The organism is uncultured Campylobacter sp. (genome assembly GCF_938045405.1).
Classification (GTDB): domain Bacteria; phylum Campylobacterota; class Campylobacteria; order Campylobacterales; family Campylobacteraceae; genus Campylobacter_B.
The window spans coordinates 1-57064 of the sequence record NZ_CALIMW010000201.1 but is presented as its reverse complement, the minus strand read 5'-3'; the positions used below and the strand labels follow the sequence as shown (position 1 = coordinate 57064).

The following is a 57064-nucleotide window of genomic DNA, read 5'->3' as shown; positions in this document are numbered from 1 at the left end:
AAGAAATTTAAACCTATCGCGCAGATCGCGGCAAAACTCGTCGTAATCGCGCTCGCAAAGATCCCATTTGTTTAAAATTATGATGAGCCCGAGTTCAAATTTGGCCGCAAGCCCCGCGATGCGCTCGTCCAGCTCGTTTAGCGGCTCGCTTGCGTCAAGCACCAAAAGCGCGATGTCGGAGTTTTGTAAAATTTTTTCGGTGCGATTTAGCGCGAAACGCTCGATGCCCTCGATCTTGCCGCGGCGGCGAATGCCTGCTGTATCGATAAACTCGAGCGTGCGCCCCCCAAATTCCGTGCTTTCGTTCACCGGATCGATCGTCGTGCCCGCGTAATCGCTCACGACCGAGCGCTGCGAGCCCACAAGCGCGTTTAGAAGGCTTGATTTGCCGACGTTTACCCGCCCGATGATGCCCACGCCGATGGTTTTACTAGCATAAAATTCCTCGTCGCGCCCCTCTTTCGGCTCGCCCTCGTCGTTAAAGCCCTCTATAAAATCATCAAAAATTTCATCCTCGTCCTGCCTCGCGGGCGCAGGGTCCAAAAAGCCATATATCCACTCTTTCAGCTCATCGATGCCGCTGTTGTGCGAGACGGAGATCGGGAAAAATTTAACGCCGAATTCGTTAAACTCCCAGCTACGCTCCTCGTCGCGCTTGCCGTCGATCTTATTGACCGCTAGGGCGATGGGCTTGCCAAGTCTCTGCAGCGAGAAAAATATCCGCCGCTCATCATCGCTCGGAAGCAGCTTGCCGTCCGTCATAAAGATTATCAAATCCGCGCTCTTTGCCTCGCTTAGCGTCTTAGCCTGCACGCGCGCAAACAGCTCGGAGGTATCGTCCAAGCCACCCGAATCGATCACGCGCACGCGGCGATCGAAAATTTCGGCTTCGGCTCTATTGGTATCGCGCGTCGTGCCCGCAACGTCGCTCGTGATGGCGATGCGAGCGCCCGCTAGGCGGTTAAAAAGGCTCGACTTGCCGACGTTGGGGCGCCCGATGATGATCAAACTTTTCACGTTCGTCCTTGTAGTTTTTGGCGCGATTATAACCAAAAATAGATTAAAGCCAAATTCTACGCGCTCGCTCGCGCAAGTCGGGCGGCAAAATTTTATGAAATTTAGGCGCTAAATTTAGCGAAATTTTATCGCGACACTAGCGGGACGCCGCACGGACGCAAGGCATCAAAACGCGCGATCCATCGCCACGGATGACGCAAAACTGGAGCTACGCGTAAATTTATAAAATTTTAAAACCGAAGCCTGGGCGAGAAAACTAGCAACAGTAGCGCAAAACCGGCGCAACTACACGAAAGCATAAAAGCCCGCAGCTGCGCAAATTTTACTGCTTTGCTCAAGCAAGCGGTGGCGCGCAAAGCAGAGGGTCGGTAAAAATCACAAAAGCAGCGCCCAATATCCAAGCACCGAACTGTCGCCTGCAAGCGAGAAACGCAAATGCAAGCGCCAAAGTGCAAAATCGAGCGGTCGCGCCAGGCGCGCGAAAGCAGGAGGCGCGGCGAAATATTAAAACGGCGAAATATTAAAATTTAATCATTATGCGTGTATAATTCCGCAAATTTAAAGGGACGCGATGAAATACAACAACTTCTTGCTGCACCATCTAAGCGTGTATTATATGCTGATGGCGTGCTTTTACTACTCTCTTACGGGCGTTTTTGCCAAGCTTTTGGGCGCGCAAATTTCATCGCTTGAGGTCGTGCTCTTTCGCAATCTGCCCGGACTTTTGATCCTGCTTTATAAAATCAAGGCTCGTCCCCGCATGGCGCGCTTCGCAAACAAGGGCGGTCATCCTTTTACGCTCGCGTTTCGCGGCATTATCGGGATTTTGGGGCTGATGGTGTTTTTTTATAACATCGCAAATATCAGCCTCGGCGAGGCATTTACCTTTCAAAAAACGGCGTCCATTTGGACGGCGATCATCGCGTACTTTACCCTCGGCGAAAAATTCGGCGCGATGGCGTTTACCTCCGTGCGCGGGCTGCGCAAATACTATAGCTCCGATACGATCATCCTCTCTGCGCTTCTTGCCGGCACGCTGATGCCCGTAGCGCTTATGATCGCAGCGGAATTTATAGACGCGCCCGCACTGAGCTTTATGCTTTGCAAATTTAAAATTCCAAACGCGCAGGGCTGGCTCTTTGCCGTGCTTCTGGGGCTGCTGGGGCTGTTTTATCAAACCTACGTCACCAAGGCCTACGCCGCGACGCGCAAAGCGGGCATAGTAGCTACGATCAGCTACGCAGACATCATCTTTTCGACGCTATTTGGGCTGCTGCTAGGCGACGCCTTGCCCGGTTTCATGGCACTTTCGGGCATGGCGCTCATCATCGCCGCGGGCGCGCTCGTGGCGAACCGAAAGTAGGACGGCGTGAAGCAGAAGCTTTACTCCGCGTTTTGGCTAAAACATCTGGGCGTTTACTATATGCTCGTAGCAAGCTTTTATTTCGCGCTAAACGGCGCGCTAGCCAAGGTGATGGCGGAGCGGATGAGCAGCGCCGAGATCGTGTTTTTCCGCAACGTCGTAGGCATCGCGATCGTGCTATTTTCGCTACGGCGGGTAAAAAATCTTGGCCCGGGCGGCAAGCCGTGGCTGCTCGCGTTTCGCGGCTTTATCGGCAGCTGCGGGATCTTAGCGACCTTCTACAATATCGCCCACATCGATCTTGGCACCGCTTTTACCTTCCAAAAGACGGCGCCCATTTTCACCGCGCTATTTTCGGCATTTTTCTTAGGCGAAAAGCTAAGCTCCAAGGGTTGGTTTGCGATACTGCTCGGCTTTGGCGGAATTTTACTCGTCGTGCGCCCGCACATCGGCATCAGCGTAACCGATGCAGTGGGAATCTTCGGCGGCATGTGCGCGGGGCTTGCATACACGAGCGTGCGCGAGCTTCGCAAACACTACGCCACCAACCTCATCGTGCTGGTTTTCGTCTCGTCCGCTACCTTTCTAAGCGCGATGATGATGGCTGCGGGCTGGGCGCTTGAAGGTAGCGAGGTTAAAATTTTAGGACTTTTCAGCGGCGCGGATTTAGCGAAGCTCGCTTATTTCAACCCGCCAAGCCTTTTTGGCTGGGTGCTAGTGGCGCTTCTGGGCGTCAGCGGTATCTACTTTCAAATTTACATGACGCGCGCCTACGCCGCTTCACGCAAAGCGGGCATAGTCGCCGCGATCAGCTACAGCGACATCCTATTTAGCATGGCACTCGGCATTATGCTAGGCGATCATCTGCCCGGTCCGATCGTGCTAGCGGGCATCGCGGTGGTGATTTTAAGCGGAATTTTAATCGCCCGCGAGCGCTAAATTTAAATCTAAAACCGATTCAAACGCGGTGCGAGACTAAATTTAAATACGCACCGAGCCCGTGCCAAATTTCAGCGATATAAAAGTCTTAACAAGCTAAGATTGCGCTAAAGTTCTACGGCGTAGAAATATTTTTCGACGGATTTAAATTTTATGCATTTTATCGGTATCGACATCGGTTCGACCTCATCAAAGGTCGCCGTTATGGACGAGCACGGCAAATTTTGCGAGCTGTTTTTACTACCTAGCGGCTTTAGCGCGGTTAGAGTCGCGCGGCAGATCAAGCAAAATTTAGAGCAAAAAGGCTACGGCGAGGGCTTCGTAACGGCTACGGGCTACGGACGCGTCAGCGTGGACTACGCGCAGCTTAGCATGAGCGAAATTTTATGCCACGGCCTTGGGGCGCACTTTTTGTTTGAGCCTGATTGTACCGTCATCGACGTGGGCGGGCAGGATACGAAAGCGATCAAGATCGAAAATGGCAAGCCCACAGACTTCATCATGAACGACAAGTGCTCGGCCGGCACGGGCAAATTTTTAGAGATCAGCGCGGGCCGCCTGGGGCTAGAGCTAAGCGAAATTTACAAAACCGCCCGCAAAAATCCCGCGATCAAACTAAGCTCGACCTGCACTGTTTTTGCCGAGAGCGAGATCGTCTCGCTAAGCGCAAACGGAGCCGAAACTAGCGAGATCGCCTACGCCATCGTGGATTCCTCCGCGCACAAGGTCGCCTCTCTCATCAAACGGCTGGAAAATCAAATTTATTTTTTAAGCGGCGGACTTAGCAACGTGCCGCTCTTTAAGCAGCTTCTAGGCGAGCATCTGGGGGCTGAAATTTTTACTTGCGAAAACGCAATCTACTGCGGCGCGATGGGCGCTTCGCTTATCGGCGCACACAAAACAAACGAAATTTCAAAGGAGACGAGATGAAGATGGATTTTGACGCGCTTAAAAAGCGCAACGCAATGGCTCTGCACGATCTAAAAGAGCAAGGCAAACACGTAGTGGGAATGTTTTGCACCTATTCGCCAAAGGAGCTCATTTACGCTGCGGGCGCCGTGCCGGTTGGGCTTTGCGCCTATGACGAGAGCCCGATAGACGCCGCTCACGCGGAGCTTCCGCGCAATCTTTGCCCGCTAATCAAAGCAAGCTACGGCTACGCGGTTACGAAAAAATGCCCCTATATGAACGCTAGCGATCTCGTCATAGGTGAAACGACCTGCGACGGCAAGAAAAAGATGTATGAGCTGCTCGCAAAGCATAAGGACGTCCACGTGCTGCAACTGCCGAATATGACCGGCGGCAAGAGTTTGGAGCTTTTTACCGACGAGCTTAGGGAATTTCGTAAAGTTTTAGAGCAAAAATTTAATACGAAAATCACGGATGAAGCACTGCTCGATGCGGTGCAAATTTACAACGAAGAGCGCGATGTGATGTTGGAGCTTTTAGAGCTTGGCAAACTAAATCCGATGCCGGTAGCGGGTAGCGAAATTCATCAAATTTCATTTGCGAGCGACTTCATATACGACAAACGCGAAAAGCTTAAAATGATACGCGCTTACATAGCCGCCGCAAAGGAGATGACGCCGCCGAAAACTCGTAAAAAGCGGATCATCATCACAGGCTGTCCGAGCGGAGGCGTGTACGAAAAGGTTATCAAGCAGATCGAGGAGTTGGGCGCAGACGTAGTGGCCTTTGAAAATTGCTCCGGCACCAAGGGCTATCAAAACCAAGTACAAACTAAGGGCGATTTGGTTGCAAATATCGCCGAGCGCTATCTCAAAATCCCCTGTTCGGTGATGTATCAAAACGACGCACGCTCGGATATTATCAAGGAATTTATCCATGAGTATCAAGCGCACGGCGTCATCGACGTCGTGCTAAGCGGCTGCCACACCTACGCGATCGAGACGAACAAGATCAAAGAAGCCAGCCGTGAAGCTGGAGCAAACTATATGTCGCTGGAGACTGATTATTCAAAACAAGACGTCGGGCAAATTCGCACGCGCTTGGAAGCGTTTATCGAGCTACTTTAGCGAGTCTTACTTGAAATTTTGAAATGAAGAATTTTCTAAATTTAAAAACAAACCAAAGAAAGGAGAGGTTGCATGAAATTTAAGGAGATAGACGAATCTCGTCGCGGCTTTTTAAAAGGAGCTTTGGCGGCTGCCGCCATCGCCGGACCCGAAGCGATGCTCGCCGGCTATACGCCGTTTAAGCCAGGTTCGCTGCAGGTTTGGTCGTGCGGAGGGCTGTCCGAAGCATTTAACGAGCTAAACGCCGTTTATGAGTCAAGAACGGGGCACAATATCCAGTACACCGGCGCCTTTGCGGGCGCGCTCGGAAAGTCGCTGCTAGCCTTGCAGGGCAAGACGGAGGTTTTCGGCGCCCGCGTTTTGGAGCTCTCTCAAAAACTACGCAAAGCTGGCCTTAGCCTTCGCTTTAGACCGCTGTGTTTTACCGACTACGTTTTAGTGGTGCCGAAGGGAAATCCCGCAGGCATTCGCGATCTGAAGGATCTAGCGGAACCCGGCGTGCGGGTGATGCTGCCGCTAAGGGCTTCGCCTCCGGGCAGCGGACCGGTAAAGGGAATTTTGAAAAATTCCGGCCTCACAGGACCGGTTATGAAAAATATGGTCGCCAACGGAGCGTGCGTAATTACTATGATGTGCGATCTGGTAGACGGCAAGGGCGATGCGTCTATCATCGAAAAGCGCCTAACGACGCACGATAGGTTTAAAGACAAAATCGAATACATGCCTATCGACGAGAAACTCATCCCGCCGGGGCCGCTTACCTTTACGCTAAATATCATGAAATACGTAAAAGACGAGAAGCTGGCCGATGACTTTGCGGACTTCGTCTGCTCGGACGGGCAGGAAATTTTCGAGCGGCACGGCTTTACCTCCATCCATTCGGCGCGTGGGCTTGAACTCATAGAAAGGTTTGGTGTAAAAGATGTTTAGTATCGTAAATATGGCAAAGATGAAAAAAGTCTCTAGACTAACTAAAATTCGTCGCTTGGTGCAGCTGATTTTTATAGGCGCGATCGGACAATGGGCGTATTACGGGATTTTTAGATGCCCATTTATCGTGCCTTTCGTAAACTGCCAATCCTGTCCGATCGTTACGTGCTGGGGGCGGATCGCGACCGTGTTTTTCGGCTTTTGGCTATTTATCCCCGTGCTGGTTATTTTCCTCGGGCGCGCGTTTTGCGGCTGGCTTTGCCCGGGCGGATTCGTAAATCAAATGCTCGGCAAATTTGCCGCTTTCAAGCTTAAGCTAAAAAATAACAGGAAGCTACGATATGCGCAAATAGGCATGGTTCTAGCCGTTTTGCTTAGCGCCGGCGTATATTTTATCTACGGCAACCCTCGCGTCATGATCCCCATCCGCACCAGCGACGAGTACCTAAACGCCGTTATCATGTCCTTTAAATTTTCCGACTGGTACTGGGCGGTTCGCACTGCCGTCGTCGTAGCTCTCATCGCTGCGTCACTGATCGTCGCAAATTTATGGTGCCGCTTCGCCTGTCCTAGCGGCGGCATAATGGAGCTGCTGCGTAAAATTTCAATATTTCGCGTTTACAAAACAGGTGCCTGCGATAACTGCAACGCCTGTTTGCGCAAATGCGAAATGGGCACTAGGCCCGACGAGATGAACTGCACGAACTGCGGCGATTGTATGGATGTTTGCCACGCGGATGCCATCAAATTCGGAAGGAAAAAAGATTGATGAATTTTTTCGCCAAACCCTCTTTCGACAACCACCCCTGCTTTAGCAAAAAAGCGTCCGCCGCCTACGGGCGCGTGCACCTTCCCGTAGCGCCGCATTGCAATATCCAATGCAATTTTTGCAACCGCATCTACGACTGCGCTAACGAAAATCGCCCCGGCGTAACGGGGAGAGTGCAAAGCCCTGACGAAGCTGCGCTATACGTGGAAAATCTATTTAAATTTAGACAGGATATCTCGGTCATCGGTATCGCAGGACCCGGGGATCCTATGTGCGATGCCGACAAGACCCTAGCTACCTTTGAAAAATGCAAAGCCCGCTTCCCTCACGCCCTACTTTGCCTATCCACAAACGGCCTGTCCCTGCCCGAGCACGTGGATGATATCGTGCGGATCGGCGTGAGCCACGTGACGGTGACCGTCAATGCCGTAACGCCGGGCGTAGGCGGCAAAATTTATGCGTGGGTGCGCCACAAAAACAAAATTTACCATGGTGAAGAGGGCGCTAGAATTCTTGGGGAGCGCCAAGAGGAAGGGATCCGCAAGCTAAAAGAAGCCCGTATGATCGTAAAGATCAATACGGTCGTAATCCCGGGCGTCAATATGGATCACGTCCCCCAGATCGCCAAAAAAGCCAAAGAGTGGCAAGCCGATATCATGAACTGCATGGCGATGATCCCCGTGCATGATACGCCTTTTGCAAATATCAAATCGCCCTCAAACGAAGAAATTCGCAGTATGCAAAAGCTAATCGGCGGCTCAATGGCGCAAATGACTCACTGCAGCAGGTGCCGCGCCGACGCGTGCGGCAAGCTTTGCGAGAAATGAAGACCTGCTTTGCGGGTCTCTTTTATCTGGCACAGGATACGCGCTCTCATAGCGCACAAAATTTTATGTAGAGATTTAAATTTAAAATTTGTCTAAATTTAGAACTAGCAAGTGGCCGATAAGCGGCTTTTTAGCGGCGGCGGTTTTTTAAAATTTAAAAACAATTTTTCAATAATATTATTTTGCTTTTATTTAACTTTTAGTATAATGCCCTTAAAATTAGGCATCTGAAAAAAACCGTATAACGGTAAAATAAAGGAGACATCATGGAAAACGTTTCAAGACGTGATCTGCTCAAAATGAGCCTAGTTGGCGCGGGTGCTTTAGCGCTCGGCTCCGTAAACGCAAATGCTGCGGTAAACGCTAAAGACGTCAAATTTGACGAAGAGTGGGACGTAGTCATCGTTGGTTCCGGTTTTGCAGGACTAGCAGCAGGTATCACCGCAGCCGAAAAGGGCAATAAAGTCCTAATCCTAGAAAAGATGGGACGCGTTGGCGGTAACTCCGTTATTAACGGCGGAATTTTTGCCGTTCCAAACAGCGACAAACAAAAAGCCGAAGGCATCAAAGATAGCAACGAGCTATTTATCAAAGACTGCCTAAAAGCCGGCCGCGGACTAAACCACGTAGATCTCATCGACACCATCGCTACTCGCGCTCAAGACGCATATAAACTAACTCTAAAATGCGGCGCTAAATACATAGATAAAGTTACTCACGCAGGCGGACACAGCGTACCTAGATCGCTCCAAACCGCTAACGGTTCAGGCTCGGGTATTGTTCAGCCGATGGTAGAATACTTTAAAAACCTACAAGGCTGCGAGCTAAGACAAAGAGCTAAATTTGACGAATTCGTCCTAGGCGAAGACGGCGGCGTAGACGGCGTGATCATCAGAGAGGATTATAAATTTGATCCAAAGAGCCAAAAAGACGACGCCGAAAACACTACGGGAACTAAAAAGACGATAAAAGCTAAAAAAGGCGTAGTGCTAGCTGCGGGCGGATTTTGCCGCGACGTATTCTTTAGACAAGTTCAAGATCCCTCTATCCTGCCTACTACGGATAGCACTAACCACCCGGGCGCAACAGCAGGCGCTATGAAAGAGGCGTTTAGGATCGGCGCTACCCCTGTTCAGCTAAGCTGGATACAATTCGGTCCATGGGCATGCCCTGACGAAAAAGGCTTTGGCGTAGGCTCTATGTTTAACGTAAACGGAAGCTTCCGCTACGGAATTTCAGTCGATCCAAGAACCGGCAAACGCTATATGAACGAGCTAGCGGACCGCCGCACCCGCTCTCAAGCTATGTTTAAAGTAATCGACGCAAAAGCGGATATCTATCCTATCAACTTCTGCGACTCTGAGGGCGTAAAAAATATGGTCATACCTGAACACTACACCAAACCGCTGGAGTCCGGCGTGCTAAAGAAATTTGAAACCTTAGACGAACTAGCGGCTTTTTATAAAATCCCTGCCGCAGAGCTTAAAAAGACGGTAGAGAGATATAATAGCTTCGTTAAATCTGGCAAAGACGAGGACTTTGGTAAACCTATGGATAAAACCACTACAAACGGCGTAGATATCTCTAAACCGCCTTTCTACGCTATGCGCGGTACGCCAAAACTCCACCACACTATGGGCGGTATCGATATCAATACCAAAGCCCAGGTCATCTCTCTACAAACAGAGATGCCTATTCCAAAACTATTTGCCGCAGGCGAGATCACGGGCGGCGTACACGGAGCTAGCCGCTTAGGTAGCGTGGCGATCGCAGACTGCTTAACGTTTGGTATGATTGCGGGAGAGAATATAGGCTAATTTTAGGCGTCTTTCGGACGCTTTTTGCGGGTTTCGTTAAAATTTGACTTGATAGGCTATATGCCTTATCTTCGTCAAATTTTAACTTCTTCTGCTTGCAGTTGCGAGCTTGCGAAGCAGAAAACCCCAAAAATCGCCTCGAAATACTTGCAAATCTTATTTCGTATCGCAGGTCAAATTTAAGACTAAATTCGAGAATTCAGCCTGCGATCTTTTTAAATTTAAAGCCGAATTTGCAGTTAAATTTGTAAATTTGACATCCGAAAGGAATTCGCATGAAACATAAAGCGTTTCTCGTCTTGTGCGCATCTATGCTACTATGCTCTTTTGCATCTAGCGCAGAAGCCTTAGGCGCAAAGATAACGTCTTTAGCTGATCTTAACGTCACCGATGAACTGCGAGCCAAACACCCTTTAAAGCCTCACCATGAAAAGCTAAGCTTCACCTGTCTTGATTGTCACGAAGGACAAGGAAACGACGCTAGTAAATTTAAATCCATAGGCGATAAAGGCTGTATATCCTGTCACGGCGACAAGAAAAAGATAGCTAAAAGACTAGAATACATGGATCTGCTAAAAGCAAATCCCCACAACTCGGTTCACGACGGCCCTACGCTATACTGCGACGAGTGCCACAACGAGCATAAAAAATCAACCAATATGTGCACGGAGTGCCACGAACACGAAGTTCCGCAATGGATGGGGGTAACGCCATGAAAATTTCAAAGAAAGTACTAGCGCTTATTATATTAGTAAGCGGCATTATAGGGTTTTTAGTCGTACTTCCCGTGCATTACGCCCTAGAAGAAACTAGCGGAGAGAAGTTTTGCGTAGTATGCCACGAGATGGATCCTATGGTTATAGCTTATAGTAACGACGTACATAGCGGCAAAGGCAAAAGCGGAGTAAGGGCTAAATGCGTAGACTGCCACATACCTCACGACAACCTAGCCAAATACGTTTTAACTAAAGCTAAAAACGGATTGATGGAGGGATACGTTCATTTCTTTAAAGATCCGGAGGCTATAGACTGGCATAAAAATAGAGAAAAAAGAGAGCACTTCGTATTTGATAACGGTTGCGTTAGCTGCCATACGAATTTGGTGGATAATAAGCTAACGAGCCCGCAAGCTCAAAAGATGCACGCTCACTATCAAAGCTTGCTAAATACGGATAAGCAACTAACCTGCGCTAGCTGTCACGCCGAGGTAGGCCACAGCGGGCTAAACAATATGCTAAACTACTGGAAGCCTGAATACAAAATCTACGAAAAGAAAGCCGCAATCAAAAAAGAAGAGATAAAAAAGGCTTATTTCGGGGAGGATTATGTGGGGCCGAAAGAGGTGAAGACTGAAGATAAAGAAGGCAATGCCACCAAAAAGTAGGCTAAAATGAAGAAAATTTTGCTCGTTAGCGACGACGTGGAGATGCAACTAAGTCTCAACGCCGCGCTTTAGCAAGGATCCGGTAAATTTTAAATCAGTAAAATTTCGCGCGATAACGGGAGTTTATCTCCCGTTACGATCTTCGTAAACAGACTATCTCTACGCTTTATAAGAAAATTTACTACGCCAAATACGACTACTTTATAATCAAACTTTTACCCAAAAAATTTTATCTCTCGTATTTAGAAGCTGCCGAATTTTATTCGGGAATAAATTTTAGCCAAAGCTCGCATCCACTCAGCTCAAAACATAAAATTTAAAATAAGCCGTTTTCGATATAATTTTCAAAAATTTCGGAGCGGAAAATGGGTAGAAAAGAGCTTCTGGGCGGCGCAAAACGTATCGTCGTAAAAATCGGTACCTCAACGCTTACCAATGCGGACGGTTCGCTAAATGAGCGGCTCATCAAAAGTCTAGTCGCGCAAATTTGCAAGCTAAAAGATGCGGGCTTTTGCGTGGCTTTGGTAAGCTCGGGCGCCGTGGGCGCGGGTATGGGGCTGCTCGGTATCGCGCAAAGACCTAAAATTTTAAGCCGCAAGCAGGCTCTAGCGGCGGTCGGACAGGTCGCACTGATGCATCTTTACGAGCGGCTATTTTGGGCGCATGACCGCATTATCGCGCAGCTGCTGTTAAGCCGAGGCGATTTTAGCGACAGGGTGCGCTATCTTAGCGTGCGAAACGTCTGCGCGGAGCTACTCTCGCGCGGCATCGTGCCGATCATAAACGAAAACGATCCCGTCGTAGCAGATGAACTGAAAGTGGGCGACAACGACACGCTAAGTGCGCTAGTAGCGGGGCTAATCGATGCTGATCTGCTCGTGATTTTAAGCGATATCGACGGGCTGTACGACAAAAATCCGAGCGAGCACGCGGACGCAAAACTTTTAAGCTTTATTGAAAAAATCGACGAGCACGTCGTCAAAATGGCAGGCGGCGAGGGCAGTAAATTCGGCACGGGCGGCATGGCGACCAAGATCGCGGCGGCGCAAATGGCAAATCAGATCGGCACTAGCCTGATCATCGCAAACGGGCGTACGGACGGAATTTTGCTTAAAATAGCGGCGGGCGAGGAGGTCGGCACCCTCTTTAGCGCGGGCGCGGCGCGGCTTAGCTCGCGTAAATACTGGCTCGCATACGGCGCGATCAGCAAAGGCGCGGTGATTATCGACGCGGGTGCGGCAGAGGCGATAAAATCGGGCAAAAGCTTGCTTGCAGTAGGCATCGCCGAGGTGCGCGGCGAGTTTGAGCGCGGCGAGATCGTAAACGTCTGCGCGACCGACGGCAAGCTGCTGGCGCACGGCATTAGCAACTATTCAAGCTGCGAGCTTGCGCGCATAGCGGGCGTAAAAAGCGATGAGATAGAGCAGACTTTAAGCTACAAAAGCGACGATGACGCGATCCACGCGGATAATATCGCGCTGCAATGAAATTTTAGCCGTGTTCTGTGCGTTTAAAATTTCAAACGGAAGGCGTAGATGAAAAAGATTATATTTTTTTGCACTACTCTTGGCGGGCGCGGCGTGGACGGCAAAATTTGATGAGCTGGACGCCGATAAAAACGGCGAGCTAGATGTTCTTGAGCTGCGCGGATATGAGCTGGCGGATTACGTAAAAGAGCCGTGTGCGAATTGGAACGAGAAGGTTGGGAATAATGCCGGGCGAGTGCGGGAGATTTTGGCACAAGATCCGAAATAAAATGCCCCAAAGCGCGCTAAATTTAAGCCACCGCGCACGGATCAGATAATAACGCGTAGAATTTTAGGTGCGATATAGGTGCTGTTCGCAGCATTTTGATACAAAGCGTGTGATTTGATTTATAGATTAAGGAGCGAAAATGAACGAAATTTTAGATATCTGTAAGCGCGCAAAGGCCGCTTGCAGCGAGCTTTTGAGGCTTGATAGCAGGGCTAAATTTGAAATTTTAAACGCCGTGGCGGACGAGCTGCTCGCGCAAAAGGACGCGATAAAAGCGGCAAACGCCAAAGACCTTGCAAACGGCGAGAAATCGGGGCTTAGTGCGGCGCTGCTAGATCGCCTAAGGTTAACCGACGCCCGCATCGAGGCTATGGCGCAGGGCGTGCGCGAAGTGGCGGGATTTGCAGAGGTCGTGGGCGAAAATCTAGGCGGCTGGAGCCATCCAAACGGCATGCAAATCAGCCGCGTGCGCGTGCCGCTGGGGGTGCTTGGTATCATCTATGAGAGCCGTCCAAACGTCAGCATCGACGCGGCGGCTCTGGCGCTAAAAAGCGGCAATGCAGCGATCCTGCGAGGCAGTGCTAGTGCGCTAAATTCAAACATCTTTTTAGTAAATTTATTTAACGAGGCGGGGGCGAAATTCGGCTTACCGACGGGTGCAGTGCAGCTCGTGGAGAGCGCCGAACGCGAAGTCGTAGCACACATGGCGAAAATGAGCGAGTATATCGACGTTTTGATACCGCGCGGCGGCAAGAGCTTAAAAGATTTTATCGCGCAAAACGCGACCGTACCGATCATCATGACGGGTGAGGGAGTTTGCCACATCTTTGTCGATGAGAGCGCAAATTTGAGCGAGGCGGCAAAGATAATCAAAAACGCCAAAATCCAGCGCCCAAGCGTCTGCAACGCCGTAGAGTGCGTGCTTTTGCATGAGCGCGTGGTAGGCGAAATTTTACCGGGGCTTGTGCGCGAGATGCCGGAGGTCGAGTTTCGCGTGAGCTCGGAGCTTCTGGGCGCGTGCGAGTCGGAGCTGCGAGGCACTAAAAACGTCAAACTTGCAGGCGAGAGCGACTTTGGTGCCGAGTTTTTGGATCTCGTGCTAGCCGTACGCGCCGTGCGGGATACGAACGAGGCGATCAGCTTTATAAACGCGTATTCCAGCGGGCATTCGGACGCGATTTTAAGTGAGGACTACGCAAACGTCGAGCAGTTTTTAAACGAAGTCGGCAGCGCGGTCGTCTACGCCAACGCCTCGACGCGCTTTAGCGACGGCAGCGAGTTTGGATTTGGCGGCGAGATCGGCATCAGCACGCAAAAACTGCACGCCAGAGGGCCGATGGGAGTGAGGGAGCTCACGACCTATAAATACGTCGTCCGCGGAGGCGGGCAAATTCGTTAGCGACTCGTCTTTTTCAAAAGGCTCATCTTGCGAGCGCTTTTGAGAGAAATTTTGCTTCTCTTGCGCTCGCAACTGCAAGCAGAAGTCTAGCTTGCGCAAAATTTAGCTTCTAACTCAAAAAATCGCCTCGAAATACTTGCAAATTTTATCTTATATCGCAGGCTGAATTTGGTCTGCGATACTTTTACCTAATAAACTTAAAATTTTATAAATCACCTCTGTCAAAATTTTAAAAATATATGAGCTAAAGTTTTGTCATGCAGGCGAAATTTTGTATCACGTCTTACTAAAATTTAGAATTTTTAATAAAAATTATATATTCCGCACGATATAATCGCGCATCTGCTCGCAGCGCGAGCGATAGCTAAATTTCAAGGAGATGTAATGAAAATATTTAAAGCCCTGCTCGCAACAGCGCTGATCACCGCTACCTTAGGCGCTAAGACGCTCAAAGAGGGCACGCTCGTAATAGCCACAGAGGGGACTTACTCGCCGTATTCTTTCTATGATGAGAAAAATAATCTTACCGGCTTTGATGTCGATATCGCTCGCGCACTAGCAAAAGAGCTAGGGCTAAAGGCGGAATTTTTAACCGCGCCGTGGGATGCGATGCTCGCGGCATTTGACGCAGGCAAAGCGGACATAGCGATGAATCAAGTAAGCATCACGCAGGAGCGTAAGAAAAAATATAATTTCAGCGAGCCTTATACCGTGGCTTATGCTGCGCTAGTAGTGCGAGCTGATAACGAGGAGATTAAGAGTTTTGCGGATCTTAAAGGCAAAAAAAGCGTCCACTCCGCTACCAGTAACTGGGCTGACATGGCGCGCAGCTACGGCGCCGAGATCGTTACGGCAGACGGATTTAGCAAGGGCGTGGAGCTCATCATAGCTCGTCGCGCAGACGCTACGATCAACGATAACATCACATTTTTCGACTATATGAAGCAGCGCCCGAACGCCCCGCTAAAGATCGCAGCTCAAGGCAATGAGCCGATCTATTCCGCCGTGCTGCTTAAAAAGGACGACGAGCTGACGGCACAGATAAATTCCGCACTAAAATCGCTAAAACAAAAAGGCGTGCTGAAAGAAATTTCACTTAAATATTTTGGCAAAGACATTACGGAATAAATTCTACGACCGCTTAGTTGAAGCGTGGAATTTTAAACTTAGCTGAGCGGAATTTTGCATTTTAAATTTCGCTCATAAAATTTTGGAGGAATTATGAAAAATTTAATAAAAACTTTGCTTGCGTGCGCGCTTTTAATATGCGGCGCAAACTCTAAAACACTACGCGAAGGCGTGCTTAAAGTGGCTACGGAAGGCACCTTTTCGCCATTTTCGTATTATAACGACAAAAATGAGCTCGTAGGATACGACGTAGATGTTGCGCGCGCAGTCGCCGAAAAGCTTGGTCTAAAAATAGAATTTCTAACCGCGCCTTGGGATGCGATGCTTGCAGCATTTGATGCAGGCAAGGCAGACGCTGTGTTTAATCAAGTAAGCATTACCGACGAGCGCAAGAAAAAATATGAGTATTCTGTGCCCTACACCGTCGTTTACGGAGCTATCATCGTGCATAAAGATAACAACGACATTAAAAGCTTCGAGGATTTAAAAGGCAAGAAAAATGCAGACTCCGCTACCAGCAACTGGGCGCAAGTCGCTAAAAAATACGGCGCGCAAAACGTAACTGTAGATAGTTTCGCTAAAAGTATGGAGCTGCTGATCGCTCGCCGCGTAGATACCGTCGTGCGCGACAATACCGTATTTTACGACTTTTTAAAACAACGCCCGGACGCTCCGATTAAAATCGCTGCAAAGCTAAAAGATGTCGATTATAGCGCTGCAATCGTGCAGAAGGGCAATAAAGAGCTCGCAGATCAAATCAGCAAAGCCTTAAACGAACTCAAAGCCGAAGGCAAGCTAAAAGAAATTTCGCTTAAATATTTCGGCAAAGATGTGAGTGAATGAACGAAACAAGCAGAATTCTAGAGCTTGTTAGTAGCTCGCTAGAGCCGATGGCGCTAGCCCTGCTGCAAGTTACGATCCCGCTTACGATAATCTCATTTCTGCTCGGGCTCGTGCTTGCGGTGCTGACGGCGGTCGCACGCATCGCAAATTTTAAAATTTTAAAGCAGCTAAGCGAAATTTATATTTGGATTTTTCGCGGCACTCCGCTTTTGGTGCAGCTTTTTATCGTCTATTTCGGGCTTCCAATCATCGGGATTACGCTTGATGTTTGGGCTGCTGCGATCATTACCTTTAGCCTAAATATCGGCGCTTACGCTTCAGAGGCGGTGCGAGCTGCGATCCTATCGGTGCCAAAGGGACAATGGGAGGCGGCTACCTCGCTAGGCATGAGCTACGCTCAAATTCTGCGCCGCATTATCGCTCCGCAAGCAGCGCGCATATCGCTGCCGCCGCTATCAAATATATTTATCTCTACGCTTAAAGACACTTCGCTCGTAGCCTCGATTACGATGGTCGATATGTTTATGGTCGCTCAACGTATCGCTGCGCGGGCATTCGATCCGCTTACGTTATACGTACTGGCGGCGCTATTTTATCTAGCAGTTTGCACCCTTCTTACGTTCTTACAATCCAAGCTAGAGCGACGATTTTCAAGGTTTGTGTGATGATAAAATTTACGAACTTAACTAAGTGCTTTGGCGATCACGTCGTGCTAAATGGGCTAAGCTTAGAATTTCGCGACGGGCAAACAACAGTGATTTTAGGAAGCTCTGGCTCTGGCAAATCTACGATGCTGCGCTGCATAAATCTGCTCGAAATTCCAAGCGGCGGCGAGCTACAGCTAGGCGAGTTTAAGATAAATTTCGACGCTCCGCATAAAACAAGCGAATATCATCCATTCCGCGCGCATACGGGCATGGTTTTTCAAAGCTTCAATCTCTTTCCGCACCTCAATGTCTTGCAAAATGTCATAGAAGCACCCGTACACGTGCTAAAGCAGCCACGCGAGCTTGCCGAGGCAAATGCAATGGCGCTGCTAAAAAAGGTCGGTATGGCGGATAAAGCTGGCGCGTATCCGGCTCGCCTCTCCGGCGGTCAGAGCCAGCGCGTGGCGATCGCGCGGGCGCTTGCGATGCAGCCTGAGTTTTTGCTGCTGGATGAGCCTACGAGCGCGCTTGATCCCGAGCTTGAGGCGCAGGTGCTAAAGACTATCGCAGAGCTTGCCGCAGAGGATCGCTCGCTCATAATCGTCACGCACAATATGGGCTTTGCACGCAAGATCGCAGATAGAATTTTATTCTTAGACGGCGGAGTTATCGCATTCGACGGCGACGCAGAGGAATTCTTTGGCAGCAACGACGAGCGCATAGCTAAATTTATCGGAGCGATGAGCTTTTAAATCCATTAAATTTCAAGGAGAAAAGATGAAAATAGATACCCTAATCGTAAAGGGCATAGAGGCTAAGTCTAACCCCCACAACGCGGTCATTCCGCCGATATATCTAGCCAGCACCTTCGTGCAAGAAAGCCTGGATGATTTCGGCAAATACGCTTATTCGCGCGGCGCAAATCCTACGCGCAACGCCTTTGAGGAACTTTTCGCAAAATTTGAAGGCAGCAAATACGCCTTCGCGCTAGCTTCGGGCATGGCGGCTACGAGCGCTGCATTTGCGCTGCTTAAAAGCGGCGATCGCGTGCTGTTAAATAACAACGTCTATGGAGGTACCTATCGCTACGTAAGCGGGATTTTTAAAAATCAAGGGATAAATTACGACTTGGTGGACGATCTAAATTTGATCACCGAAATTCCAAGCGACGTTAAAATGGTCTTCATCGAAACACCATCAAATCCGCTTTTGCGCGTAACCGACATTGAGCGCATCAGCGAGCTCGCGCACAAAAACGGCGCGCTTGTGGTTATGGATAATACCTTTTTGACCCCATATTATCAGCGCCCGCTAGAGCACGGCGCAGACGTCGTGGTTTATAGCGCGACCAAATACATAGGCGGGCATGCCGATCTGATCGCCGGCATCGTTACGACGAACGACGATGAGCTTGCCGCAAGAATTCAGTTTATGAAAAACACTCTGGGCGCGACGCTATCGCCTACCGACGCGTATTCGCTAATACGCGGACTTAAAACGCTAAGCGTGCGCTTCGACCGCCAGAGCGAAAATACGCTAAAGATAATAGAATTTTTACGCAGCAATCCTGCGGTAGAGGCGGTAAATTTCGCGGGCTCGCATTCGGCTAACGAAAAAGAGATACAAAATCGCCAAGCTAGCGGTATCGGAGCGGTCATCTCACTGGTGCTTAAGCCGCAATACGACTATAAAACCTTTGCGCGCAGCCTTGAGCTATTCGATCTAGCCGTGAGCCTGGGCGGCGTAGAGAGCCTGATATGCCATCCTGCATCGATGACGCACGAGAGCTATCCGCGCGAGCTGCAAGAGCGCATCGGCATCAGTCAAAATTTGCTGCGCCTAGCCATAGGCATCGAAAACGCGGACGATCTCATAGCAGACCTTGCCGCCGCGCTAGAAAAATCTAAAAAATAGGCGGCGCGAAATTTGCGCAAGCTCGCGGAATTTTTATGCAGGCTTGTAAAAATTTGCGCGGGCGCGCAGAATTCATGCCAAAATTTAGTCCGAAATCCTTATAGCTTCGCTCATGGGTCTATAAGGGCGCTCATCTTTACGAGCCGCCGGTTTAAAAAGACTCGCCGATCATTTCATCTTACAAAAATTGCTTTTTGCAAAACCCATGTCCATTTTCTTGCGGGCTAAATTTTGTATGGATTTTCACTCGTTAAATTTTACGAAGCGCGCGGCTTTTCGTAAAATTTAAATTTAAAAATTCCGCCACTACGGCATTGAAATGAAATTTTAATTTATACGCACGGCAAGATTTACCCAGACCTCTTGCTAAAACGCATAGTTTAAATTTAATTCGGATAAATCTATCTAACCGCCGTTTGATATTGCCGAGTGGAGAGCTTAAATTTAATCAAAATTTTAAAGACGGCGGCGGATCTGTGCCGCGCCGCGCCAACCGCTCGTAGCTACTCGATCTAAATTCGACGCGATTAATTTATCAAACGGGCAAATTTAGGCTCTGCACTCGCTCAAAATTTAAAATTCTGCACGCCGTTTAAATTCCGCTTAAAATTTTAGCCGCGTTTTAAATTTAGCGGAGCTACTTCAGCTCGCCCCAGCGCTTGGCGATGTTTAGGCTCGTCTTTAAGGGCACGTTCAGGCTCGCCGCACTTTGCATTATCTCCTGCGCGCGCGTGCCGAAGCTCTGCGCCAAATCGTCCCGCACCTCGAAGATCAGCTCGTCGTGGATCTGCAATATCAGCCGCGCCTCATCGTTTAGCAGCGGCGAAATCTCAACCATCGCTTTTTTGATGATGTCGGCGGCGGAGCCTTGAAATTTCGTATTCACCGCCTCGCGCTCGTAGCTCGCATAGACCATGTTGTTGCGCGCGTTTGCGAAATCGAAGTAGCGCCTGCGCCCAAAAAGCGTGCTTACGTAGCCGCTTTCTTTCGCGTCCGATTTTATGCTTTGCAAAAACTCCTTGATCGTGGAAAACGCCGCGAAATAGCGCTCGATATAGCCCTTCGCCTCGGCGCGCGCGATGCCTAGGCTGTCGCTTAGCTTGCCCGCGCCCATGCCGTAGATGAGGCCGAAATTTATGCTCTTTGCGATCGTGCGGTGCGCGGGCTGCGCGTCGCCGAAGATGCTGATCGCCGTGCGCGCGTGAATGTCCTCATCCGCCCTAAACGCCGCCAAAAGCGCAGGATCGCGCGAAAAGTGCGCGAGCAGGCGCAGCTCGATCTGCGAATAATCAAGCGAGATCAGCGAGTAGCCCTCGCTCGCGAGGAAGCAGTCCCGCACGTCCTTCGCAAAGGTGCCGCGCGCGGGGATATTTTGCAGGTTCGGATTTTTGCTCGCCAGCCGCCCGGTAGCCGTGCCGGTCTGCAAGAAATTCGATCTGACGCGGTTTTGCGCATCGGCCAGGGCAAGCTGCAGCAGCGGCTCGCAGTAGGTGCTTTGCAGCTTAAACAGCTCGCGGTAGTCTAAAATTTTACCCACCGCGGGATGCAGCGCCGTAAGATCCTTCAGCACGCTTTCATCGGTGCTATAGCCCGTCTTGGTGCGCTTCGCCGCAGGAAGTCCTAACCGCTCGAAAAGTACGGCGCCGAGCTGAGCGGGAGAGTTTATATTAAACTGCTCGCCGCAAAGCTCATAAATTTCATCCGTGAGCGCTCGCAGGGACTTTTCGTTGCGCCCGATTAGGCGCTTTATCATCTCCGCGTCGATCTTGATGCCGCATCTTTGCATCTGCCAAAGCACCCGCACGAACGGAAACTCAAGCTCCTGTGCGAGCTTAAAAAGCGCGGGTTCGAGCAGCTGTTTGAGCTTAAAATACAGCCTCAGCGTCACCCACGCATCCTCGCTCGCATAGATCGTAGCGGCGTCCAGCTCCACGGAGGCGAAGGTCTCGCCCTTTTTGACGACGTCGCCGAAATGCACAGTCTCATACCCCAGATACCGCGGCGAGATAGAGTCCATCCCCACGGCGTTTGCGGGATCGAGCAGCCACGCTAGCACCATCGTATCGGCAAAGCGCGCAGGCGGCTCAATGTTAAAATTATTTTTCACGATCTCAAAATCGTATTTTAAATTTTGCCCCACGACATAACCGCGAAACAGCGAGCTGATCGCGGCCTTTGCCGCGTCCGAAGAAATTTGAGCCGGAGCGCCCAAATAGCTGTGCGCGAGCGGAACGTAATAGGCGCGCTCCTCGTTAAACGCAAACGAAAAGCCTACGATCTTGGCGCTTTTGCTGTCGATGCTCGTCGTCTCGGTATCAAAGCTCACCAAGGTCTCGGCGCTGACGCCTTCACACAGCCTCACAAGCTCCGCGGCATCGGTGATACAAATGGGCTCAAATGGCATTTTAAAAGCGCTCTCGGAATTTTGTCCGCCGCAAGAGGAGCCACCCGGGATAGAATTTTGCCCGTCTAGCCCCCCTACGGCAGCGTCCAAGATAGATCCGCCGCAAGACGCCTCTGCGGCGGAACCCTTCCCGCCCGCGCCCAAAACGGAGCTTTTTGTGCCCGCGCTTTTGCCCTCGCTCCAAAGATCAAGCCCGTTTTGCTCCTGCAGGTTTAGCGCCGAAAGAAGCCTATTTAGCGCGTAGTCTTTTAAAATTTCGCGGATTTTAAAAAGCGGATTTTGCTGCGGAAATTTCGCATCCTCTAAAGGCGGGATTTCCAGCTCGTCGTAAAGCGTAGCCAGGCGCTTGCTTATGTAGGCGCTCTGTCTCCCTTCTATCAGATACTCGCGCTGTTTGTTCTGCGGCAGGCGGTCTAAATTTGAATAGATCTCATCGAGCGAGCCCCATTCGTCTAAAAGCTTCTTCGCTCCCTTATCGCCGATACCGTGCACGCCCGGGATATTATCGGCGCTGTCGCCGCAGATCGCCAAAAAATCCACGATCTGCTCGGGATAGACGCCGTAGCGCTGCAAGCACTCCTCCCTTCCGTAAAGCATCTTTTTGCCGTGGCTGTAAATTTTAACGTTTTCGCCGATTAGCTGGTACAGATCCTTATCGGAGGTAACGATGTTGATTTTATGCGTGGCGCCGTACTTTTTAACGACGCTTGCGATGAGATCGTCCGCCTCGTAGCCTTCGCATCCGAGCGAGTAAAGCCCCATCTTTTCGATCATCTCGATGCAGACGGGCAGCTGCTGCAAAAGCGCGGGCGGCGGGGCTTGGCGGTTGGTTTTGTAGTTTGGGTCGATATCTGAGCGGAAGGTCTTGCCCTTGCTATCCAGAGCGAAAATTATATAATCGCTCTTAAATTCCTTCGAAAGATTTGCGATGAAGCTCGCAAATCCGCTCACCATGCCGCTGGGTTTGCCGTCTTTGGTCTTAAGCCCGCTCATAGCGTAGTAGAGCCTGAAAAAAAAGCCGAACGTATCGATGATCGTGATGGTCTGCATAATGGTCCTCGGATTTAGAATTTTAACGCGTAGTGTATTAAAATTCGGCTAAATTTACAAATTCCAAATAGGACTTGACCTGCCTCATTTCAAAATTTTAAAATTTGCTATATAATCGCGAAAAATTTTAAAAAAGGATTAAGTATGGATTTTTTCACAGACTGGCAGGAGTTCGACGCGGCGGGCGCTACGGTGAAATTTTATAAAAAATCGCAGGGCGGCGTGGAGTACATCGGCTTTGATTCGCGCAAATGCGTCCCGCCTGAGCCGATGGTAAATGCGCTGGTGGCGTTAAATTTCGTAAAAGACGAAACCAAAAAGGTCGTCATGGTCAATCATAAATTTCCGATGGGGCTGATTCCGAAGATCGAGTCTAAATTTGACATTGCCCGCGAGGATCTAGACGGCGACGCGGTCAAGCTCACCATCAGTCTAAAGCCCGGCGCGGTCAATGAGGGCTTCGACACCGATGCGAAGTGCCACGGCTAAAGGGCTTTAAAATTTAGATGAATATCACGACCTTTTCGCCGCCGTTTCGCATCGTAGGCGGCTATTTCATCTGCGGCTTTATCTTTTTGCTTCTAAGCGCGGCGAGCTTTTTAAAGGCCGATTTCAGCGCGATTCAGGCGCCGCAGACGGCGAGCTTTTTTCACGTATTTTTGCTGGGTTTCGTAATCAGCATAATCATCGGAGCGCTCTATCAGCTCACCTCCGTCATCATCCAAAAGGAATTTTTTACCGTCAAATTTGCATTTTTAAACCTCCTCGTCTACGCTGCGGGCGTGGCGCTGCTAAGCGCGGGATTGCTGCTTTCAAGCATCCCTTTGATGCACGCAGGCGGCGCCGTTTTGCTGCTTAGTCTATTTTATTTTACGATCTGCTACGCGCTAAGCTTCATCGGCACGCCCAAATGGAGCTTCCCCGCCGTTGCGCTTGCGATTTCGGCTGTGTTTTTAGCGGTAGGGATCAGCCTTGGCTTCGCGCTCGTGCTAGCGCTTAGCGGCGCGGAGATTTTCGGAGTATATTTTTCAGAAATTTTATCCTATCACATATACTTCGTGCTGGGCTTCGTGTTTTTCGTCATCGTAGGCGCTGCATGCGTGCTGCTGCCGATGTTTAGCCTGGCGCACGATCTAAGCTTCGCACTGGCAAAAGCTTCGCTGGCGTTGTATCTGCTCGCGGGGCCGTTTTTACTAAAAGATTTTGGAATTTTCATCGCCTTTGCCGCGCTTGCGAGCTTTGCGGCTCAGGCGATCTATATCCTAGCCAGGCGCGTGCGAAAAGCGATAGATTATTGGAATTTAAACGTCTATATCTCGCTGGCGGCTTTGGGATTTAGTGCGGCATTTTGGCTCGCAGGTCGCGCGGATGCGGCGGCGTTTTGGCTGCTATACGGCTTTTTGTTCGCCTTCATCGTCGCGCACCTTTATAAAATCGCGCCCTTTCTCATCTGGTACCACTACGTCTCGCCCTTCGTCGGCAAGCGCAAAATCCCTATGCTAGAGGATATGATAATCAAAAAAATCGCCTACGCAGCCTGCGTGCCGAACGTCTTAGCGCTTGCGTGCGCGGGTCTTGGAGCGCTAACGCCCGCGGTGATCTTGCAAGCAGCAAGCATAATTTTAGTGCTAGTCAACATCGTAAATATCTTTAACTACATAAAATTTGGAGAGGAAAAATGAAAGTAACGAAGGAGCAAATTTACGACGCGCTTCGCGCCGTTGTCGATCCCGAGGTGGGCTTTGACGTCGTGTCGCTAGGGCTCATCTACGATGTCGCCGTAGATGAGGCAAACAACGCAAAAGTCACGATGACGCTATCGACTCAGTCGTGCCCGCTGCACGAAATGATGGTGGAATGGGTGCGCGCGGGTGCCGAGAGCGTGGAAGGTATCGGCGAAGTGGAGATTGATCTCGTCTTTGAGCCGATGTGGAATATCGATATGGCGGAGGATCACGTCAAAGAAGCGCTCGGTAAATTTTAAATAGCTTTGCCGCGCCCCGTAGTTTAAGCTTTGAAATTCTAAAATTAGACTTCAAATTTATACCTAGGGGCTGCTATGAAAAAATTTACCGACGGCAAGAAAGAAATTCTACTTCAAACGCAAGGGCTTAGTTTGATTTCAAAGACGTTACAAAACGGCAAAGAAAGGCTGAGCTCTAAAGAATTCGCAAACCACGATGCTCTGCAAAAAGCTTTCGTAAAAAAGCAAGTTGATGTCCTAAAAAAGGGCTTCATCTATGAAAACAAAAAAGTGAAATTCGGCGAGGCACTAGCGCATACCTATATCGGCGGCGGATACAGCGGAGCGCTTGGATTTGCCGAGTTTGAGGATAAATTTTACGTCTATAAATGTAATTTTGACGAGCACGGCTGCGATTATTTAATCGTGCTGGACGACGAGTTAAGAACTCTTGCGCAAATTGAACTACCAAAAATTTTAGCATGGAAAATGACTGCTACCAAAAAGGCCTTGGTGCTTGATTTGGACCACGAATTCTTTCTTTTTGATGGAGAGAAATTCAGTAGGCTTTTTGAAGCCTGGGGTATCACAGGAGGAGGCTTTAGCTCCAGTCTAAGCGGCAACGGCGAAATTCTAGCCTGCGGCACGGATGGAATTTTAGCTTTCGGAAGCGACAAGAAGCTAAATTTTAAAACGGATTTTTCGGCGAAAGCTATAGGCTTCGGCAATAAAATTTGTGTAGCCTGTGGGGATGAAAACGGCAAAAATGTCGCTAGGCTCTACCGCCTAAAAGACTTCGCCGAGCTTTGCCGTATCGAATGCGACGTGGGCTATATCCACTCCCTAAACGTGGGGCTTATCAAAAATGACGCAATTTTGGTCGTAAATAACGGCTTTGATGAGCTGTATTTTTGGGACGTCGCAAGCAAAAAGCGTCTAAGCGTACCAAAAACCTTGCCAAGAAGCGTAATGAGGTTTGCCGCAAACGATCAAATTTTTCTTACGTATTTTTATGGCAGGTTTAAAGCATTTAGCTTGAAGGATTTTCGCCTCTTAGGCGAGTTTGAGTGCGAGCACTGCGTCAAAACTGCTGCTATTGAAATCTCGGGCGAACGCCTTTACGTCCGCACCGACTACGGATTTTTTAGCATTTATTCTTTAGCTGAGAATGGAATTAAAATTTAAAAAGCGCTATTGATAGGGATTGATCGCCCGCTTCAAGCTCATAAAATTAAACGAACTCCGCCCGCCTTAAGCTTGCGCAACAAGCAGGGCGCTATTTAAAGGAATTTTATCGCAAAAATTGCGGGTTTTGCGAGCTTTTTAAGGCTTCCTTTAAGCATTATCAAATTATCCGCGCCGGAGATTTTAAGAGTGGAATTTTCAAAGCAAAATTCTAAATTTTTTAGCGCGTTTTCGCTTAGGAGGCGTGCAAGCTCCAAAATATAGCTGAGCCACGCAAGCTTGGCGGCATCCGGTAAAATCGCGCTCAAAGGCGCGAACGTAGCTCCCAGCTCACGCTTGCCGTGCATCGAGATGATCGCGGCTATGAGCGCCTTTTCTTTATGCGTCGTGCGGTAGTTCAGCCCGCCGAGCACCATATCCGCGCTGGTTTCATGCTTGGCATAAAAGCCGATCGCCCGCCCGATCTCGCAAAGCGATGCTGCGGTTTGTAGAATTTTAATATATTTTTCGCCCAAGCCGTGTAGAGGCGATAGCGCGCAAAACAGCGCCTTTGCGAACTTCGGAGCCTCGCTAGGCTCGGAAGCGAAGCGATCTTTAAGGCTTCTTAGGCTCGGATTAAAGCCTCTAGGCAGGTTTGCGCCGCGCAGAATCGAGCTTAAAAACGCCCCCTCTCGCACTCCCACACCGCTGGTGATGATCTTTTTCGCTCCCAGGCGCCTTACGATCTTATCAAAGATGATGGCGCCCTCTCTGATCGTGTCGTAGCGGTCTTTTTTGATCGGGAATTTCGCCAAATCAAGCGTCTTTGCGCTCATCAGCTTGGCAAAAAACGGCGCGTATTTTTCATAATCATAGCTAAAATTATGCACGATTTTTAGCGGGTGGTTTTGCAGGCTCATCACGGCGCCCGATAGCGCTCGCGCGGAGCCGCCCATTACGATTAAATTTTGCGTGCGAAACTCGGCGCCGAGCTGCGAGATCGTGCTGTTTATGTATTTTTCTAGCCCCTTTGTGTCGCCGCGGTCAAAAAACAGCTCCTTTAGCCGCACCGTGCCTAAATTTAGAGAAATTTTATTTTCTATCCTGCCGTTTTTTATGTAAGCAAGCTCGGTCGAGCCGCCGCCGATGTCCAGCGTAACGCCCTCGGAAAAGTCGCTAAGCAAATTCTGCGCCGCATAAGCACCCAGATACGCCTCCGTCTGCCCGTCTATCTTGCGGATCGTGATGCCCGTTTGCTTGCGGACGAGATTTATAAACTCGCTCCCGTTTGGCGCATCGCGAAGTGCGGATGTACCAATGCAAAGCACGCGCTTGGCCTTGTAATTGCATACCAGGGTTTTAAATTTTTTAAATGCGAGTAGGCATTTTTGCATCGCTTCGGTGGTTAAAATTCCACCGTTTTCGTAAGCGCCTTCGCCTAGTCGGATCTTGATCTTGTGCTCGGCCAAGATGAAAAATCCGAGCCTGCTCGTGCGCTCGAAAATCACGGCTCTGGCGGAATTTGAGCCCAGATCTATGACTGCGACGCGCTTGGGCATTTAAATTTCCATATGGACGTGTTTGTATTTCAGCTCGTCCGCCGTCTCGATATTATCGGGATCGGTGATGATACACTCGACCGGGCAGACCACGATGCAAGCGGGCTCGGAGTAATCATCTACGCACTCACAGCATCGATCGGCGTCTATGATGTATATCGGCTCATCCTCAAAAATCGCTTCATTAGGGCATTCCTCGCGGCACGCGTCGCAACTGATGCATTCTTTTGTAATCAACAATGACATATAATTTTACCTTACGAAAAAATTTATGGCGTTTATACCATAAAAAGCTTCATTTTGTTTTAAAATAGCGGAATTTCGGGCTATTTCTTAAATTTTTTAGTGGAAGTTTGAAAATCGCGACGATTAGCGAGCGCGCTTCATCGTTTTTAAGATCCACTTGCGCGCCCATCGCTTGAGCAGCATTTTTGGCTAAAAATAGCCCGAGTCCGGCTCCCGGTTTGCCGCCGTAGCGCTTAAAAGGGGCGAAATAATCTATCTCTTCGTTAAGCGGCTCGCCTTTGTTTGCGACCCGCACTATGAAATTTCCGTCCGAAATTTCGCTCTCGATCAGTACCTTTTCGCCGTCCGGAGAAAATTTTATGGCGTTTTGGATAAAATTTTGAATCACGTGCATAAAGAGGCTTTTCTGCACCGAAATTTCAAGCTGTTCGGGCTTAAGATCCATCGTCAAGTCCTTGCCTGCCGTACGCGCTAAAATTTTAAAGCCTACGCATAGCTCCCGTAGATACGCGATCATATCGGTCTGCTCGGGCGCCTCAAACTGCGCCCCCTCCTGCCGTCCAATCTCCAGTATGGAGCTGATCATTTTATTCATATTATCGATCGAGTCGTTATTGTTTTTAAGCGCCTCGATATATTTCTCGCTCTCGCGCGGCTTAAGAAGCGTAACTTCGTTTTTGGTTTTCATCACCGCAAGAGGCGTCTTGAGCTCGTGCGCGATGCCGATAAAAAGCTCTTTTTGATACATAATAAAGGTCTCGATGCGCTCAAGTAGGCGGTTTATGCTATTTGAAAGCATATTAAATTCGCTCGGGATTTCGGCCCCGTCGATCGGCTTTAGAAATTTTTCATCCACCGAAGCGAGCCTTTGGCTGATCAGCTTAATCGGCATCAGCAGCATACGCGAGAGAAACATTGCATAAAACACTACCAAAAATATCATAGTCAAATTTACTAAAATTATGTCGATGAGTATTTGATTTACGATGTTTGCATAGACGCTAACGTCGGCTCGGATACTTAAAATTTTATCCTTACCATAAGGGTAGTGCAGCTGTAAATAGCTCCTGCCGCCCTCGGAGCTTTCGACAAATTTAGGTTTATTGATACTTTCGTTTTCGATGATTTTGCTTTCGTATTCACCGGATGCGTCTTGTAAAAAAGATGAAATTTTCTCAGGCATCACGGAGGCATCTACGATTTTTTGTGCTCTTTGGATTAAATTTTGAACGGGAGTTTCGAAGATGGTAATTCTCATATAATTATAGAGCATTACCGAAAAAATGACAATTAGCATCAACGAAGCGGATGCTAATTGTATTACAAAGCGGACTCTTAGGCTTTTTGTGGAAAGCAAAATCTATATCCGCGTCTGCGAACGGTCTCGATCGTAGAGATATTTAGAGGCTTATCCATTTTCTGGCGAATTTGATTGATCGCGACTTCGATGACGTTTGGCGTAACAAGCTCGGGCTCCTCCCAGATGGCGTCTAGCAGCTGCTCTTTGCTTACGATCTGATCGCTGTGGCGCGCTAGGTGCGTTAGAACCTCAAACGGCTTGCCCTTAAGCTCGATCTCTTGACCTAGATATGTGATCTTTTCCTCATCCGGATCGATGATGAGATCGTCGATTTTGATGATATTTGAGCCGCCGAAGCGAAGTCTAGCCTCGAGGCGCGCTACTAAAACATCAAAGTCGAAAGGTTTTTTGATAAAATCGTCCGCGCCAGCGCGAAGCGCTTTGATCTCGCTTTCTTTATCGTCTTTTGCAGATAGCACGACGACAGAGGTGCGCGCGGATTTTTGCTTAACCAATGCGATGAGATCGATGCCGTTGCCGTCAGCTAGCATCCAATCGGTTAGCACCAAATCATAATTTCTAATGCCGATATAATACTCTGCGTCCTTAAAACTCTCGGAAGTATCCGTCTGATAGCCGAACTCCATCAAGCCCTCCGCTATCGTCTTGTTTAAAGTCACCTCGTCCTCGACTATTAAAATTCTCATTTAATTTCCTTGCCTTAAAATTTTGCGGCGATTTTAACATATTTTAAGCAAAATTTCAAGATTTTTTAAAGAAATTTTAAAATTTTATCTCTATTTCCGCGCCGACGCTCGCGTCTTGTAAAATTTCGGGCTTTAAAATTTTCATATAAAAATAATCCATCGACCGAAATTTTGAGTGAAACTCCTGCGCGAAGTATTTTAGCGCGTCCTCTACGAGGCGAAATTTTTTCTCGCGGAACTCCGCTTTGATATATTCGCAAACCCGCGCGTAGTCGATAAACTCCTCCGCTCCAAGCTTTGCCCACACCCACACGCGCTGCTCGCGCTTGCGCTCAAAATCTAGCGTCCCAATTATCGCGCCGAATTCCAGCTTTTCGATTAAAATTTTAATCATACTACGCGCTTTTCCTCGCCCTTAAGCAATCTTGCGATATTCGGCGCGTGTTTGTAAAATACGATGAAAACTATCAGAAAGATCGGCGCATGAGTGTTGATTGCTGGCATCTGCGGATGGATCACATAGCTTGCTACGACTAGCGCAAGCGCCGCTGCAAGCGAGGCTACGGATGAAATTTTAACCGTCTTGCCGACCACGAACCAAACGGCAAGCGCAATAACAATCTCGATAGGAATAAAGCAAGCAAGCACGCCGGCTCCCGTCGCAATGCCCTTGCCGCCGTTAAATTTCAGATACGGGCTAAAGCAATGCCCAAGCACCGCAAAGACAGCCATGCTCCATAGCACGTTTTCATCAAAGCCTAAAGCCCGCGCGATCAGTATCGGCAGGGCGCCCTTTAGCGCGTCGCAGGCAACCGTGAGGATCGCGAGCTTTTTTGCTTTTTGCGGATCGCGAGTTTTTAAGACGCGAAGGACGTTGGTAGCGCCTATGGAGCCGCTGCCCTCGCTTTTGATATCCACGCCGCCTAGGTATCTGCCGATCAAAAGCCCAAAGGGGATCGCAGCGATCAGATACGCAACAAAGTAGCACCAAAAATTCGGCGCCGTAAATGTCCTATATGAAATTCCAAGAATTCCGCTTCCTAGAATTCCATGCTCATCTCCTAGAAAATATTTTGAGCTCGGATCGCAGAGTGCGGCGTATATGATATTTAAAATTTCACTAAGTTTATCCATAAAATTCTCCCTTTAACTCTTCCAAAGCAGTGAAATTTTCTCGTCGTAGATGTCGGTTTTCTTCGGCGAAATTTCTTTCGTTTCGAGTTTAATATTTTTTAGATCCAGGCTCTGTTTTAGCGCGTCCACTTCAGCCTCAAATTTCTGCGTAAGCACCTCCAGCTCCTCTTGTAGCGCGCTTAGGCTATTTTCGGCATTTTTGGCTTCGCTGCGCTCGTTTAAAATTTTATGCGCGCTCTTGGCGCCACTGATCGCTTTAGAGATGTTGCTTACGCTGCGCGAGCGGCCTAAAAACGCGCCTAAGATCGCTCCGCCTATGTTTAGCGCCGCATCCACGCCGCGACTTAGCACATCGCCCTTTTCCTTTTCATACTTTTCGCTAGCGCGCAAAATTTTATCCTCAAGGCGCGCCTTTTCCTTTTCAAATTTAGCCGTGATCTCGTCGGTTTTGGCCTCTAGGGCTTCATTTGCCTTATCGCCTAGGCGCACGAAAAACTCCTCCCTGCTCTCGCCCGGTTTTGAGAGCAGATCAAGCGCGCTAAAAAGCTCGAGTTTTTCATTGCGATATAGCCACTCCTTAAAGCTTTTAAGCTGAGCGTTTAAATTTTTTGCGCCCGCGATGAAGCTAGGAAGCGCGCCGTAGAGCGAGCCCGCTTGCTCATGTCCGCTTAAATTTGCAACTTCTCGCGTGCTTGCTTCATTCCAATCTATTTCGCCCCCGTCCGAAAGCGAAAGCAAAAAGGAACGCTGCTGCGTAAAATCGACTCCCTTGTCGCAAAATCGCATCTTTGCGCTTGCATACAGATACGGGCTTAGCTCAAGGCTCGCGCCGTAGCTGTAAAGCTGCGAAATTTCAGCAGAAACTACAGGCTTGGCGGCGCTGGCGGATTTGACGCCTTGAGTGGCGCCGGATGAAATTTCAGCCTTTTTGTCTTTCATTAAATTTAAAATTTGCTCGTTGCTTAAAGGACCCTTTAGATAGCTTAGCGCAAAGCGCGTCTCGATTATCCGCAGCACGTCCTCGTTGATGTTTTTTACCAAAAAATTTCGCTTTTTAAGATTTGAGATTTTCTCCATCAGAACGCTTTTGTCGATCGGATTTGAGCCGATACCGCTTAAGCCGCTGATGACGCGCTCTTTATCCTGCGCGGTCTGCAAGCGCCCGATAAACCACGTACCGATATTGCTAAGCCCCTTATAATCGAGATCGACCGGGTTTTGCGTCGATAGAACGCAGCCAAGACCGAACGCGCGAGCCTGCTTTAGCAGCGTAAGCATCGGTGTTTTGCTCGGCGGATTGCCGTTTGGAGGGAAGAAGCCGTAAATTTCATCCATATAAAGCACGGCGCGCAGCGAGCTCGTACCGCTGGTGGTGCGCATCCATTTGATCATCTCGCCCAAAAGCAGCGTGACGAAAAACATCCTCTCATCGTCGTTTAGATGCGCGATGGAAAATATATTCGCCCTCGCCCTGCCGTTTTCGTCAAATAGCATCTTGGCGATATTTAGCCGCTCGCCCTCGCACCAAAGCTTAAAACTCGGGCTTGCGATGAGCGCGTTAATCTTCATCGCAAGCGCCATTCGCTTATCGCTCGGGAAAAAGGTATTAACGTCGAAAACGCCGATTTTATCGAAAGGTGGGTTGCCGATTTGCGCGATGAGATCCACCACGCTCACCCCCTCGCCTCTGCCGAAATGATAGGTTAAAATTTGGCTGATTAGTAAAAATTCCGGCGAGCTGAGATTATCGCTGCTAATCCCCGCGAGGCTTAGCACGCTAGTAGCGATACCGCCGACGTAGTTATTCAAATCCTCTTCGTTTAAGCCCTTCGGCGCTTCAAAGTCGCTTAGCAGGCTGATACCAAGCCCTGCGCTTGATTTAGGCGTATAAATTCTAAAATCGGCGCTATTTTTCAAAAGCTCCACCCGCGCCAGGTCTTGATATGAGCCCTCGATACCTTCGCGCCAAGCAGTTGCCGTCTGTTCTGCGTACTCTCGCACGCTAAGACCTTTGTTTTGCGCCTCGGCCTCGTCGATATAGGGCTCAAAATCCTCGGCCCTCATCTGCGGGAAAGTAAGAGCTAAATTCGTTAGATCGCCTTTCGGATCGATGATGATGGATGGGATATTATCGATCGCGGCTTCCTCTAGCAGCGTGATACCAAGTCCAGTTTTACCGCTGCCGGTCATTCCGATGATAAGCGCGTGGGTCGTCAGATCCTTGTTTTTATAAAAAAACGGCTCGCCGTTTTCAAGCCCCAGATAAAAAAGCTTTAAATTTTCTTGAAGCGTTTTCATTGCGTTCCTTAAATTTGCAATTTGCGCGGCATTATATCATTTAAATTTTTAAATTTAAATTTGCTAAAATGCGCGAAAAATCAAGGAATGGCAAGTGTTAAAAGAAAAAATTAGAAACGGAAAAAGCGGAATTTTGCTCTACGGCATCGTTCCGCCTAAAATCACGTCCCCTCAAGACGAGCTCGAGCGCCTAGGTACGGCGTGGTCGCAGCGCCTAGGCGAATGCGAATGCGACGGCATCGTCATCTACGATCTACAAGATGAAAGCGCGCGCACGAAAGATGAGCGGACCTTTCCTTTTGTGCATACGATCGATCCTGCGCGCTATTACACGCAGTATCTACACACTGATAAAGAAGCGATCATCTACCGCGCGGTAGGCAAATACGATGAAGCGGAATTTTGCGAAATTCTAAGGCATGCCGCAAGCGGACTGGGCGTTTTCGTGGGGGCGAGCTCTAAAAACGAAGAATGCAAACTGCATCTAAGCCGCGCCTATGAGCTCAAGCGACTCGTGGCGCCGCATCTTTGCCTAGGCGGCATCTGCATTCCTGAACGCCATGAAAAGAGCCGCGACGAGCACCTAAAAATCGCGGAGAAGACTGCAGACGGATGCGAATTTTTTATCACTCAGGCGGTTTATAATGTGCAAAATGCCAAAGATTTCATCGACGATTACGCCGCTTTGGAGTGCAAAAAGGTGCCGATAATCTTTACTTTCACGCCGTGCGGTAGCCTAAAGACGCTTGAGTTTATGAAATGGCTTGGCATCTCGGTGCCGGATTTTTTGCAGCAACGGCTGCAAAGCAGCGTCGATATTTTGCAAAGTTCAACAGCGCTGTGTGCAGAGATGTTTGATTTCATCTATAAATACGCCCTCGCAAAAGGCGTAAGCGTAGGCGCGAACATCGAGAGCGTAAGCACCCGCCGCGTCGAAATCGAAGCCTCGCTCAGCTTACTAAAAGAGATCAGAAAAATTATCCTTAAACACGAGAATTTGGGATTTTACGTTATTTAAAATTTTAAATCGGGTACACGAACAAAACGCTAGATAGTCCAAGCTAACGGAGGAATTTTAAATAATTTCGGATCGCTTTCTAAAAAATAAATCTAAATTTTATCCGAATGGAATTTGAACTTAAAATTTATAAAAAATTGCCCCAATAATATACTTTAATAACTGTCGTCCATAATTGTGAGATGATATTTTGTGCGAAATTTTTCAATGCTTACAATGGCATTGAGCTAGACCTACCATCAAAACCTATAAATAGCTGTAGCTTTCGCACTAAAACTAAACGCATTGATCGCTTCAGTCTGTAGCTATAGCGTGGCTGCGCCCTCCGGCTCGCCGCTATCTATATAGAGATAATATATATTTGTATAACGGGAGATAGCTGGAAATTTTTAACGCCCTATAGATATTAGAGATACGACGCTTCTTCACTCATGGCATAGCGATCCTTTATCGCCTCGTTCGCGGTATTTAATTAAATTTACTAGCATTTATGCTAAATTTCAAATCTAAGGCAATTTGATGCTTGCTGTTGTGAGCGTTTTGGTATTTGAATTTTATTCTACAGCCTATGTGTAGGTCGCTCAAAAGATCCACCATACGCCGCCCGTAAAAATACTTATTGAGCTTTGCAGCTAATCACAAGCCATTAATGTGTAGAATCAGCTGAAAGTAACGCCCATTTAGGCTATCATATTTGATTTCTTTTATATTCTAAAAGCCCGTCGCCAAAAAGCAGCAACCTCAGACTAACGTCGTTTTACTATCTCACGCAAAAGCCGATATTTTAACTGCACAAGATTATAATATGCTTTCAATCGCAAACGCTTCATTTTAAAATTTTGAAACCTAACTCGGAATAATATAAATTTGAAATTAGTTTTGTAAATAAGCTTGGAATTTTAACTCTTAAATATGGCGAAATTCAAAGATAATAAAATTTAAAAAGCGCTAGTTTGTGCTCTTACCGCCGAATTTCAAAAGCGCACTGCCCCAGGTAAAGCCGCCGCCGAACGCATCAAGCAATATGAGCGAGCCATTTTTGAGCCTGCCGCTTTCGTAAGCGTCATTTATCGCCATCGGGATCGACGCTGAGCTTGTGTTGCCGTATTTGCCGATCGTAAGCACGCACTGCTCGTCGCTAAACTCCAGTCTCGCCTTGACCGCCTCGATAATGCGTAAATTTGCCTGGTGCGGGATAAAAAGATCGACCTGCTCGGGCGAAATTTTATTTTTCTCCAAAATCTCTACGACGTCGTTGCTGAGCGTCGGCACCGCGATTTTAAAGACCTCGCGCCCCGCCATCTGCATAAAGCCCAGCTTTTCGTCGATGATCTTCCTGCTAAGCGGATTGACGCTGCCAGGAGCCGGGGTAATGAGAAGATCGCCCTTGCTGCCGTCGCTAGCGGTATGAACGTCGATGATTTCGTTATCGTCGCGCGCCGCGATAACCGCAGCGCCTGCGCCGTCGCCGAAAAGTATGCACGTAGCGCGGTCGCTCCAATCGACTATTGAGCTTAGCTTTTCCGTACCGATTATCAGCACATGTTTTTTAGCACCGCTTTCGATGAGGGATTTTGCGAGCTCCAAAAGATAGATGAAACCCGTACAGGCGGCATTTATATCAAACGCCGTGATGCCGAAGTTCAAACCCAGCTTATCCGCGATGACGCACGCAGTCGAGGGCATGCAGAAGTAATCGGGCGAGATCGTGGCGCAGATTATGGCATCGATCTCGTTTTTTTGCAAACCGCTACGCTCAATCGCCTTTAAAGCCGCTTTCGCGCCTAGATCGCTAGTGGTTTCGCCCTTCGCGATACGGCGTTCATGAATGCCAGTTCGCTTGACGATCCATTCATCGCTCGTTTCAACCATCTTTTCAAGATCGAAATTGGTTAAAATTTGGCTCGGCGCGTATGCTGCGATTGAGATCATCGAGGCTTTTTGCATTCGTTTTCCTATTCGTTTGAAGAAATTTCGCTTTCTATCGCGGAGTTGATTTTAGAATCTGCAAATTTAAGCGCTTGAAAGATCGCGTTTTTAACGGCTTTCGGGGTACTTTTGCCGTGGCTTATGATGACGCACTCTTTGACGCCCAAAAGCGGCGCGCCGCCGTATTCGTCGTAGTCCGTGCTTTTTTTGATTATCTTAAAGACGCGCTTCATCAAAATGGAGCCAGCGATAGCAATCGGAGATTTTTTTGTTTCGTTTTTGATAAGTTTGCCGATAGCGCCTGCGACACCTTCGCTGGATTTTAGCATAATGTTGCCGATAAATCCATCGCACACGACCACGTCTACCGAGCCGTCAAAAATTTGATTGCCTTCGACATTACCAATAAAATTTTGCATCTTCTTAAGCATATGAAAGGTTTCTTTTGTTACCTCGTTGCCTTTACTATCCTCCTCGCCGTTGGATAATAAGCCGATGCGTGGTGCGTTTAAACCCATAATCTCCTTGGCGTATGCTTCGCCCATAATAGCGAATTGAAACAAATTCTCAGGCTTACAATCCACATAAGCGCCCACATCTAGCACAAGCGTGCGACCGCCTATGGAATTTGGCATCAGCGTAGCAATCGCCGGGCGCAAGATACCTTTGAGCCTTCCTATGCGAAGCGTAGCAAGGCTCATCGTAGCGCCGCTATGTCCTGCTGATACCACGGCTTTGCAAGTGCCGTCTTTTACTAGATCGACCGCTTTAAAGATGCTACTCTCTTTGCGTTTAAGAGCGTCGGTTGCGCCCTCTTTCATCTCGAAAACTTCGCTTGCGGCCACGTAAGTAATATGTTTCTCAAAGCCTTGATCTTGTGGAATAAAAGGCTTGATTTGCGCTTCGTCACCTACCAAAAACGCATTAAATTTACGCTCTCGCAGCGCATCTACGACTCCGTTTATTATCGGCTCGCAGCCGAAATCACCGCCCATCGCGTCTATAGCAACGGAAATCATCGGATTAATATTCGCCCGTAGTTTTGTTTATTCTATGCGGAATTTTCCAGCTTCCGTCTTTATCTTTGACGGGGATCGGAAGGGTCACTTTGTAGTGAGTGCGTCTTTTCGCCGCACGAGTTTTACTAACTCTTCGCTTTGGAACTGCCATTTTTTCTCCTTTATAAATTTAATTCTTGCATTCTTCGCAATAAAAATAGTCGCTTTTAAAAGCTTCCATTTCGCTTCTTAAAATTTCATCCACATCAACTTCGGCGCCGAAAAACTCCATCACATCCAAGCTCTCGTGCCTTTCGTCGTTAAAAACGCCTTCGCTTAAAAGCAAATTTACGCTCTCGTTTACGTCAAGATCAAATTCTTTGCCGCAGCGGTCGCAAATGTATGGAATTTTGCCCTTAATTTCGCCCTTGCACTCGATAAACTTAGAGTCTTTTCGTTTCAAATTTCCGCTGAGCTTAAGCCCATCTCGCAAAATTTCAAACGGCACAGGCGCGGCGGAAATTTTAGCAAAAGCGATCTTCACGCGGCACTCTTAGCAAATTTCTCTTTTTGCAAAGAAAAATGCGATCTCGGTTTTTGCGTTTTCTAGGCTGTCGCTGCCGTGAACGGCGTTAGCGTCGATACTGTCCGCAAAGTCCGCTCTGATCGTGCCTTTATCGGCTTTTTTCGGATCGGTAGCGCCCATTAGCGCACGATTTTTAGCTACGGCATCGTCGCCTTCAAGCACCATTACGACCACCGGGCCGCTAGTCATGAACTCAATCAGATCCTTATAAAAAGGACGATCCTTGTGAATTTCATAAAATTTACCTGCATCTTCGGCGCTTAGGCATAATTTTTTAGCCGCTGCGATTCTTAGTCCGTGGCTTTCGAAACGATCGATAATTTTGCCGATAACGCCTTTTTTAACGGCATCAGGCTTAATAATAGAAAGCGTTTGCTGCATATAATCTCCTTAAAGTGAAAGGCAGATTGTATCGAAAAATAGGTTAAAATTTATTTAAGGATTGAATGAATTAAAATTCCGCGCATTTGATCGCGGAATTTTATCTGCTAAGCAAATACCGGGGTATCTCCGCTGCGTAGATCCGCACCTATACTATCCCTGCTAGGTTGACCCGCTACGATGTCGCTCCAGACGATACAGCCATCAGTCGGACAGGCACTAGCGCACGCAGGCTCGTCGTTGTAGCCTACACACTCGACGCATTTATCGGCATATACGTAGTAGCTATCCTCGCCGCTTGGATTATCGCTATCGTCTACGATAGCATTTACCGGGCACTCGTCGATGCATGAGCCGCAGCTAATGCAAATATCGGTGATTTTTACAGCCATTTTTTCTCCTTTATCAAAAAATGAAGCGCGATGATAACATACTAAATTTAAAAAATGATAAAAGTAATATTATTGGATAAATAAATTTTATTACATAAAAATTTTCATAAAATTTCAGCAAATCTAAAGTTTTAAAATGTATAATCGCCATCATAAATTTTATTAACAAGGAGAAACAAATGATAGTAACCAACAAAGCCGTTGATTTCACGGCAACTGCGGTTTTAGGCAACAACGAAATAGTTGAGGATTTCAACCTCTATAAAAATATCGGCGAAAAAGGCGCGGTCGTATTCTTTTATCCAAAAGATTTTACCTTCGTCTGCCCGAGCGAGATCATCGCATTCGATCACAGATATCAAGATTTCAAATCCAAGGGCATCGAAGTTATCGGCGTTAGCTGCGATAGCGAGTTTACCCACCTTGCATGGAAAAACACTCCGGTAAACGCAGGCGGTATCGGCAAAGTGCAGTTCCCGCTAGTTTCGGATATTACGAAGGATATCGCACGCAGCTTCGACGTGCTGTTCGGCAACGCCGTAGCGCTTCGCGGCAGCTTCCTACTTGACAAAGATGGCACCGTCCGCCACGCCGTCATCAACGACCTACCGCTAGGTCGCAATATCGATGAGATGCTTCGCATGGTTGATACGATGCTATTTACGAACGAGCACGGCGAGGTTTGCCCTGCGGGTTGGCACAAAGGCGACGCAGGGATGAAAGCAGATCCTAAGGGCGTCGCGGATTATCTAGGCAAAAATGCGAGCAAACTATAAGTTCTAAAATTCTTCGCGCGAGCGTATGAAGTTCTAACCGCGTAAGGTTTAAATTTAGCCTTGCATGGGCTGTTAAAGCTAGCAAAGCTTTCTAAATTCCGCTGCCAAAATTTTAAGTCGCGGCGGCGGAATTCCAAAAATTCCAAAAATTCCAAAAATTCCAAAAATTCCAAAAATTCCAAAAATTCCATTCCTCTCAATTCTGCAAGTAAAATTTTAAAACCGCAAGTAAAATCCCAAATCCTTGGCAAAATTTCATCCATAACAAAGCTCGCAAAATCATACTTTAAACTAGCTTTTGTTACAATCGCAAGTTTTTAAATCCAAGGACAATTATGAAAAAGCTTATATTTTTTATCTCCGCCCTGCTTTGCTCTTTGAGCCTTTACTCCGCAGATACCAACCCGGATATGCCGCTTAAGCTCGATCCTAGCGTCGTGCACGGCGAGCTAGCAAACGGCGTGAAATTTTATATCCTCAAAAACGACGTGCCAAAAAATAGCGCGCTTTTTTACCTCAACGTAGCCGCGGGCAGTGTCGATGAAAATGACGACGAACAGGGTCTTGCGCATTTCGTCGAGCATATGGCGTTCAACGGCAGCGAGCACTTCGATAAAAACGAACTAGTCCATACCCTGCAGCGCCTTGGAGTGAAATTCGGCGCCGATCTCAATGCGCAAACAGGCTTTGAAAATACCACATACAACATCCAGTCCCAAGTAAGCGACGAGACACTGAAGGACGTATTTTTGGTATTGCGCGACTATGCAGGCGGCGTAAAATTTGACGAGAACGAAACGCAAAAGGAAAAAGGCGTCATCTTAGAGGAAGCAAAAAAAGGCTTTGAGAGGCGCTTTTATGAAAAGCGCGCCACATATTTATACCCTAATTCCATATTTTCCAGACGCTTTCCGATCGGACAAAATGAAATCATCAAAGGCGCCACCGGCGAGCAACTAAAAAAATTCTACGCGCGCAACTACCTTCCTAGCGCCATTAGCATCATAGTCGTGGGCGACGTAAACATTGAGCAGATTAAAAACCTAATCAAGCAAAATTTTAGCTCTCTTTCTGTGCACGGCGAAAAAATCCCGCGCGATCTTAGCCTACGCCCATTTGAAGGCGGGTTAGCAAGCACCGTAGAGCCCGAGCTCGGCACTAATGTCGCTAGCGTGCTTTACGCAGGCAAATATGAGCCGCTAAGAAGCTACGGTGCGCTTAAAAATGAGTGGCTGCAAGCCTACGTATCGAGGCTGATGGAGCTTGGATACGACGCGATGAATGTGAATGCCAAAATTCCGCTTAAAGCCTATTTCGGCTCGGACGATCTGTTTAAAAACCGCAGACTATACAGCATAAGCGCAAATATTTTTAATTTCGACGCCAACGCCACATTAAATAGTCTTTTTAGCGCGATCAAAGGGGTGCGCGAACACGGATTTAACAATGACGATTTTGATAGCGTTAAGGCGGAATTTAAACATCAAGTGCAAGCCGATCTGCTTAAAAACGATACGCAAAGTGCGCAAATAGGAGCATTACTTGATTTCGTACAAAACGGCAATGTAAAGCTTAGTAAGCAAGACGAGCACGATCTAAGCCTCAAGGCGTTAGAAGAAATAACGCTAGCAGATGTTAATAAATTTTTCTCAAAGATAACGGATGGAGCGAGATTTACAGAGATTATCTCGGCAAAGGATTTGGGCATTAGCCAAAAAGATGCGGAGCTGCTCTACGAAAAAGCGGTGCCGTTTAATTTCGCTGCTTCGAAGCTTGCTTCCAAGCAGCTTGCGGGAGCAGATTTAAAAGAGGCGGAATTTAAAGCGCAAAAAGGCGCTAGCGGCACTGAAATTTTGGTGTTTAAAAACGGCGCTCGCGTAATTTTAAAACCCCTTAAAAGCGAGAAAAATAAAATCACCCTCGCAGCCGTTAAAAAAGGTGGCTACGCGCATTTTGGCAAGGCTCGTGGCGAAATTCTAACCGCGCTGCTAAACTCGGGCACCATAGGCGAGCTAAACGAATACGAGGCGGGACGCTTGACCTCAAAATTTGATTATAAGCTAAGATTTAGGATGGACGACGCAGACTGCGGTTTTAGAGGCGCAGGAGCGGATCTGGAGGCGATGACACACGAGCTTTACGCAAGATTTAGCGAGCCGCTAATTCATGCAAGCTCGCTTACAAAATATAAAACCGACGCGCTTTCGGCGATTGCGCTACGAGACGAGACGGCGGAATTTAAATTCGGCGAGCAAATTTTAAAATCTCTATATTCAGGAGATACGGCTCGCAAGCAGCCGCTTAGCGTAGATGACGTAAAGAGCGCAAATCTTGCCGATTTACAGCGCGATGCGGATGAAATTTTCTCGGGTGCTGGAGATTTTATCTTTGTGCTTAGCGGCGATTTTGAGCCTGTGCGCGCGAAACAAATCCTAGCCAAATATATCGGCAATCTAAAGTCTGGCGCAAGCAGCGCTACACCTAAAACTTTGATGCTAAATACTTCTAGCGGCGAGATTATGCAAGACTACGGCGATAGTGATAAAAGCGAAGTTCGGATGATTTTTTCAAACTATGAGCTGCAAAATTTCGACTTTGCAGACACTTATAAATTTCAAGCGTTAAAAAGCGTGCTAAGCAATCGTATCGTCGAGCAGATCCGCGAGGCGCGTGGACAAATTTACTCGGCGATGGTGCATAGCGCCTATGTGCGTGAGCCACAAATCGCAGCGAGCTTGAACGTATCGTTTTCTACCGAGCCGAAAGATGCCCGTGCCGTTGCAGCAAGCGTGAGTGAAATTTTAAAACAGATCGAAAGCTCGGGCGCGAAAGATAGCGAGCTGGCAAATTTCAAAAAAGCTCAAATTCTATCGACCAAAAGAGCTGCGCAGACGAATGATTTTTGGCTTGCTAATATCACTGCGCACGAGCTTTACGGCTATCCGCTCTACGACGAAAAGGGCTACGCCGCGCGCGTAAACGCAGTAAAAAGTGCGGATGTGCAAAAAGCGGCGCGAGTGCTAAGCGATAGGCTATTTACGGCGATTTTGAATCCAAAAAGTTCCGAGAAACGCTAATGTTCGTTTCATTTTTTAAAAGCAAAAAATGGGCGCTTTTAGCATATACAGGGCTAGTATTTTTGATCGCTATCAATTGGTATCAAACTACGCTGAGCGTGCGTTTCAACGAATGGTATCGCGTATTTTATGATTTGTGTCAAAACGTAGATCGTCATACGTTAAACGATTTTTACGCGCAGATGAGGGTCTTTTTATGGATAGCGATGCCTGCCGTAGCGGCGGCGATTTCGGAGCGATACGTGGCGCGAATTTGGGCATTTAAATGGCGAGAGGCGATGACCTTTTCCTATTTTTCATACTGGAAAAAGGTAAGTAAAGATATCGAAGGAAGCTCGCAGCGTATCCAAGAAGACATCTACCGCTTCTCAAAAATCATCGAAGATATCGGCACGCGCGTACTTTCGGCGGCGATGATTCTTTTTGCGTTTATCCCTGTTTTGTGGAGCCTTAGCGAGAAAGTACCTTTTGAGGCGCTCAAAAAAATTCCCGGCTCTCTCGTGTGGATCGCACTTGCAGTAAGCATCGGCGGACTGATAATTTCTTGGCTAGTAGGTTGGTTTCTGCCTAGGCTTGAATACAACAATCAAAAGGCGGAAGCTGCGTTTCGCAAAGAGCTGGTTTATGCCGAGGAGAATAAGGCGGAATATGCGAGCGAAGAGACCACAAAGACGCTATTTGGCAAACTAAAGCACAACTATTACAGGCTATTTTTGCACTACTGCTACTTTGATTTATGGCTAAATTCTTTCTCGCAAATCCTAGTCATCGTGCCTTATCTCATAATGGGACCGGGGCTTTTTACTAAGGCGATTACGCTTGGAGTGATGATTCAAGTAGGCAATGCTTTTAGCCAAGTACGTGGCAGCTTTAGCGTTTTTATCAATAACTGGACGACGATCACGGAGCTTCGCTCAATCCATATGCGACTTAAAGAATTCGAAAAAAATATCGACTACAAGGGCTAGATAAAATTTCGCCCGTATCTTGCGGCCCAAAATTTCACTTTCTAAATTTAAAGTGAAATCCCAGGCCGCAAGCTTTTAAAATTTCTACCCTTTTACTGCTCTCTTTTTTCGTGATGAGTAATGTTTAGCTTTATAAATTTATAGCTTCCTACGAGCAAGATCATCCAAATCGCGATGAAAACTAAAGATTTGACCATTTTTAATCCTTAAAATTTTTTATAGATGCGGCGCATAAAAAGCGCCGCCGATATGAAATTTAACTAAGCACAAAAGCACGCAATGCCTCGCACTAGAGCAACTCCTCGTCGCCGCACGACGTGCAAAAGCCGCGCTAGGGCGGGCGCGCCTAATAATGCTCGTTTACAAGCTCCTCTTTATCAAGCTTCTTCGCATCCATTGCGCGCCAAACATAGCTTATATAACCCAGCACGAAAGGCACCAGAAACGACACGTAAAACATCGTCTTAAGCGTATAGAGGCTCGAGCTTGCGTTGCTTATCGAAAGCGAGCTTTGCAGGTCGAAATTTGACGGATAAAACGCCGTGTTGTTTAACCCTAGGATCAAAAATATGCTCGTTACCGCGCATACGACGCCCACGCCGTAGAAAAATACTCCGCGCACGCTGCTTGTAAATGCGCCTTTGAATATCCCCACCAACACTAGCACTACGCCCAGCAGCAGCAAGATTAGCGCCGCAGGCAGGCTTAGGTAATTGTGCAGATACTTAAAGCTCTCGAGACTTACGACGCCGCCGGCGCCTACTGCATAGCCCTGCTTTAGCAAGACCCACGCCAAAAACGCGATGAAAAAAACCAAAAACGCGCTAGCGTTAAATTTAAGCGAAGCTTTGAGTTTAGCGATCATTTCGGGCTCGGCGATATTGTTCATCAAATATAAGCTCGCTCCCGTCCTAGCGCAGAAAAATAGCGCAACTCCCAAGATGTAATTAAACGGATTTGCTAGCGCCTCAAGCCCGCGAGCGGGGTTTTTCCACTGCACGAAATTATTATCACCCAGCGCAAACTCGCTGCCGCTAAAAAGCGTCGAGACGATGATTCCAAGCAGGATCGTACCCAGAGAGCCGTTTATGAAAAGAAAGGCTTCATAGGTCTTAGCGCCCAAGAAATTATCGGGCTTTTTTCTGTATTCGTAAGCGACGGCTTGGATTATGAAGCAAAAAAGCAGAGCCATCCACGCCCAATATGCCCCGCCGAAGCTGGTCGCATAAAATAGCGGAAACGCCGCAAAGCACGCCCCGCCGAACATAACTAGCGTGGTAAACGTAAGCTCCCATTTCTTGCCGATGGAATTTATTATAAAATCCTTCTCGCTCTCATTTTTCGCCAGCGTAAAAAGCAGCGTCTGACCGCCCTGCACGAAGAGCATAAAAACCAAAATTCCGCCCAGAAGCGAAACCACGCACCACCAATAAATTTGAAAAATTTCGTGCATCTTAAAATCCTATCTTTATCTGTTTTAGCATGATCTTTATCTCGGCTATGAATAAAACCGTAAATAAAACCGCAAAGAGCGCAAACGAGATCATTATGTTCGTTCCCGCCAGGCTCGTAGCTGCGACGCCCACCGGCATAAGATCCTGTATCGCCCACGGCTGGCGCCCTACTTCGGCCACGATCCAGCCCGCCTCGCACGCGACGTATCCCAAAGGAATGCTAAATACGCAAAGCCATAGAATTTTCTTGTATTCGGCGAGGTTCTTTCGCATCGCCAAAAATAGCGTCACGAAAAATAGCAAGATAAAATAGCTTCCCAAGGCCACCATCACGTGAAAGCTGTAAAAGGTAAGCGCCACCGGAGGGACGATCTGCTTCGCGTCGTCAAGGTAGCCGTAGCCTAAATTTTGCATATTTTGATCGCCGAATAAAATTTCGCGCGCTTGCTGCATCGCCGCAGTGTCATTCGCGTCCTTGACGATTTTGTAATCCTTCAGCGCTTGCAGGGCGATTTTTCCTTTTTCGATCTTTTTATCCGCGCCTTCGATGCCGAATTTTTCGTTTCCAAATACCAAATCATCGATGCCCGGAGTGAAATTATCAAGTCCTCTCGTAGCCATCAGTCCCAGCGCGTAAGGCGCCTTGATCTCAAATAAAAACGGCTCCTTATCGTCTCCCGCGGTTTTACTCGGGTTTAAAACTCCCGCCGCGACGATGCCTGCATTTACTTCGCCCTTATACAGACCCTCCATCGCCGCAAGCTTCATCGGCTGCTTTTGCGCGACCTGATAGGCGCTCTCGTCGCCGCTAAATAGCACGAAAAGCGAGCTTAGCATACCGAAGCTTGCCGCTACGATGAAGCTTTTTTTAGCAAGCGCGAAGTCTTTGTTTTTTAGCATATAAAACGCCGAAATTCCAAGCACGAAAAGCGCCGCGGTAATATAGCCGCCGCCAACGGTATGTAAAAATTTAGCCACTCCGAAGTGAGATAGCGCGATATCTAAAAAATTGCTCATCTCGTTACGCATCGTATCGGGATTAAAGCTCGTACCTACCGGGTTTTGCATCCAAGCGTTCGCGATTAAAATCCAGTATGCGCTTAAATTTGATCCGATCGCCACGAGCCAGGTCGAGAGAAGGTGAAATTTCTTGCTCACGCGGTCCCAGCCGAAGAACATTACGGCAAAAAAGGTAGCCTCCAAGAAAAACGCCAGCAAGCCCTCGATCGCAAGCGGCGCGCCGAAGATGTCGCCCACGAACCAGCTGTAATTCGCCCAGTTGGTGCCGAACTCAAACTCCATTATGATGCCTGTCGCGACGCCGATGGCGAAATTTATACCGAAAAGGCGCAGCCAAAATTTAGTGATCTTGAGCCACTCCTGCTTACCGGTCGCGACATATAGGCTCTCCATAAACGCCACGATAAAGCTAAGCCCCAGCGTTAGGGGCACGAAAAGAAAGTGATAAAGCGCCGTGAGCGCAAACTGCGCCCTCGACCAATCCACGCTAGCAAGCTCTTGCATTCCTACTCCTTAGTCAAATTTTTATAGATGAAATCGATTTTTTCTTGATCGGTTTTAAATTTAGAATCCAAGTTTTCGTCGAAAATGAAAAATTTAAGTAGCACAAAAATTATAAATAGCTTGATCAAAATCACCGCCCACAGCGTTTTGCCAAGCTTCATCGAAGCAAATCCGTGCGCGTAAAATTTTAAAATTTTGCCGAAAAACATCAAATTTTAACCTTTAGCAATTATTAGTTTATATTTTTTATTGTATAACAATTAATTAAAATTTAGCTTTAAATTTTGAAATTTTGGTAGCAATTTTATCTTTTTAATAAACACCTCGGTCTTGCGTCATCTCGCTCAAGTAAAGTTTTATTATATAATTCACAAACAATCACATTTTACTTAAACTGCACAAAATTTTAGTTTAGATTCGTCGCAAAATTTTAGAATAGAACATCCAAGAAACGAGCAGAAAAATGCGCGAGACTTTACCAAGCATCTTTATGCCTAATTCGTAGCGATTTTAAATAGAATTTTTACAGGCAAATTAACACGGCTTAGCCGAAAGCAGACGTAAGAATTTTAAAATTAAACGCCCAAAGCTACACGATATAAAATTCAAGAACGTATAATTAACTCGACACAAAATTTAAAGCACTCTATTTGACTGGCACGAATAATTGAAAAGCCTAAGAGGCGATTTAGCGTAAATTCGCAGCATGGCTCATCAGCGATACAATCTCTGCTAAGTCGAATTTACCGCCGAAAAAAAGATTGAAAGCAAGCGCGCCCTGATTTATCAGCATCTCCTTGCCATCTTTTACGGGCAGATTTTTTGCGCGCGCGGCTTGCAAAAACGGAGTCTGCTTGCCGTAGATAGCGTCAAAAGCAAATTTCGCGCGGGATAAAATTTCATCTATTACCCCCTCGGGCGCAGGCAGCGCGTCATCTTTGAGCCCCGCGCCGGTGGCATTGACGATCAGATCGTAATCTTTAAATTTGAAATTTTCATAGGTAAAAAATTCCTCGCAGCCGAAGTCAAAATCTTTTGCGCTGCGGTTTAGGATGTCAAATTTCACGCCGTTTTTGCTTAGCGCGTAGCCGATTGCCCGCGTAGTGCCGCCTGCGCCTAAAATAAGCGCATTGCGAATCTCGCCAAAGCCCAAGATTGCGCAGAAAAAGCCTTGCGCGTCGGTGTTAAAGCCTTGCAGCGCGCCGCCTTTTAGCACTAGCGTGTTTACCGAGCCGATCTGCTTAGCCGCCTCACTTAGGATGTCGCATGCTTTAAATGCGTCGAGCTTAAAAGGCACGGTCACGTTCGCGCCCGCAAGCCTTAAAGCTTCAAATTTAGCTCGCAGCTCCTCGCCGCGCTGCAGCAAAACTCGCCCATAGTAGGCGTCCAGCTCCAAAAATTTTATCGCGTAATTATGAAGTAGCGGCGAGAGAGAGTGGGCGATCGGGTTGCCGAAAACCGCAAATCTGTCCACTATTTCACTCGGTAGATATACGCGCCGCTGTTGATTGAGCGCATATCGCTAAGTGCCTTTTGTAGCGCCTCGCCCTCAAAAGGTCCAACTAAAATTTTAGTCACGCTCTTGCTGCCGACGTGAGTTTGCAGCGCAATTGGGCTATAGCCTTTTTTGGTGATTTTTTTGGTATCAGACCCGTTTGGATCGTAGGCATTGGATGCGAAAACCTGCACATAACTGCCGTTTGCCACGCTGGTGCTGGTGCTCTTTGCTGCAACGCCAGCCTTTACGCTCTCACTTTTAGACTCCGGCTTGCCGGCTTCTTTTTTAGGCTCGGACTTAGCAGGCTCTTTCTTGGTCTCAGCTTTAACATGTTCCTTTTTAACTTCCGTTTTTGAAGACTCTTTTTTAACTTCTGTTTTTGCTTGTTTTTCAGGTTCTTTTTTAGGCTCTACTTTTTGCTCGACTTTTCTAATTTCGGTTTTAGAAGGTTCTTTTTTGATCTCGTCTTTTGCAGACTCTTTTTTAGGCTCGGACTTTTTTACGTCCGTTTTTTCAGACTTTTTGGCTTCGTCTTTAGGCTCAATCTTTTTACTTTCTATTTTAACTTCGGATTTTTTTGGCTCTTCTTTGATTTCGGGCTTTTGGATTTCTACTTTCTGTGCTTCAGGCTGAGCGCTTGCGACGACCTTGCTTTCGGAATTAGGCTCTTGGGTTTTTATCTCTACTTTGGTTGGAGCTGCAGATGCTGTATTGGGTTCTGATTTCACCTCTACAGGCTCAGGCTGCGAAGGCTCAGGTTTTTGAACTTGTACGGCAGGCTTTTGCTCCGCTTTGGCAAGCTCTTCTTCACTAGGCATAGTAAGACCTGCGTTAGTATCAATATCGTCTTTATTAATAGCCTTCATTATGATTAAAATGATTAAGAATAAAACTACGACGCTGGCTGCGACGGTAAGACCCTTTTTCAAATTCGTGTTCTTATCGACATTGCCGCTATTGATCACTATGTCGTCTATGCTGCTCATATCGAAATTTTTGTCGTTCATACTCTCTCCTAAGATTATTATTTACTTTGTAAATTCTACCACGCAAAATTTACGAAATAAATAATTCGGGTAAGCTTACCCGAATTTATTAAATTTAATACATCGCGCGGTCGTAGATGATAAAGCGGTGCGCCAAATCTCGCACCTCCTCTTTGACCTGCGCCTGAAGCTTGGAATTTAAGATGTCGCTTAGCACGTCGGCGATTTTATTCCCGATAAACTCAAATTCTTTCTCCTTCATTCCGCGCGCCGTAAGTGCTGGGCTTCCGACGCGGATGCCGCTGGTGACGAACGGGCTGCGCGTCTCGCCCGGCACGGTATTTTTATTCGTCGTAATGCCTGCATTTTCAAGCGCGGCGCTAGCGTCCTTGCCGCTAAAATCTCTATTTAAAAAGCTCATCAAAATCAGATGGTTATCGGTGCCGCCGCTAACGAGATCAAAGCCGCGCTTAACCAGCGTCTCGCCCAAAACTCTAGCGTTTGCCTTGACCTGCTTGGCATAGACCTTCCACTCGGGGCTTAGATTGTGTTTAAAGCCCACCGCCTTAGCGGCGATGACGTGCATTAGCGGGCCGCCCTGGATGCCAGGGAAGATCGCCGAGTTGATCTTTTTAGCAAATTCCTCGTCGTTGGTCATTATAATGCCACCGCGCGGACCGCGAAGCGTTTTATGCGTTGTCGAGCTTACGACGTGGCAGTGCGGAAACGGATTGGTATGTTCGCCCGCGACGACGAGCCCCGCGACGTGCGCTACGTCGGCGAAAAGAAATGCACCCACGCTATCAGCGATCTGTCTAAATTTAGCAAAATCTATCTCGCGCGTATAGGCGCTCGCACCGCAAACGATCATCTTTGGTTTTACGATCTGAGCGATCTCAAGCACCTTATCGTAGTTTATGCGGCCGTCGAGCTCCACGCCGTATTCGAAGCTCTCATACATCTTTCCGCTGCTTGAGACCTTCGCGCCGTGCGTCAAATGCCCGCCGTGGCTAAGCGCCATGCCTAAAATTTTATCGCCAGGTTTCAAAAATGCGGCATATACGCCTTGATTGGCTTGGCTGCCGCTGTTTGGCTGGACGTTTGCAAACTCACAGCCGAAGAGCTTTTTGCAGCGATCGATCGCGATCTGCTCGATCTCGTCTACGAACTCGCAGCCGCCGTAGTAGCGCTTGCCGGGATAGCCCTCGGCGTATTTGTTCGTTAGCACCGAGCCCATCGCCTCCATCACCTCGGGATAGGTGAAATTTTCGCTCGCGATCATCTCCAAATAATCGCACTGGCGGGCAAGCTCTTTGTTGGTTAAACTAAAAATTTCATTATCGAATTTTTCTAAATTTGACACGTTCACTCCTTCTCTAAATTTAGCGGCCTCATCGCAGGGAACAAAATCACGTCACGGATCGATTTTTTATTCAGCAAAATCATCGCCAAGCGATCGATTCCAAGCCCCCAGCCGGTAGTCGGCGGCATCGCGTAGCTAAGCGCGCGGACGTAATCCTCATCCATCTCGTGAGCTTCGTCGTCGCCTGCATTTTTAGCGTCGATTTGCGCCTTAAATCTGGCGTATTGATCGAGCGGATCGTTCAGCTCGTTAAAGGCGTTGGCTAGCTCCTTGCCTGCGATGTAGAGCTCAAATCTCTCGGCTATCTGCGGATTTTCGTCGCTTCTGCGCGAAAGCGGGCTGATCGAGATCGGAAAATCCACGATGAAGGTCGGATTTATGAGCTTAGCTTCTACGTAATTATCAAAAAGTTCGCTCTGCAGGTGGCCTAGATCGAGCTTTTCATTGACTTCAAATTTATCGGCTTTGAGTTTGGCGATGATCTTTTCGCGATCATTTACGATCTGAGGCTCGATGCCGCCTATCTGAGTAAGCGCGTCGAGATACTTTATGCGCGCAAAAGGCTTTGAAAAATCGATCTCGCGCTCATCGTAGGTTAAAATTTCGCCCAGCCCGAGCCTCTTAAATAGCGCTTTAAATAGCTCCTCGGTTAGGTTCATCGCGTCGTTATAATCATGCCACGCCCAGTAGAATTCTATGCTTGTAAATTCCGGATTGTGCGTCAGATCCATACCCTCGTTGCGGAAGTTTCGGTTGATCTCAAAGACCGCCTCCATGCCGCCTACGACGAGACGCTTAAGATACAGCTCCGGTGCGATACGCAGATAACGATCGACGTCGAGGGCATTGTGGTGCGTGATGAAAGGCTTAGCATTCGCGCCGCCCGCGATTGGGTGCATCATCGGCGTTTCAACCTCTAAAAATCCGTGCTTTTCAAAAAAGCTGCGGATCTCGCTAACGATAATCGAGCGCTTAATAAAATCCTCGCGGATCTCTGGGTTCATTATCATATCGAGGTATCTTTGGCGGTAGCGCATCTCGATGTCGGTTAGGCCGTGAAATTTCTCCGGAAGCGGGCAGATCGCTTTGGATGCGAGCGTTATTTTGCTAGCATGAATCGAAAACTCGCCCGTTTGGGTGACGAAAGCATATCCGCGCACCAAAATTATATCGCCCACTTCAAGATTTTTCTTAAATTTAGCGTAATCCTCCTCGCCGATGCTGTCGCGTGAGTAATAAATTTGAATATTGCCGCTTTGATCTTCTATGTTTGCAAAGGTGGATTTGCCCGCGACGCGCTTTAGCTTTAACCTTCCGGCAAGGCTTACCTCCTCGCTCGCTTTTTTATCCTCGGTATCTTTTATGAAACCAAATTTTTCTTTAAACTCGGCTATGTTCATATCTTTTTTTAGAAAGTGCGGATAGGGATTAGCCCCCAAATTCCGAAGTTCCGACGCCTTGTCTATCCTTTGGATTTCTAACTGGCTATCAAACAATCTACTTCCTTTTTGCCGCGCATTCAGGGCAAATTCCATACAGCTGCATCATGTGCCCCGTAAGCGTAAAACCGTGCTCTTTGGCGACGGCAAGCTGTTTTCGCTCAATAGTGGCGTCTTGAAATTCTATGATCTTATTGCAGCTTTTGCAGATTAAATGGTCGTGGTGAGGCTTGTTGGCAAGCTCAAATTTCTTACCCTGTGCTCCGAATGAGATCGACGTAGCCATCCCCGAATCCTCAAGCAAATTTAAGGTGCGATACACCGTCGCTATGCCTACGTTTAGTTCGGGGAATTTCGCTTTGATCTCGTTGTGAAGCGCCTCAGGTGTAAAGTGTTTGTTATTGTTATAAAGCGTGCGGAGCAAAACCTCGCGCTGCTTAGTATATTTTAAACCGCTAGCGGCAAGTGCCTTTTTAAACTCAACAATTAGAGCGTCAAACTCTAAATTTTCAATTTTTGCATTCATAATTTTGTCCTTTCTGTAGAATTTACTTCTGAACTGGCGTTAAAATCGCTAGGTTCAGTGCTTTGATTTTGATCCGAGTTCATACGGGTGGTAGAATTTTGATCTTTTAAGAGTTTATTATCCATCTTAGAACCGATAGAATCTAAGCTTTGTTTGATCTTCGGATCGTCTTTGAGATTTAAAATCCAATTTCCTATTTTTAAAAAAATCGGCGCAGTTTTGCTGCTTTCAAAATACCTTTTGGTCTGTTCGTTCATCGACATAGGACCGCTTGCAAGCGTAACGATAACGGCAAAAATCAAGAAAATTTTACTTACGCTAAACACGAAACCGCCGATCTTATCGACAAATCCGAGTCCGCTCCATTTAAAGAATTTTGAAATGATTTCACCTATAATCAGACACGAGATCCATACGCCAAAAAGCACAGCGATAAAGCCGATGAGAACCTGCGTCGTGTCGCCCGAAAGCACGCCGTTTGCATTCTGCAAAGCTGGAATTTTTGCTGCAATCCACTCGCCTGCCATAGTTTTATAGCGCATCGCGGCAAAAAGACCGCCGATGAGACCCAAAATTCCAAAAATTTCTTTTACGATGCCATTAGTGATACCGCGCAGTCCGAAGAGCACTACGAGTACTAAACAGCCGACGTCGAACCAATTAATACCTTCCATCAAGCACCCACCACGCCTATTAACTCTTGCAGGTTAGTCGAGTACCTAAACGCCGTATCTTTTGAAATTTGATTTGCACGGATCGCTTTAACCATCGCTTGAGTTTGAGTTATCATACCGGTAGATTGCTGATTTAGCTGCATTTGAGAGTAAATTTGATGCACCTTGTTTTCTCGGATTAGATTCGCTACGGCATTGTTATTTAGCAAAATTTCATGGATCGCGATACGTCCACCGCCAAGCTTTGGCAAAAGTGATTGCGAAATGACCGCGGTAAGCGATACGGAGAGCATATTTCGCACTTGGAGCTGCTCGCCGCCATCAAAGCTATCGATAATACGGTTGATCGTTTGCATCGCGGAGTTGGTGTGTAGGGTACCAAATACCAAGTGACCGGTTTCAGCCGCGGTAATAGCAATCGAGATAGTCTCTCTATCACGCATCTCGCCCACGAGGATAATGTCCGGGTCCTCACGCAAGGCAAATTTTAACGCATTAGCGTAGGAATGGGTATCGGTGCCGATATTTCTGTGAGAGAAAAGCGCTTTTTTATTGGTATGGACGAACTCGACCGGATCTTCAACGGTGATAATGTGCTTGCGCTCTTTTTCGTTGATCTCGTTTAGCATCGCGGCAAGAGTAGTTGATTTACCGCTACCCGTAGGTCCGGTAACCAAAATCATGCCTTTTTCGTGCTTAACTACCTCTTTAAAAATCGTAGGGGCTTTTAAATCGTCCAGGCTAGGAATATCGATAGGAATAATACGAAATGCGGCAGCTAAATCGCCGTTCATAGTGTAGTAGTAGTTGCCACGAAAGCGTCCGATATTAGGAAGCTCGATCGCAAAGTCAAGCTCTTTATTTTCCTCGAGCGCACTTTTTTGAGCATCGGTAATGAGCGCGTAGCAGATATACTCGATATCCGTGCCCTTAAGCGGATCCATGGCAAGTGGGCGCAATGTTCCGTCGATACGTATTTGAGGCGCCGAGCGCGAAACTAAGTGAAGGTCGCTCGCTTTGTTAAAAACGACGGTTTTTAGTAGGGTTTCGATATCTACTAAATTTCTTTGAACTTCTTCCATAAAATTCCTTTCAATCGATGATTTTCGGTACTACGAAGTAGCCGCCTTCGGACTGCGGAGCATGCTTTAAGACGCTTTCTGCGACATCGCTTTTGCGTGGAATATCTTTGCGAAACGGAGTACCGCCTTTTAATGTAGTGATAGCCGCCTCGCCGCTTTGTAAATCCAGTTCATTTAGAATTTCTACAAAATCTACAATATTATTTAATTGACCTTTAAATTCTTCTCGCTTAGCATCTGGAATTTTAAGAGCAGATAGCCTTTCCAGCTTGCTTAGCAAGGCATCGTCTATTATCATAACTTTCCTTTTTCTGATAAATGCGACATTATATCATAAAAATTCTTTATCTTAGGCGGTATTTAAAATTTTTTATGCTACAATTACGCCGATTTTCTCAAATAAAGGACTGAATTTTGGCTTTAAAAGACGACATCGAAGGCGTGAAAAAAGAGATTGGCACAGAAGAGCAGTTTCTAGAAAGCGTCATAAAAAGTGAAATTTTCGTAAAAAAATACAAAAAGCCGCTGATATTTTTGGCTGCGGTTTTGATCGTAGCGTTTATCGGATATTACGCAAATGAATTTCTAAGCGATCGCCGCATAGCAAGTGCTAATGCGATCTATGACGAACTGCTTAACAAGCGCGACGACACTAAGCTAGCCGAGCTTAAGCAAAAAGATATAAATCTATACGCTCTTTATATTTTGCAAAACGGCTCTGCAGACGAGCGAGCGGCGCTAGAAAATACCCAAGGCATCGATGTCATGCTAAAAGAGATAATAAATCTACAAAACGGCAAACAAGGCGGAGTGCTACTCGCCGATTACGATTCTTTGCTCAAAGGCTACGACCTACTAAAAGAGGGCAAAATCGAGCAAGCTCACGCAGAGCTAGATAAAATTCCGCTCAACTCGCCAGTTCGTCAAATCGCACTTGCTTTGAAACACTACGGAGGCAATAAATAATGAAAAAAACGCTGATATTTACGCTTTTACTATCGTTTTTATTTTTGGGCTGCTCGACGAAGCGCCAGTATTTTGAACCCAGCGACGAAAACATCACAGGTGATATGAAATTTAACGGCTCACTGCCATCAGAAATCGTAGCGATTAGTAAAGATGGTGCTACGCTAAAAGACGGCGAAGTCATCTCTAAAAATGGATTGGTGAAAAATTTCAAAGTCTTAAAAAGTGAGAAATTTTTAGGCGAATATGACGGAAATTTCGTCGTAACCGACATCAATGGCACGCTTAAAGTAGTTGGTAGCACAGGCGCCGTAAAATTTGAAAAAACCCTCGGCAGACAAGCGCTCAGTGCAAATATACGCGGCGATGATTTGGCTTTAGTGATGAGCGATGATTCGATTATGCTTATCAAGCTAAGCTCTGGCGCAGTGGTACTCGATCATAAAGTAGGCGATGCATTCGCAATCGATTCGCGCGTGGCGTCACCGCTATTTATCAACCAACTTATCGCTTATCCTGCGTTAGACGGACTAGTCAGCATCGCAGAAAACGTAGGTGGGCGCTCGGCACGCGATTTCGTCGTGAGCAACCAGCCGTTTTTTAACAACATTATCGCCTTAGAAAACAAGGGCGATAACCTTTATGCCGTAACTGCCACTAGGCTAATGCTGGTAAGTCCTACGGGCAATAAAAACCATAACGTAGACATCAAAGACGTGATTTTTAGCGACGATAGAATTTATCTTTTCTTAAAAGACGGCAGAGTCGAGCTACTAGATCGCGGGCTAAATTTGATCAAATCTCGCAAATTCACCTTCGCACAATTTAGCGGCGCACTGCTTAGCGGCGGCTATCTGTATATCATCGAGCGCAACGGCTACGTCATCCGCACCGATGAAAATTTAGAAGGCCAGGCGATCTACGAGCTAAATGGCGAGTTCGATGATAAGTCCTTTATAGCAGGCAGCTCGTTTTACTACGACGATAAAATTTTAAATTTTGATGCTAGATAAAATTTCAAAACTCTGCGTTCGCGAAGGGCTCCTGCTTCAAAAATTTCAAACGCTAGATATCGCGAGTTTCACGCGCTCGCGCTCATACGGCGCGTATTTCGGCGTGGATCTGAAAAGTTACAACGTTCTTTTATTTATGCGCGACGCAAAATCTCGCTTTGTGATGCGCGACGCGGAATTTCTACTCTCGCTCGCAAACGACATTAGCGCAAGCCTAGGCAAGGTCATCAAAAAGCGCGTGCTGTTTTACAACTCGCAAATGTGCTCTAAAAGCGTAAAATTTTTAAAAGAAAACGGATTTAGCCTCTATGCTTTTGTGTGACGTAGGAAATTCTAGAGTTAAATTTTATAAAGGCGGCGTAACGCAAAGCATGCCCGTAGCGGAGTTTATGCGGTACGAGCCGAAAGAGCGAATTTTTTTCATTAGCGTAAACGATAGCGTGAAAAAAAAGCTGAAAAACCCTCTATTTGTCGATCTGGCGCCGCACTTTGAGCTAAAAACCGCCTACCGCGGGCTTGGGATCGACCGCATAGCGGCGTGCTCGGCGGTGACGACGGGCGTCGTCGTCGATGCGGGCAGCGCAATCACCGTGGATTTGATGTTTAAAAGCTCGCACCTAGGCGGATTTATAATGCCTGGTATCGGCACGCTTTTAAAGTCGTTCGCGAGCATCGCACCCGTGCTAGACGTCACGCTTTCAACCAATATCGATCTGGACCCGCTACCGCAAAAGACCGTAAACGCCGTAAACTACGGGATTTTAAAGCCGATCGTGCTTACGATCGAAAACATCGCGGGCAATAATAAAATTTACTTCACTGGCGGCGACGGAGCCTATCTGATGCGGTATTTTCGCAACTCGATCTATGAAAAGGATCTGATCTTTAAATCGATGGTGAGCTTAATCGCAAAAAAGGGGCTAGCATGATAACCATAGCGCTTCCCAAAGGTCGCATAGCCGACGATACGCTTAAAATTTTCAAAACCATCTTCGGGCTTGATTTTGCTTTCGAGGATCGCAAACTCATAATGCAAGAGGGCGATTTTAAATTCCTCTACGTCCGCAACCAAGATATCCCTACTTACGTTATGGGAGGCGCGGCGGATATCGGCGTAGTGGGGCTTGACGTGCTTGAGGAGCATCGCCCTGACGTGCTTACGCTGCTCGATCTTAAAATCGGAAAATGTCGCGTCTGCGTGGGCGTGCATGCGGGCACCCGACTAAACTACGGCGCTCCGAGCCTAAAAATCGCTACGAAAATGCCCAACATCACTCGCGAATACTTCGCCTCAAAAGCGGTCGCCGTAAATATCATCAAACTCTACGGCTCGATCGAACTAGCCCCGCTCATAGGGCTTGCCGACGCTATCGTCGATGTCGTGGAGACCGGCGCTACGATGAAGCAAAACGGGCTGCAACCCGCAGAAACCATAATGCAAAGCTCGGCGCACCTCATCGCCAACAAAAACAGCTTCGTGTTAAAACGCGATGAAATTTTAAACCTGCGAGATAAACTAGCTCGCATTCTTTGAGTTTAACTGATGAGTTGGTAAATTAATTGTCTGATTTGCTAAAAAGTAGTGAGATAACTAAGAATTTACAAAAAATCATAGACGATGACCTCGACAGTCCAAACGATACTTTCCCTGGATATGACTCCGGCTTCAACCAAAACTTCACCCATTGTGATTGATTTAAACGGTGACGGTGTAAAAACAATATCAAGAAAAAACGGTAAAACATACTTCGACCTAGATAATAACGAATTCGCAGAAAATACCTCTTGGATAGATAAAAATGACGGGATTTTAATCAACAA

Annotated in this window: 59 protein-coding genes (1 of these 59 cut by a window edge); 32 read left to right on the top strand and 27 right to left on the bottom strand. The window is 47.5% G+C overall.

The features are described from left to right. Positions 1–1017, bottom strand: the 5' portion of a protein-coding gene (gene der, locus Q0140_RS08050) for a ribosome biogenesis GTPase Der (protein WP_297963568.1). 369 nt of this gene lie to the left of the window's left edge; 1017 of the gene's 1386 nt are visible here — the first part of the coding sequence; it begins with the start codon at positions 1015–1017; its stop codon lies beyond the left edge, outside the window. A 571-nt stretch (positions 1018–1588) separates the two neighbouring features. Here der and Q0140_RS08045 point away from each other — a divergent pair. The 18 genes from Q0140_RS08045 (at position 1589) to Q0140_RS07960 (ending at position 18768) form a co-directional block, all read left to right on the top strand. After that, the gene (locus Q0140_RS08045) at positions 1589–2380 is read left to right on the top strand and encodes a DMT family transporter (RefSeq protein WP_297963566.1); all 792 of its coding nucleotides are present in this window, start codon (positions 1589–1591) and stop codon (positions 2378–2380) included. Positions 2381–2386: 6 nt separating this feature from the next. After that, the gene (locus Q0140_RS08040) at positions 2387–3319 is read left to right on the top strand and encodes a DMT family transporter (RefSeq protein WP_297963564.1); all 933 of its coding nucleotides are present in this window, start codon (positions 2387–2389) and stop codon (positions 3317–3319) included. A 153-nt stretch (positions 3320–3472) separates the two neighbouring features. Continuing rightward, positions 3473–4249, top strand: coding sequence for an acyl-CoA dehydratase activase (locus Q0140_RS08035; RefSeq protein WP_297963562.1), 777 nt, complete (start codon positions 3473–3475; stop codon positions 4247–4249). Then, positions 4246–5355, top strand: coding sequence for a double-cubane-cluster-containing anaerobic reductase (locus Q0140_RS08030; RefSeq protein ID WP_297963560.1), 1110 nt, complete (start codon positions 4246–4248; stop codon positions 5353–5355). Before Q0140_RS08035 ends, Q0140_RS08030 begins: the two co-directional genes overlap by 4 nt. A 72-nt stretch (positions 5356–5427) precedes the next feature. Then, entirely contained in the window at positions 5428–6285 is an 858-nt protein-coding gene (locus Q0140_RS08025; RefSeq protein ID WP_297963558.1) for a substrate-binding domain-containing protein, read from the top strand. Continuing rightward, on the top strand, positions 6278–7054 hold the full coding sequence (locus Q0140_RS08020) for a 4Fe-4S binding protein (protein WP_297963556.1): 777 nt from the start codon (positions 6278–6280) through the stop codon (positions 7052–7054). The genes Q0140_RS08025 and Q0140_RS08020 overlap by 8 nt, the downstream gene beginning before the upstream one ends. Continuing rightward, a complete protein-coding gene (locus tag Q0140_RS08015) occupies positions 7054–7881 on the top strand; it encodes a radical SAM protein (RefSeq protein WP_297963580.1) in 828 nt (275 codons plus the stop codon). The genes Q0140_RS08020 and Q0140_RS08015 overlap by 1 nt, the downstream gene beginning before the upstream one ends. Before the next feature lie 266 nt (positions 7882–8147). Then, entirely contained in the window at positions 8148–9698 is a 1551-nt protein-coding gene (locus Q0140_RS08010; protein ID WP_297963554.1) for a flavocytochrome c, read from the top strand. A gap of 275 nt (positions 9699–9973) precedes the next feature. After that, complete coding sequence (locus Q0140_RS08005) at positions 9974–10414, top strand: cytochrome c3 family protein (RefSeq protein WP_297963552.1); 441 nt, start codon at positions 9974–9976, stop codon at positions 10412–10414. After that, positions 10411–11082 (top strand): NapC/NirT family cytochrome c, encoded by a 672-nt coding sequence (locus Q0140_RS08000; protein WP_297963550.1) that lies wholly within the window; start codon positions 10411–10413, stop codon positions 11080–11082. The genes Q0140_RS08005 and Q0140_RS08000 overlap by 4 nt, the downstream gene beginning before the upstream one ends. 365 nt (positions 11083–11447) lie before the next feature. Continuing rightward, complete coding sequence (gene proB / locus Q0140_RS07995; protein WP_297963548.1) at positions 11448–12569, top strand: glutamate 5-kinase; 1122 nt, start codon at positions 11448–11450, stop codon at positions 12567–12569. A gap of 79 nt (positions 12570–12648) precedes the next feature. Further along, the gene (locus tag Q0140_RS07990) at positions 12649–12837 is read left to right on the top strand and encodes a hypothetical protein (RefSeq protein WP_297963546.1); all 189 of its coding nucleotides are present in this window, start codon (positions 12649–12651) and stop codon (positions 12835–12837) included. Positions 12838–12976: 139 nt separating this feature from the next. Next, a complete protein-coding gene (locus tag Q0140_RS07985; protein ID WP_297963544.1) occupies positions 12977–14236 on the top strand; it encodes a glutamate-5-semialdehyde dehydrogenase in 1260 nt (419 codons plus the stop codon). Positions 14237–14620: 384 nt separating this feature from the next. Further along, on the top strand, positions 14621–15364 hold the full coding sequence (locus tag Q0140_RS07980) for an amino acid ABC transporter substrate-binding protein (RefSeq protein WP_297963542.1): 744 nt from the start codon (positions 14621–14623) through the stop codon (positions 15362–15364). 93 nt (positions 15365–15457) lie between these two features. Beyond that, complete coding sequence (locus Q0140_RS07975; RefSeq protein WP_297946129.1) at positions 15458–16207, top strand: amino acid ABC transporter substrate-binding protein; 750 nt, start codon at positions 15458–15460, stop codon at positions 16205–16207. Next, on the top strand, positions 16204–16872 hold the full coding sequence (locus Q0140_RS07970; protein WP_291939919.1) for an amino acid ABC transporter permease: 669 nt from the start codon (positions 16204–16206) through the stop codon (positions 16870–16872). The genes Q0140_RS07975 and Q0140_RS07970 overlap by 4 nt, the downstream gene beginning before the upstream one ends. Beyond that, positions 16872–17606, top strand: a complete 735-nt coding sequence (locus tag Q0140_RS07965) for an amino acid ABC transporter ATP-binding protein (RefSeq protein WP_297963540.1) — start codon at positions 16872–16874, stop codon at positions 17604–17606. The genes Q0140_RS07970 and Q0140_RS07965 overlap by 1 nt, the downstream gene beginning before the upstream one ends. A gap of 25 nt (positions 17607–17631) precedes the next feature. Next, on the top strand, positions 17632–18768 hold the full coding sequence (locus Q0140_RS07960) for a PLP-dependent aspartate aminotransferase family protein (RefSeq protein WP_297963538.1): 1137 nt from the start codon (positions 17632–17634) through the stop codon (positions 18766–18768). A 637-nt stretch (positions 18769–19405) separates the two neighbouring features. Here Q0140_RS07960 and polA read toward each other — a convergent pair. Then, positions 19406–22222, bottom strand: a complete 2817-nt coding sequence (polA, locus tag Q0140_RS07955) for a DNA polymerase I (protein ID WP_297963536.1) — start codon at positions 22220–22222, stop codon at positions 19406–19408. Positions 22223–22366: 144 nt separating this feature from the next. Here polA and Q0140_RS07950 point away from each other — a divergent pair, with 144 nt between their 5' ends. The 4 genes from Q0140_RS07950 to Q0140_RS07935 all read left to right on the top strand — a co-directional run bounded on the left by Q0140_RS07950 (position 22367) and on the right by Q0140_RS07935 (position 25370). Continuing rightward, positions 22367–22711, top strand: a complete 345-nt coding sequence (locus tag Q0140_RS07950; RefSeq protein WP_005871273.1) for a hypothetical protein — start codon at positions 22367–22369, stop codon at positions 22709–22711. Positions 22712–22728: 17 nt separating this feature from the next. Next, positions 22729–23904 carry a peptidase M50 gene (locus Q0140_RS07945; protein ID WP_297963534.1) on the top strand — a complete coding sequence of 392 codons (1176 nt, stop codon included), beginning with the start codon at positions 22729–22731 and terminating at the stop codon, positions 23902–23904. Further along, complete coding sequence (locus Q0140_RS07940) at positions 23901–24206, top strand: metal-sulfur cluster assembly factor (RefSeq protein WP_297963532.1); 306 nt, start codon at positions 23901–23903, stop codon at positions 24204–24206. Before Q0140_RS07945 ends, Q0140_RS07940 begins: the two co-directional genes overlap by 4 nt. Positions 24207–24281: 75 nt before the next feature. Further along, positions 24282–25370 (top strand): hypothetical protein, encoded by a 1089-nt coding sequence (locus tag Q0140_RS07935; RefSeq protein ID WP_297963530.1) that lies wholly within the window; start codon positions 24282–24284, stop codon positions 25368–25370. A gap of 95 nt (positions 25371–25465) precedes the next feature. On the opposite strand, the gene Q0140_RS07930 is transcribed toward Q0140_RS07935, so the two are convergent. The 7 genes from Q0140_RS07930 to Q0140_RS07900 form a co-directional block, all read right to left on the bottom strand. Beyond that, positions 25466–26908: a Ppx/GppA phosphatase family protein gene (locus Q0140_RS07930; RefSeq protein WP_297963528.1), complete on the bottom strand. Its 1443-nt coding sequence runs from the start codon at positions 26906–26908 to the stop codon at positions 25466–25468. Further along, complete coding sequence (locus Q0140_RS07925) at positions 26909–27154, bottom strand: YfhL family 4Fe-4S dicluster ferredoxin (protein WP_005871264.1); 246 nt, start codon at positions 27152–27154, stop codon at positions 26909–26911. Between the two features lie 49 nt (positions 27155–27203). Beyond that, positions 27204–28451, bottom strand: a complete 1248-nt coding sequence (locus Q0140_RS07920) for a HAMP domain-containing sensor histidine kinase (protein WP_297963526.1) — start codon at positions 28449–28451, stop codon at positions 27204–27206. A 38-nt stretch (positions 28452–28489) separates the two neighbouring features. Next, the gene (gene hsrA, locus Q0140_RS07915) at positions 28490–29161 is read right to left on the bottom strand and encodes a homeostatic response regulator transcription factor HsrA (protein ID WP_005871260.1); all 672 of its coding nucleotides are present in this window, start codon (positions 29159–29161) and stop codon (positions 28490–28492) included. A 76-nt stretch (positions 29162–29237) separates the two neighbouring features. After that, positions 29238–29555: a dihydroneopterin aldolase gene (locus Q0140_RS07910; protein WP_297963524.1), complete on the bottom strand. Its 318-nt coding sequence runs from the start codon at positions 29553–29555 to the stop codon at positions 29238–29240. Then, positions 29552–30295 (bottom strand): glycerol-3-phosphate 1-O-acyltransferase PlsY, encoded by a 744-nt coding sequence (gene plsY, locus Q0140_RS07905; protein ID WP_297963523.1) that lies wholly within the window; start codon positions 30293–30295, stop codon positions 29552–29554. Before plsY ends, Q0140_RS07910 begins: the two co-directional genes overlap by 4 nt. A 12-nt stretch (positions 30296–30307) precedes the next feature. Further along, on the bottom strand, positions 30308–32593 hold the full coding sequence (locus Q0140_RS07900; RefSeq protein ID WP_297963521.1) for a DUF87 domain-containing protein: 2286 nt from the start codon (positions 32591–32593) through the stop codon (positions 30308–30310). A 94-nt stretch (positions 32594–32687) separates the two neighbouring features. Here Q0140_RS07900 and Q0140_RS07895 point away from each other — a divergent pair, with 94 nt between their 5' ends. Further along, the gene (locus tag Q0140_RS07895) at positions 32688–33611 is read left to right on the top strand and encodes a methylenetetrahydrofolate reductase (protein ID WP_297963519.1); all 924 of its coding nucleotides are present in this window, start codon (positions 32688–32690) and stop codon (positions 33609–33611) included. Between the two features lie 948 nt (positions 33612–34559). Here Q0140_RS07895 and Q0140_RS07890 read toward each other — a convergent pair. The 6 genes from Q0140_RS07890 to Q0140_RS07865 form a co-directional block, all read right to left on the bottom strand. Then, the gene (locus Q0140_RS07890; protein ID WP_297963517.1) at positions 34560–35558 is read right to left on the bottom strand and encodes a beta-ketoacyl-ACP synthase III; all 999 of its coding nucleotides are present in this window, start codon (positions 35556–35558) and stop codon (positions 34560–34562) included. A gap of 8 nt (positions 35559–35566) precedes the next feature. Continuing rightward, the gene (gene plsX / locus Q0140_RS07885; protein ID WP_297963515.1) at positions 35567–36559 is read right to left on the bottom strand and encodes a phosphate acyltransferase PlsX; all 993 of its coding nucleotides are present in this window, start codon (positions 36557–36559) and stop codon (positions 35567–35569) included. 4 nt (positions 36560–36563) lie between these two features. Continuing rightward, positions 36564–36710 carry a 50S ribosomal protein L32 gene (rpmF, locus tag Q0140_RS07880; RefSeq protein ID WP_005871250.1) on the bottom strand — a complete coding sequence of 49 codons (147 nt, stop codon included), beginning with the start codon at positions 36708–36710 and terminating at the stop codon, positions 36564–36566. A gap of 18 nt (positions 36711–36728) precedes the next feature. Continuing rightward, the gene (locus Q0140_RS07875; protein WP_297963513.1) at positions 36729–37082 is read right to left on the bottom strand and encodes a hypothetical protein; all 354 of its coding nucleotides are present in this window, start codon (positions 37080–37082) and stop codon (positions 36729–36731) included. A 9-nt stretch (positions 37083–37091) separates the two neighbouring features. After that, a complete protein-coding gene (gene ndk, locus Q0140_RS07870; protein WP_177388469.1) occupies positions 37092–37505 on the bottom strand; it encodes a nucleoside-diphosphate kinase in 414 nt (137 codons plus the stop codon). Positions 37506–37612: 107 nt separating this feature from the next. Further along, positions 37613–37897: a 4Fe-4S dicluster domain-containing protein gene (locus tag Q0140_RS07865; RefSeq protein ID WP_005871245.1), complete on the bottom strand. Its 285-nt coding sequence runs from the start codon at positions 37895–37897 to the stop codon at positions 37613–37615. Positions 37898–38076: 179 nt separating this feature from the next. Here Q0140_RS07865 and Q0140_RS07860 point away from each other — a divergent pair, with 179 nt between their 5' ends. Beyond that, positions 38077–38673 (top strand): peroxiredoxin, encoded by a 597-nt coding sequence (locus tag Q0140_RS07860; protein WP_005871241.1) that lies wholly within the window; start codon positions 38077–38079, stop codon positions 38671–38673. Here the strand turns inward: Q0140_RS07860 and Q0140_RS07855 are convergent. Beyond that, entirely contained in the window at positions 38643–38936 is a 294-nt protein-coding gene (locus tag Q0140_RS07855) for a hypothetical protein (protein ID WP_297963511.1), read from the bottom strand. The two genes, Q0140_RS07860 and Q0140_RS07855, sit on opposite strands and share 31 nt — an antisense overlap. A gap of 72 nt (positions 38937–39008) precedes the next feature. On the opposite strand from Q0140_RS07855, the gene Q0140_RS07850 reads away from it, so the two are divergent. Further along, a complete protein-coding gene (locus Q0140_RS07850; RefSeq protein ID WP_297963509.1) occupies positions 39009–41750 on the top strand; it encodes a M16 family metallopeptidase in 2742 nt (913 codons plus the stop codon). After that, complete coding sequence (locus tag Q0140_RS07845) at positions 41750–42718, top strand: putative transporter (RefSeq protein WP_297963507.1); 969 nt, start codon at positions 41750–41752, stop codon at positions 42716–42718. The genes Q0140_RS07850 and Q0140_RS07845 overlap by 1 nt, the downstream gene beginning before the upstream one ends. 346 nt (positions 42719–43064) lie before the next feature. Here the strand turns inward: Q0140_RS07845 and Q0140_RS07840 are convergent, their stop codons facing one another. From Q0140_RS07840 to gatC, 11 genes are all read right to left on the bottom strand, one after another. Next, entirely contained in the window at positions 43065–44171 is a 1107-nt protein-coding gene (locus tag Q0140_RS07840) for a cytochrome d ubiquinol oxidase subunit II (protein ID WP_297963505.1), read from the bottom strand. A 1-nt stretch (position 44172) separates the two neighbouring features. Continuing rightward, positions 44173–45696 carry a cytochrome ubiquinol oxidase subunit I gene (locus Q0140_RS07835; RefSeq protein WP_297963503.1) on the bottom strand — a complete coding sequence of 508 codons (1524 nt, stop codon included), beginning with the start codon at positions 45694–45696 and terminating at the stop codon, positions 44173–44175. 2 nt (positions 45697–45698) lie between these two features. Then, positions 45699–45905, bottom strand: a complete 207-nt coding sequence (locus Q0140_RS07830) for a DUF4492 domain-containing protein (RefSeq protein WP_005871229.1) — start codon at positions 45903–45905, stop codon at positions 45699–45701. Between the two features lie 479 nt (positions 45906–46384). Beyond that, positions 46385–47170, bottom strand: a complete 786-nt coding sequence (locus Q0140_RS07825) for a shikimate dehydrogenase (protein WP_297963501.1) — start codon at positions 47168–47170, stop codon at positions 46385–46387. After that, a complete protein-coding gene (locus Q0140_RS07820; protein WP_297963499.1) occupies positions 47170–48201 on the bottom strand; it encodes a hypothetical protein in 1032 nt (343 codons plus the stop codon). Before Q0140_RS07820 ends, Q0140_RS07825 begins: the two co-directional genes overlap by 1 nt. 94 nt (positions 48202–48295) lie before the next feature. Next, positions 48296–49543, bottom strand: a complete 1248-nt coding sequence (locus Q0140_RS07815; RefSeq protein WP_297963497.1) for a serine hydroxymethyltransferase — start codon at positions 49541–49543, stop codon at positions 48296–48298. A gap of 2 nt (positions 49544–49545) precedes the next feature. After that, the gene (gene lysS, locus Q0140_RS07810) at positions 49546–51039 is read right to left on the bottom strand and encodes a lysine--tRNA ligase (protein WP_297963495.1); all 1494 of its coding nucleotides are present in this window, start codon (positions 51037–51039) and stop codon (positions 49546–49548) included. Position 51040: 1 nt separating this feature from the next. Beyond that, positions 51041–51508 (bottom strand): Fur family transcriptional regulator, encoded by a 468-nt coding sequence (locus tag Q0140_RS07805; RefSeq protein ID WP_005871221.1) that lies wholly within the window; start codon positions 51506–51508, stop codon positions 51041–51043. After that, positions 51505–52182: a CvpA family protein gene (locus tag Q0140_RS07800; protein WP_297963493.1), complete on the bottom strand. Its 678-nt coding sequence runs from the start codon at positions 52180–52182 to the stop codon at positions 51505–51507. The genes Q0140_RS07805 and Q0140_RS07800 overlap by 4 nt, the downstream gene beginning before the upstream one ends. After that, on the bottom strand, positions 52182–53264 hold the full coding sequence (locus Q0140_RS07795; protein ID WP_005871218.1) for a type IV pilus twitching motility protein PilT: 1083 nt from the start codon (positions 53262–53264) through the stop codon (positions 52182–52184). The genes Q0140_RS07800 and Q0140_RS07795 overlap by 1 nt, the downstream gene beginning before the upstream one ends. A 10-nt stretch (positions 53265–53274) precedes the next feature. Continuing rightward, complete coding sequence (gatC, locus tag Q0140_RS07790) at positions 53275–53562, bottom strand: Asp-tRNA(Asn)/Glu-tRNA(Gln) amidotransferase subunit GatC (protein WP_291939991.1); 288 nt, start codon at positions 53560–53562, stop codon at positions 53275–53277. A 116-nt stretch (positions 53563–53678) separates the two neighbouring features. Between gatC and Q0140_RS07785 the strand changes: the two genes are divergently transcribed. The 6 genes from Q0140_RS07785 to Q0140_RS07760 all read left to right on the top strand — a co-directional run. Further along, positions 53679–54230, top strand: a complete 552-nt coding sequence (locus Q0140_RS07785; RefSeq protein ID WP_297963491.1) for a hypothetical protein — start codon at positions 53679–53681, stop codon at positions 54228–54230. Continuing rightward, on the top strand, positions 54230–55243 hold the full coding sequence (locus tag Q0140_RS07780; RefSeq protein ID WP_297963489.1) for an L-seryl-tRNA selenium transferase: 1014 nt from the start codon (positions 54230–54232) through the stop codon (positions 55241–55243). Before Q0140_RS07785 ends, Q0140_RS07780 begins: the two co-directional genes overlap by 1 nt. Then, positions 55230–55565 (top strand): hypothetical protein, encoded by a 336-nt coding sequence (locus tag Q0140_RS07775; protein WP_297963487.1) that lies wholly within the window; start codon positions 55230–55232, stop codon positions 55563–55565. The genes Q0140_RS07780 and Q0140_RS07775 overlap by 14 nt, the downstream gene beginning before the upstream one ends. Then, positions 55552–56172, top strand: coding sequence for a type III pantothenate kinase (locus tag Q0140_RS07770; RefSeq protein WP_297963485.1), 621 nt, complete (start codon positions 55552–55554; stop codon positions 56170–56172). The genes Q0140_RS07775 and Q0140_RS07770 overlap by 14 nt, the downstream gene beginning before the upstream one ends. Further along, entirely contained in the window at positions 56169–56777 is a 609-nt protein-coding gene (gene hisG, locus Q0140_RS07765) for an ATP phosphoribosyltransferase (RefSeq protein ID WP_297963483.1), read from the top strand. Before Q0140_RS07770 ends, hisG begins: the two co-directional genes overlap by 4 nt. 84 nt (positions 56778–56861) lie before the next feature. After that, positions 56862–57064 (top strand): hypothetical protein (locus tag Q0140_RS07760; RefSeq protein ID WP_297963481.1); only part of this gene is annotated, 203 nt, incomplete at its 3' end.

Excerpts from the sequence above, each read along its gene's own strand:
- Q0140_RS08045 (WP_297963566.1), top strand. The coding sequence starts at position 1,589 with ATGAAATACAACAACTTCTTGCTGCACCATCTAAGCGTGTATTATATG.
- Q0140_RS08035 (WP_297963562.1), top strand. The coding sequence starts at position 3,473 with ATGCATTTTATCGGTATCGACATCGGTTCGACCTCATCAAAGGTCGCC.
- Q0140_RS08030 (WP_297963560.1), top strand. The coding sequence starts at position 4,246 with ATGAAGATGGATTTTGACGCGCTTAAAAAGCGCAACGCAATGGCTCTG.
- Q0140_RS08025 (WP_297963558.1), top strand. The coding sequence starts at position 5,428 with ATGAAATTTAAGGAGATAGACGAATCTCGTCGCGGCTTTTTAAAAGGA.
- Q0140_RS08020 (WP_297963556.1), top strand. The coding sequence starts at position 6,278 with ATGTTTAGTATCGTAAATATGGCAAAGATGAAAAAAGTCTCTAGACTA.
- Q0140_RS08015 (WP_297963580.1), top strand. The coding sequence starts at position 7,054 with ATGAATTTTTTCGCCAAACCCTCTTTCGACAACCACCCCTGCTTTAGC.
- Q0140_RS08010 (WP_297963554.1), top strand. The coding sequence starts at position 8,148 with ATGGAAAACGTTTCAAGACGTGATCTGCTCAAAATGAGCCTAGTTGGC.
- Q0140_RS08005 (WP_297963552.1), top strand. The coding sequence starts at position 9,974 with ATGAAACATAAAGCGTTTCTCGTCTTGTGCGCATCTATGCTACTATGC.
- Q0140_RS08000 (WP_297963550.1), top strand. The coding sequence starts at position 10,411 with ATGAAAATTTCAAAGAAAGTACTAGCGCTTATTATATTAGTAAGCGGC.
- proB (WP_297963548.1), top strand. The coding sequence starts at position 11,448 with ATGGGTAGAAAAGAGCTTCTGGGCGGCGCAAAACGTATCGTCGTAAAA.
- Q0140_RS07985 (WP_297963544.1), top strand. The coding sequence starts at position 12,977 with ATGAACGAAATTTTAGATATCTGTAAGCGCGCAAAGGCCGCTTGCAGC.
- Q0140_RS07980 (WP_297963542.1), top strand. The coding sequence starts at position 14,621 with ATGAAAATATTTAAAGCCCTGCTCGCAACAGCGCTGATCACCGCTACC.
- Q0140_RS07975 (WP_297946129.1), top strand. The coding sequence starts at position 15,458 with ATGAAAAATTTAATAAAAACTTTGCTTGCGTGCGCGCTTTTAATATGC.
- Q0140_RS07970 (WP_291939919.1), top strand. The coding sequence starts at position 16,204 with ATGAACGAAACAAGCAGAATTCTAGAGCTTGTTAGTAGCTCGCTAGAG.
- Q0140_RS07965 (WP_297963540.1), top strand. The coding sequence starts at position 16,872 with ATGATAAAATTTACGAACTTAACTAAGTGCTTTGGCGATCACGTCGTG.
- Q0140_RS07960 (WP_297963538.1), top strand. The coding sequence starts at position 17,632 with ATGAAAATAGATACCCTAATCGTAAAGGGCATAGAGGCTAAGTCTAAC.
- polA (WP_297963536.1), bottom strand. The coding sequence starts at position 22,222 with ATGCAGACCATCACGATCATCGATACGTTCGGCTTTTTTTTCAGGCTC.
- Q0140_RS07950 (WP_005871273.1), top strand. The coding sequence starts at position 22,367 with ATGGATTTTTTCACAGACTGGCAGGAGTTCGACGCGGCGGGCGCTACG.
- Q0140_RS07945 (WP_297963534.1), top strand. The coding sequence starts at position 22,729 with ATGAATATCACGACCTTTTCGCCGCCGTTTCGCATCGTAGGCGGCTAT.
- Q0140_RS07940 (WP_297963532.1), top strand. The coding sequence starts at position 23,901 with ATGAAAGTAACGAAGGAGCAAATTTACGACGCGCTTCGCGCCGTTGTC.
- Q0140_RS07935 (WP_297963530.1), top strand. The coding sequence starts at position 24,282 with ATGAAAAAATTTACCGACGGCAAGAAAGAAATTCTACTTCAAACGCAA.
- Q0140_RS07930 (WP_297963528.1), bottom strand. The coding sequence starts at position 26,908 with ATGCCCAAGCGCGTCGCAGTCATAGATCTGGGCTCAAATTCCGCCAGA.
- Q0140_RS07925 (WP_005871264.1), bottom strand. The coding sequence starts at position 27,154 with ATGTCATTGTTGATTACAAAAGAATGCATCAGTTGCGACGCGTGCCGC.
- Q0140_RS07920 (WP_297963526.1), bottom strand. The coding sequence starts at position 28,451 with ATGCTAATTGTCATTTTTTCGGTAATGCTCTATAATTATATGAGAATT.
- hsrA (WP_005871260.1), bottom strand. The coding sequence starts at position 29,161 with ATGAGAATTTTAATAGTCGAGGACGAGGTGACTTTAAACAAGACGATA.
- Q0140_RS07910 (WP_297963524.1), bottom strand. The coding sequence starts at position 29,555 with ATGATTAAAATTTTAATCGAAAAGCTGGAATTCGGCGCGATAATTGGG.
- plsY (WP_297963523.1), bottom strand. The coding sequence starts at position 30,295 with ATGGATAAACTTAGTGAAATTTTAAATATCATATACGCCGCACTCTGC.
- Q0140_RS07900 (WP_297963521.1), bottom strand. The coding sequence starts at position 32,593 with ATGAAAACGCTTCAAGAAAATTTAAAGCTTTTTTATCTGGGGCTTGAA.
- Q0140_RS07890 (WP_297963517.1), bottom strand. The coding sequence starts at position 35,558 with ATGCAAAAAGCCTCGATGATCTCAATCGCAGCATACGCGCCGAGCCAA.
- plsX (WP_297963515.1), bottom strand. The coding sequence starts at position 36,559 with ATGATTTCCGTTGCTATAGACGCGATGGGCGGTGATTTCGGCTGCGAG.
- rpmF (WP_005871250.1), bottom strand. The coding sequence starts at position 36,710 with ATGGCAGTTCCAAAGCGAAGAGTTAGTAAAACTCGTGCGGCGAAAAGA.
- ndk (WP_177388469.1), bottom strand. The coding sequence starts at position 37,505 with ATGCAGCAAACGCTTTCTATTATTAAGCCTGATGCCGTTAAAAAAGGC.
- Q0140_RS07865 (WP_005871245.1), bottom strand. The coding sequence starts at position 37,897 with ATGGCTGTAAAAATCACCGATATTTGCATTAGCTGCGGCTCATGCATC.
- Q0140_RS07860 (WP_005871241.1), top strand. The coding sequence starts at position 38,077 with ATGATAGTAACCAACAAAGCCGTTGATTTCACGGCAACTGCGGTTTTA.
- Q0140_RS07855 (WP_297963511.1), bottom strand. The coding sequence starts at position 38,936 with ATGGATGAAATTTTGCCAAGGATTTGGGATTTTACTTGCGGTTTTAAA.
- Q0140_RS07850 (WP_297963509.1), top strand. The coding sequence starts at position 39,009 with ATGAAAAAGCTTATATTTTTTATCTCCGCCCTGCTTTGCTCTTTGAGC.
- Q0140_RS07845 (WP_297963507.1), top strand. The coding sequence starts at position 41,750 with ATGTTCGTTTCATTTTTTAAAAGCAAAAAATGGGCGCTTTTAGCATAT.
- Q0140_RS07840 (WP_297963505.1), bottom strand. The coding sequence starts at position 44,171 with ATGCACGAAATTTTTCAAATTTATTGGTGGTGCGTGGTTTCGCTTCTG.
- Q0140_RS07835 (WP_297963503.1), bottom strand. The coding sequence starts at position 45,696 with ATGCAAGAGCTTGCTAGCGTGGATTGGTCGAGGGCGCAGTTTGCGCTC.
- Q0140_RS07830 (WP_005871229.1), bottom strand. The coding sequence starts at position 45,905 with ATGTTTTTCGGCAAAATTTTAAAATTTTACGCGCACGGATTTGCTTCG.
- Q0140_RS07820 (WP_297963499.1), bottom strand. The coding sequence starts at position 48,201 with ATGAACGACAAAAATTTCGATATGAGCAGCATAGACGACATAGTGATC.
- Q0140_RS07805 (WP_005871221.1), bottom strand. The coding sequence starts at position 51,508 with ATGAATGCAAAAATTGAAAATTTAGAGTTTGACGCTCTAATTGTTGAG.
- Q0140_RS07800 (WP_297963493.1), bottom strand. The coding sequence starts at position 52,182 with ATGGAAGGTATTAATTGGTTCGACGTCGGCTGTTTAGTACTCGTAGTG.
- Q0140_RS07795 (WP_005871218.1), bottom strand. The coding sequence starts at position 53,264 with ATGGAAGAAGTTCAAAGAAATTTAGTAGATATCGAAACCCTACTAAAA.
- gatC (WP_291939991.1), bottom strand. The coding sequence starts at position 53,562 with ATGATAATAGACGATGCCTTGCTAAGCAAGCTGGAAAGGCTATCTGCT.
- Q0140_RS07780 (WP_297963489.1), top strand. The coding sequence starts at position 54,230 with ATGAAAAAAACGCTGATATTTACGCTTTTACTATCGTTTTTATTTTTG.
- Q0140_RS07770 (WP_297963485.1), top strand. The coding sequence starts at position 55,552 with ATGCTTTTGTGTGACGTAGGAAATTCTAGAGTTAAATTTTATAAAGGC.
- hisG (WP_297963483.1), top strand. The coding sequence starts at position 56,169 with ATGATAACCATAGCGCTTCCCAAAGGTCGCATAGCCGACGATACGCTT.